General features: G+C 68.7%; 47 protein-coding genes and 1 pseudogene. 30 read left to right on the top strand and 18 right to left on the bottom strand.

Going from position 1 to position 57,277, the window contains the following annotated elements:
- Nucleotides 1-264: pseudogene (locus tag ACTHNC_RS01410) on the top strand (DNA-3-methyladenine glycosylase 2 family protein); the annotation flags it as partial.
- A gap of 15 nt (nucleotides 265-279) precedes the next feature.
- On the opposite strand, the gene ACTHNC_RS01405 reads toward ACTHNC_RS01410, so the two are convergent.
- The 3 genes from ACTHNC_RS01405 to ACTHNC_RS01395 are packed head-to-tail and all read right to left on the bottom strand — an operon-like array spanning nucleotide 280 to nucleotide 1,907.
- Nucleotides 280-513 (bottom strand): zinc ribbon domain-containing protein, encoded by a 234-nt coding sequence (locus ACTHNC_RS01405; RefSeq protein WP_440292801.1) that lies wholly within the window; start codon nucleotides 511-513, stop codon nucleotides 280-282.
- A complete protein-coding gene (locus ACTHNC_RS01400; RefSeq protein ID WP_440292800.1) occupies nucleotides 510-992 on the bottom strand; it encodes a MarR family winged helix-turn-helix transcriptional regulator in 483 nt (160 codons plus the stop codon). The genes ACTHNC_RS01405 and ACTHNC_RS01400 overlap by 4 nt, the downstream gene beginning before the upstream one ends.
- 57 nt (nucleotides 993-1,049) lie before the next feature.
- On the bottom strand, nucleotides 1,050-1,907 hold the full coding sequence (locus tag ACTHNC_RS01395) for a siderophore-interacting protein (protein WP_440292799.1): 858 nt from the start codon (nucleotides 1,905-1,907) through the stop codon (nucleotides 1,050-1,052).
- 86 nt (nucleotides 1,908-1,993) lie between these two features.
- On the opposite strand from ACTHNC_RS01395, the gene ACTHNC_RS01390 reads away from it, so the two are divergent.
- From ACTHNC_RS01390 to ACTHNC_RS01375, 4 genes are read left to right on the top strand one after another with little or no spacing between them, the layout of a single operon-like run.
- Entirely contained in the window at nucleotides 1,994-4,960 is a 2,967-nt protein-coding gene (locus tag ACTHNC_RS01390) for a hypothetical protein (RefSeq protein WP_440292798.1), read from the top strand.
- Complete coding sequence (locus tag ACTHNC_RS01385; RefSeq protein ID WP_440292797.1) at nucleotides 4,957-7,737, top strand: FtsX-like permease family protein; 2,781 nt, start codon at nucleotides 4,957-4,959, stop codon at nucleotides 7,735-7,737. The genes ACTHNC_RS01390 and ACTHNC_RS01385 overlap by 4 nt, the downstream gene beginning before the upstream one ends.
- Nucleotides 7,734-8,699 (top strand): ABC transporter ATP-binding protein, encoded by a 966-nt coding sequence (locus ACTHNC_RS01380; RefSeq protein WP_440292796.1) that lies wholly within the window; start codon nucleotides 7,734-7,736, stop codon nucleotides 8,697-8,699. Before ACTHNC_RS01385 ends, ACTHNC_RS01380 begins: the two co-directional genes overlap by 4 nt.
- On the top strand, nucleotides 8,696-9,436 hold the full coding sequence (locus ACTHNC_RS01375) for an ABC transporter ATP-binding protein (protein WP_440292795.1): 741 nt from the start codon (nucleotides 8,696-8,698) through the stop codon (nucleotides 9,434-9,436). Before ACTHNC_RS01380 ends, ACTHNC_RS01375 begins: the two co-directional genes overlap by 4 nt.
- Before the next feature lie 25 nt (nucleotides 9,437-9,461).
- Here ACTHNC_RS01375 and ACTHNC_RS01370 read toward each other — a convergent pair whose 3' ends face one another.
- Nucleotides 9,462-9,857, bottom strand: coding sequence for a VOC family protein (locus tag ACTHNC_RS01370; protein WP_440292794.1), 396 nt, complete (start codon nucleotides 9,855-9,857; stop codon nucleotides 9,462-9,464).
- Here ACTHNC_RS01370 and ACTHNC_RS01365 point away from each other — a divergent pair.
- Nucleotides 9,835-10,302: a VOC family protein gene (locus ACTHNC_RS01365; protein WP_440292793.1), complete on the top strand. Its 468-nt coding sequence runs from the start codon at nucleotides 9,835-9,837 to the stop codon at nucleotides 10,300-10,302. The two genes, ACTHNC_RS01370 and ACTHNC_RS01365, sit on opposite strands and share 23 nt — an antisense overlap.
- Nucleotides 10,303-10,461: 159 nt before the next feature.
- Nucleotides 10,462-11,844, top strand: coding sequence for a DUF222 domain-containing protein (locus ACTHNC_RS01360; protein ID WP_440292792.1), 1,383 nt, complete (start codon nucleotides 10,462-10,464; stop codon nucleotides 11,842-11,844).
- A gap of 60 nt (nucleotides 11,845-11,904) precedes the next feature.
- Here ACTHNC_RS01360 and ACTHNC_RS01355 read toward each other — a convergent pair whose 3' ends face one another.
- Nucleotides 11,905-12,864 (bottom strand): GlxA family transcriptional regulator, encoded by a 960-nt coding sequence (locus ACTHNC_RS01355; RefSeq protein WP_440292791.1) that lies wholly within the window; start codon nucleotides 12,862-12,864, stop codon nucleotides 11,905-11,907.
- Nucleotides 12,865-12,935: 71 nt separating this feature from the next.
- Here ACTHNC_RS01355 and ACTHNC_RS01350 point away from each other — a divergent pair, with 71 nt between their 5' ends.
- The 4 genes from ACTHNC_RS01350 to ACTHNC_RS01335 all read left to right on the top strand — a co-directional run bounded on the left by ACTHNC_RS01350 (nucleotide 12,936) and on the right by ACTHNC_RS01335 (nucleotide 21,024).
- Nucleotides 12,936-14,159: an MFS transporter gene (locus ACTHNC_RS01350; RefSeq protein ID WP_440292790.1), complete on the top strand. Its 1,224-nt coding sequence runs from the start codon at nucleotides 12,936-12,938 to the stop codon at nucleotides 14,157-14,159.
- Between the two features lie 108 nt (nucleotides 14,160-14,267).
- Complete coding sequence (locus ACTHNC_RS01345; RefSeq protein ID WP_440292789.1) at nucleotides 14,268-18,059, top strand: proline dehydrogenase family protein; 3,792 nt, start codon at nucleotides 14,268-14,270, stop codon at nucleotides 18,057-18,059.
- 417 nt (nucleotides 18,060-18,476) lie between these two features.
- Nucleotides 18,477-19,349, top strand: coding sequence for a C40 family peptidase (locus ACTHNC_RS01340; RefSeq protein WP_440292788.1), 873 nt, complete (start codon nucleotides 18,477-18,479; stop codon nucleotides 19,347-19,349).
- Between the two features lie 181 nt (nucleotides 19,350-19,530).
- The gene (locus tag ACTHNC_RS01335; protein WP_440292787.1) at nucleotides 19,531-21,024 is read left to right on the top strand and encodes a C40 family peptidase; all 1,494 of its coding nucleotides are present in this window, start codon (nucleotides 19,531-19,533) and stop codon (nucleotides 21,022-21,024) included.
- Between the two features lie 13 nt (nucleotides 21,025-21,037).
- Here the strand turns inward: ACTHNC_RS01335 and ACTHNC_RS01330 are convergent, their stop codons facing one another.
- The 3 genes from ACTHNC_RS01330 to ACTHNC_RS01320 all read right to left on the bottom strand — a co-directional run bounded on the left by ACTHNC_RS01330 (nucleotide 21,038) and on the right by ACTHNC_RS01320 (nucleotide 23,821).
- Nucleotides 21,038-22,522: a sensor histidine kinase gene (locus ACTHNC_RS01330; RefSeq protein ID WP_440292786.1), complete on the bottom strand. Its 1,485-nt coding sequence runs from the start codon at nucleotides 22,520-22,522 to the stop codon at nucleotides 21,038-21,040.
- On the bottom strand, nucleotides 22,519-23,316 hold the full coding sequence (locus ACTHNC_RS01325; protein ID WP_440292785.1) for a response regulator transcription factor: 798 nt from the start codon (nucleotides 23,314-23,316) through the stop codon (nucleotides 22,519-22,521). Before ACTHNC_RS01325 ends, ACTHNC_RS01330 begins: the two co-directional genes overlap by 4 nt.
- A 67-nt stretch (nucleotides 23,317-23,383) precedes the next feature.
- Nucleotides 23,384-23,821 carry an Lrp/AsnC family transcriptional regulator gene (locus tag ACTHNC_RS01320; protein WP_440292784.1) on the bottom strand — a complete coding sequence of 146 codons (438 nt, stop codon included), beginning with the start codon at nucleotides 23,819-23,821 and terminating at the stop codon, nucleotides 23,384-23,386.
- A 224-nt stretch (nucleotides 23,822-24,045) separates the two neighbouring features.
- Here ACTHNC_RS01320 and ddaH point away from each other — a divergent pair, with 224 nt between their 5' ends.
- On the top strand, nucleotides 24,046-24,837 hold the full coding sequence (gene ddaH / locus ACTHNC_RS01315) for a dimethylargininase (RefSeq protein ID WP_440292802.1): 792 nt from the start codon (nucleotides 24,046-24,048) through the stop codon (nucleotides 24,835-24,837).
- Nucleotides 24,810-26,042 (top strand): ornithine--oxo-acid transaminase, encoded by a 1,233-nt coding sequence (gene rocD / locus ACTHNC_RS01310; protein ID WP_440292783.1) that lies wholly within the window; start codon nucleotides 24,810-24,812, stop codon nucleotides 26,040-26,042. Before ddaH ends, rocD begins: the two co-directional genes overlap by 28 nt.
- Here rocD and ACTHNC_RS01305 read toward each other — a convergent pair.
- On the bottom strand, nucleotides 26,039-27,118 hold the full coding sequence (locus ACTHNC_RS01305; protein WP_440292782.1) for a DNA glycosylase AlkZ-like family protein: 1,080 nt from the start codon (nucleotides 27,116-27,118) through the stop codon (nucleotides 26,039-26,041). The two genes, rocD and ACTHNC_RS01305, sit on opposite strands and share 4 nt — an antisense overlap.
- A 31-nt stretch (nucleotides 27,119-27,149) precedes the next feature.
- Here ACTHNC_RS01305 and ACTHNC_RS01300 point away from each other — a divergent pair, with 31 nt between their 5' ends.
- Nucleotides 27,150-29,426: a glycoside hydrolase family 3 C-terminal domain-containing protein gene (locus ACTHNC_RS01300; protein WP_440292781.1), complete on the top strand. Its 2,277-nt coding sequence runs from the start codon at nucleotides 27,150-27,152 to the stop codon at nucleotides 29,424-29,426.
- Nucleotides 29,427-29,511: 85 nt separating this feature from the next.
- Here the strand turns inward: ACTHNC_RS01300 and ACTHNC_RS01295 are convergent, their stop codons facing one another.
- Nucleotides 29,512-30,423 (bottom strand): endonuclease domain-containing protein, encoded by a 912-nt coding sequence (locus ACTHNC_RS01295; RefSeq protein WP_440292780.1) that lies wholly within the window; start codon nucleotides 30,421-30,423, stop codon nucleotides 29,512-29,514.
- A gap of 164 nt (nucleotides 30,424-30,587) precedes the next feature.
- Here ACTHNC_RS01295 and ACTHNC_RS01290 point away from each other — a divergent pair, with 164 nt between their 5' ends.
- On the top strand, nucleotides 30,588-32,063 hold the full coding sequence (locus tag ACTHNC_RS01290; RefSeq protein ID WP_440292779.1) for a peptide MFS transporter: 1,476 nt from the start codon (nucleotides 30,588-30,590) through the stop codon (nucleotides 32,061-32,063).
- Nucleotides 32,064-32,088: 25 nt separating this feature from the next.
- Here the strand turns inward: ACTHNC_RS01290 and ACTHNC_RS01285 are convergent, their stop codons facing one another.
- Nucleotides 32,089-32,832, bottom strand: a complete 744-nt coding sequence (locus tag ACTHNC_RS01285) for a hypothetical protein (RefSeq protein WP_440292778.1) — start codon at nucleotides 32,830-32,832, stop codon at nucleotides 32,089-32,091.
- 71 nt (nucleotides 32,833-32,903) lie between these two features.
- Here ACTHNC_RS01285 and ACTHNC_RS01280 point away from each other — a divergent pair, with 71 nt between their 5' ends.
- Together ACTHNC_RS01280 and ACTHNC_RS01275 are read left to right on the top strand one after the other, a co-directional pair.
- Nucleotides 32,904-34,205, top strand: a complete 1,302-nt coding sequence (locus tag ACTHNC_RS01280; protein WP_440292777.1) for a UDP-glucose dehydrogenase family protein — start codon at nucleotides 32,904-32,906, stop codon at nucleotides 34,203-34,205.
- A gap of 26 nt (nucleotides 34,206-34,231) precedes the next feature.
- Entirely contained in the window at nucleotides 34,232-35,194 is a 963-nt protein-coding gene (locus ACTHNC_RS01275) for an acetylxylan esterase (protein ID WP_440292776.1), read from the top strand.
- 78 nt (nucleotides 35,195-35,272) lie between these two features.
- Here the strand turns inward: ACTHNC_RS01275 and ACTHNC_RS01270 are convergent, their stop codons facing one another.
- The 3 genes from ACTHNC_RS01270 to ACTHNC_RS01260 are packed head-to-tail and all read right to left on the bottom strand — an operon-like array spanning nucleotide 35,273 to nucleotide 37,183.
- The gene (locus ACTHNC_RS01270) at nucleotides 35,273-35,878 is read right to left on the bottom strand and encodes a COG4315 family predicted lipoprotein (RefSeq protein WP_440292775.1); all 606 of its coding nucleotides are present in this window, start codon (nucleotides 35,876-35,878) and stop codon (nucleotides 35,273-35,275) included.
- Nucleotides 35,879-35,897: 19 nt separating this feature from the next.
- Nucleotides 35,898-36,680: an anti-sigma factor family protein gene (locus tag ACTHNC_RS01265; protein ID WP_440292774.1), complete on the bottom strand. Its 783-nt coding sequence runs from the start codon at nucleotides 36,678-36,680 to the stop codon at nucleotides 35,898-35,900.
- Nucleotides 36,677-37,183, bottom strand: coding sequence for a sigma-70 family RNA polymerase sigma factor (locus ACTHNC_RS01260; RefSeq protein WP_440292773.1), 507 nt, complete (start codon nucleotides 37,181-37,183; stop codon nucleotides 36,677-36,679). The genes ACTHNC_RS01265 and ACTHNC_RS01260 overlap by 4 nt, the downstream gene beginning before the upstream one ends.
- Before the next feature lie 136 nt (nucleotides 37,184-37,319).
- Between ACTHNC_RS01260 and ACTHNC_RS01255 the strand changes: the two genes are divergently transcribed.
- Entirely contained in the window at nucleotides 37,320-37,811 is a 492-nt protein-coding gene (locus ACTHNC_RS01255; protein ID WP_440292772.1) for a hypothetical protein, read from the top strand.
- A 3-nt stretch (nucleotides 37,812-37,814) separates the two neighbouring features.
- Here the strand turns inward: ACTHNC_RS01255 and ACTHNC_RS01250 are convergent, their stop codons facing one another.
- Together ACTHNC_RS01250 and ACTHNC_RS01245 are read right to left on the bottom strand one after the other, a co-directional pair.
- Nucleotides 37,815-39,176, bottom strand: coding sequence for an alpha-hydroxy acid oxidase (locus ACTHNC_RS01250; RefSeq protein WP_440292771.1), 1,362 nt, complete (start codon nucleotides 39,174-39,176; stop codon nucleotides 37,815-37,817).
- Between the two features lie 40 nt (nucleotides 39,177-39,216).
- Nucleotides 39,217-40,116 carry a FadR/GntR family transcriptional regulator gene (locus ACTHNC_RS01245; protein WP_440292770.1) on the bottom strand — a complete coding sequence of 300 codons (900 nt, stop codon included), beginning with the start codon at nucleotides 40,114-40,116 and terminating at the stop codon, nucleotides 39,217-39,219.
- Nucleotides 40,117-40,268: 152 nt separating this feature from the next.
- On the opposite strand from ACTHNC_RS01245, the gene ACTHNC_RS01240 reads away from it, so the two are divergent.
- Entirely contained in the window at nucleotides 40,269-41,231 is a 963-nt protein-coding gene (locus ACTHNC_RS01240) for an aldo/keto reductase (RefSeq protein WP_440292769.1), read from the top strand.
- Nucleotides 41,232-41,337: 106 nt separating this feature from the next.
- On the opposite strand, the gene ACTHNC_RS01235 is transcribed toward ACTHNC_RS01240, so the two are convergent.
- Nucleotides 41,338-42,267, bottom strand: coding sequence for a 2-hydroxyacid dehydrogenase (locus tag ACTHNC_RS01235; protein ID WP_440292768.1), 930 nt, complete (start codon nucleotides 42,265-42,267; stop codon nucleotides 41,338-41,340).
- A 782-nt stretch (nucleotides 42,268-43,049) separates the two neighbouring features.
- On the opposite strand from ACTHNC_RS01235, the gene ACTHNC_RS01230 reads away from it, so the two are divergent.
- From ACTHNC_RS01230 to ACTHNC_RS01195, 8 genes are all read left to right on the top strand, one after another.
- Nucleotides 43,050-43,712 carry a YesL family protein gene (locus tag ACTHNC_RS01230; RefSeq protein ID WP_440292767.1) on the top strand — a complete coding sequence of 221 codons (663 nt, stop codon included), beginning with the start codon at nucleotides 43,050-43,052 and terminating at the stop codon, nucleotides 43,710-43,712.
- Nucleotides 43,713-43,759: 47 nt separating this feature from the next.
- Nucleotides 43,760-45,310: an extracellular solute-binding protein gene (locus tag ACTHNC_RS01225; protein WP_440292766.1), complete on the top strand. Its 1,551-nt coding sequence runs from the start codon at nucleotides 43,760-43,762 to the stop codon at nucleotides 45,308-45,310.
- 63 nt (nucleotides 45,311-45,373) lie between these two features.
- Nucleotides 45,374-46,360, top strand: a complete 987-nt coding sequence (locus ACTHNC_RS01220; RefSeq protein WP_440292765.1) for an ABC transporter permease — start codon at nucleotides 45,374-45,376, stop codon at nucleotides 46,358-46,360.
- Nucleotides 46,360-47,301, top strand: coding sequence for a carbohydrate ABC transporter permease (locus ACTHNC_RS01215; protein ID WP_440292764.1), 942 nt, complete (start codon nucleotides 46,360-46,362; stop codon nucleotides 47,299-47,301). The genes ACTHNC_RS01220 and ACTHNC_RS01215 overlap by 1 nt, the downstream gene beginning before the upstream one ends.
- Entirely contained in the window at nucleotides 47,298-47,972 is a 675-nt protein-coding gene (locus ACTHNC_RS01210) for a rhamnogalacturonan acetylesterase (RefSeq protein WP_440292763.1), read from the top strand. Before ACTHNC_RS01215 ends, ACTHNC_RS01210 begins: the two co-directional genes overlap by 4 nt.
- The gene (locus ACTHNC_RS01205) at nucleotides 47,969-48,622 is read left to right on the top strand and encodes a DUF1961 family protein (RefSeq protein ID WP_440292762.1); all 654 of its coding nucleotides are present in this window, start codon (nucleotides 47,969-47,971) and stop codon (nucleotides 48,620-48,622) included. Before ACTHNC_RS01210 ends, ACTHNC_RS01205 begins: the two co-directional genes overlap by 4 nt.
- A complete protein-coding gene (locus ACTHNC_RS01200; RefSeq protein WP_440292761.1) occupies nucleotides 48,615-51,299 on the top strand; it encodes an exo-rhamnogalacturonan lyase family protein in 2,685 nt (894 codons plus the stop codon). The genes ACTHNC_RS01205 and ACTHNC_RS01200 overlap by 8 nt, the downstream gene beginning before the upstream one ends.
- Before the next feature lie 83 nt (nucleotides 51,300-51,382).
- The gene (locus tag ACTHNC_RS01195; RefSeq protein WP_440292760.1) at nucleotides 51,383-52,948 is read left to right on the top strand and encodes a right-handed parallel beta-helix repeat-containing protein; all 1,566 of its coding nucleotides are present in this window, start codon (nucleotides 51,383-51,385) and stop codon (nucleotides 52,946-52,948) included.
- Between the two features lie 180 nt (nucleotides 52,949-53,128).
- On the opposite strand, the gene ACTHNC_RS01190 is transcribed toward ACTHNC_RS01195, so the two are convergent.
- Nucleotides 53,129-54,136, bottom strand: a complete 1,008-nt coding sequence (locus ACTHNC_RS01190) for a LacI family DNA-binding transcriptional regulator (protein ID WP_440292759.1) — start codon at nucleotides 54,134-54,136, stop codon at nucleotides 53,129-53,131.
- Nucleotides 54,137-54,389: 253 nt separating this feature from the next.
- Between ACTHNC_RS01190 and ACTHNC_RS01185 the strand changes: the two genes are divergently transcribed.
- From ACTHNC_RS01185 to ACTHNC_RS01175, 3 genes are all read left to right on the top strand, one after another.
- Entirely contained in the window at nucleotides 54,390-55,331 is a 942-nt protein-coding gene (locus ACTHNC_RS01185; RefSeq protein WP_440292758.1) for a carbohydrate ABC transporter permease, read from the top strand.
- Entirely contained in the window at nucleotides 55,324-56,253 is a 930-nt protein-coding gene (locus ACTHNC_RS01180) for a carbohydrate ABC transporter permease (protein ID WP_440292757.1), read from the top strand. Before ACTHNC_RS01185 ends, ACTHNC_RS01180 begins: the two co-directional genes overlap by 8 nt.
- A 68-nt stretch (nucleotides 56,254-56,321) precedes the next feature.
- Nucleotides 56,322-57,277: ABC transporter substrate-binding protein (locus tag ACTHNC_RS01175; protein WP_440292756.1), on the top strand; the 956-nt coding region annotated here is incomplete at its 3' end.

Genomic DNA, 57,277 nt, shown 5'->3' with positions numbered 1-57,277 from the left:
CCCGGCGTCGGTGTGTGGACGGCCGCCGAGACGCTGCAGCGATCGCACGGCGACCCCGACCGGATCAGCGTCGGCGACTACCACCTGGCGTCGATCGTGGGATACGCGCTCACCGGTTCGAAGACCGATGACGACGGGATGCTCGAACTCCTGCAGCCGTGGGCCGGCCAGCGGCAGCGCGTGGTGCGGCTGATCCTCGCGTCCGGTCGACGGCAGGAGCGGCGAGGTCCGCGCGCGACGATCACCGACCACCGGCGGCGGTGAGGGCGGGAGCGCTCCTCACGCCAGGTGCGGGTCGTTCTTCCAGGCCGGCATCGTGGACATGTACGCCCGCGTCGCCTCCTCGACTTCGGCGCGGCTCTGCTCGGGATGCGAGCGCTGCTGCCAGGCGGTCATCCGCTCGAAGCGCTCGTCGAAGCTCTGCAGGTTGCCGTCGGCGTCCGTGCAGTTGGCGCAGTAGCGGCCGCTCTCGATCGGCATGCCGCAGCTTTCGCACGTGAGATCGGTGGTCATGGTCGTTCTCCTTCTGTATGTGGAACTTCCGAGAGGTAGGAGGCGTCGACGAGCGCGCGCATCGTCGCGAGGAGTTCCGCCCTACGCACTGCGGGCATCCGTTCGAGAGCGGATGCCAGGAGCGGCAACGCCAGAACGCTCGCGTCATCACGCAGCACGTCGAGGCCGGCATCCGTCAGCCAGACGAAGGTGCGGCGTCTGTCGGCCGGGTCTGCACGCCGCTCGAGCAGGCCCTTGCGTTCGAGGCCGGTGACGATGTCGCTGGCGACGGACTGGGCCCGGTCGAGGTGTTCGGCGAGCTCGCCGACCGAGAGCGGTCCAGACATCGACAGGTGCGTCAGCACTGCTCGCGAGGCGCCGGGCAGTGCGCTGCGCTTGCCGTCGCGGCGGTGATAGGTGAGGTAAACCTGCTGGAACAGCCGGTCGAAAGTCTGGGCGTCGTCTGCCGCTCGCTCGTTCGGGCTCGCGTTCTCGGTCACGCGATCAGAGTCGCGCCGACCGGATGCATCGTCAATCCCGATGGATCGCCGGGTGCGTCAGTCCGGGTCTGACGGGTCGATCGGCTCGTGGTGGTCGCGGTTGACGATGCCGCGCTTCCAGTAGCCCTGCACGTCGAGCTGGTCGGGGCGCAGTCCGGCGTCGTGCTTGAGGTACCGGCGCACCGGCACGAGGGAGGATGCCTCGCCCGCCGCCCACACGTAGACATCCGGTGCGAAGTCCAGCGAGCGCACCGCCTCGTCTAGCTGCCCGGGGCCGTCCTCGCGGTACAGCCACTCGACGGAGGCGCGCTTCAGCTGCTCCGAGGTGAGGTACGGCTCGACCTCCTCGTCTGCGACGTCGAGCAGTGCCGTGATGCGAGTGGATGCCGGCAACAGGTCGAGCCACCTGGTGAACGCCGGGAGCGCGGTCTCATCGGCGATCAGCACGGCCTCGGAGACGTCGCGCGGCGCCAGGTGCGAGCCGCGGGGCCCGGCGACGGCGATCTCGTCGCCGGGATGCGCCGCGGCGGCCCAGGCAGAGGCGGGACCGCCGCCGGCCGGGTCCTTCGGGTTGCCGTGTGCGGCATCCGGAGCGTGGAGCACGAAGTCGATGTCGAGCTCAGCAGCGCCGAACGGGGCGGGGCGGAACTGCCGAGGGGTGTAGTCGCGGGAGATGATCACGCCGTCGGTCGGGCGGTGCAGCCCGTCGGCGCGCAGCTCGGGGATCGTCAACTCCCCGGTGGCCGGATCGGGGAAGAACACCTTGACGTGGTCCGTCGGGCCCGGTGCGGAGAAGTCTTCGAGGGCGTCGCCGATGAGCGTGACGCGCACCATGGAGGGCGTCAGCTGATCGATGTGCGAGACGGTGAGGAGCCGGATCGCCATCTCGTGGCGAAGGTGATCGCGTGTGGCCATGTCTCGACGCTACCTCCAGCGCGCAAATGCGCACCGACCCCGCCCGGCCTTCCAGTGGGTAGGACGGTCGGTACTAGGGTGGGCGGGTGCCCGCCGGGAAGACCCCACCTGACGCGCACGGCTCGCCGTCGAGTTACGCCCGACACCCCCGCGAATCAGGCGGCGCGCTGTGGCGCGTGCGGTCGCGCGCGCAGATCGGCCTGCTGGCCGCGATGGCCGGAACGATCGCGATCGTCGCCGCGCTCGTCGGCGTGATCGTGGGCATCGCGGCGCAGGCGCCGACCTCCTCGGTGCGTAGCACGCTCGAGACCGGCCCCGCGTCATCCGTGTCGCGCACGGTGTCGTGGACCTGGAGCGCCGGCGACCAGCATCCGTCGGCGGCGGACGTGCGCGCGGCTCTGCACAAGGAGTTCGCCGGGCTGCCGGTCATCGTCACGAACGACGACCAAGGCGCTGCGCGCTCCACCCGCTGGACAGTGACTCCGGATGCCTCGCGCATCCGCCCGGACCAGCTCGCCGCGGTGCGCCGCGCGGAGTCCCGGATGGGCGACGTCGTGAGCGGCCTGCCCGGCATGAGCGACACGAGCGTCGCGGTCTCCGGCGGCGGCACCGAGGCGCTCGCACGCATGGAGCAGGCGAACGAGGCGCTGTCCGCGGTGCTGCCGGTGCCGGCATCCGTGCTGGCCGTCGCGGGCGTGATCGCCCTCTCGCTGCTGGCTGGGCTGCTCGTGGATGCCCGCGACAACGAGACCCGTCTGCTGCGGGCCCGGGGCGCCTCGGTTCGTGTGATCGTGCTGGCCGACTCCGTCGAGATCGTCCTCTCCGCCGTCGCGGGATGCCTGGTCGGCGCGGCCGCAGCCGCGGTCACGCTTGCACTCACGGTGGGAATGCCGGGTTCCACCGCTCTCGTGCTTCCCGGCATCGGCGTGCTGATCGGCTCGGTCGCGGTCGTGCTCGCGTTCTCCACTCTGGCGGCGGAGCGGGCATCCGGCGAGGCGCGTCAGCTGTCCGGTCGCACCCGGCTGGGCATCTCGGCCGGTGCGACCCTGGTGTTGCTCGCCATGGCCGGGATCTCGATGTGGCGGTTCGTGCAGGGACAGGCATCCGCCGGTCCGGTCGACCCGATCGCGGTCATCGCCCCTGCCGCCGTGCTGTGCGCACTGGCGACGTTCGCCGTCATCTTCTTCGCACCGGTCTCGACGGCGATCGAGACCGGTGTCTCGCGGTCGCCGGGTGTGGCGTCGCTGCCGATGCGGCTGGTCTCGCGGCATGCCGCCGTCTTTGCGGCGCCGGTCGCGCTGCTCACGCTGGCCGTTGCGGTGTCGACCTTCGCCAGCGGATACCAGGCGACGTGGGTCTCATTCCTCTCCTCCTCGTCGCGTCTCGTCGTCGGCGCGGATGCCCGCCTCGACCTCGAAGCACCGCAGTTCGTCGGCGGCCCGCAGAATGCCGTGCCGCTGAAACGGATCGCCGACGTGCGCGGAGTGAGCGTCGCGGCGCCGGCGATGACGATTCCCGCGCAGATCGGTCCGCTCGCCGTCGACCTGGTCGGCGTGCGTGCCAGCGAGCTGCAGGCGCTGAGCACTGCGCCGGATGCCATGTTCGACGCGAGCACGATCGCCGACGATCTGACCCGGTCGAGCCAGTGCGCCAAGGACGACAGTGGCGGATGCACGATTCCCCCCACGGGAGGGCGATCACGCGCTGAAGCTCCCTATCGCACGGCCGTGACGCAGCAAGCTGCGCCCCGGAACCGGCGATGGGGGCCCCTCGTGCAGGCGGCCGGCCAGGGCATCGTCGTTCCGGCCGGCGCCAAGCAGGTCACGCTCACCGTTCGCGCCGGTGCCTCCCAGGCGACGACCGCGCACCTCACCGCGTGGCTGGCCGCCCCGACCGGTGAGGTCATCCCGGTGTCCGCCGGCGCCGTGCCGGTGTCCGCGGTGGCCAGGGCCGGAGCATCCGTTCCCGAGCAACGGGTGACGATTCCCCTGCCGGAGGGCGTCTGGACGATCTCGGCGTTCGACCTCGCCGTCGACCTGCCGCCCGCTCCGGATGCGAACACGCCGGTCTCGCTGCGGAACATCCGGGTGTCGATCGAGTCGGCCTCGGCGGGTGCCACGCGCCTGACCATGCCGAGCACCGGATGGCAGCTGCAGGACGGCGTGTACGACAACGGCGACGGCGTCGCCACGCGCGGCCGCGCGAGCGACCTCGGTTTCGACGGAAACGTCGCCTCGAGCACGGCGACGTCGGTGCGGGCACGCCTCGCGCCGCAGGTGCAGTCGCTCGCCGTGCCCGTGGCGATCAGCACGGCGACGGCGGCGCAGACCGGCCTCAAGGTCGGCAGCACGACCTCCATCGACCTTCCGCAGGGTCCGCTGCAGGCCCGCGTCGCCGCGGTGACACCGCAGGTGCCAGGCACCGACACCGCCTCCGCGGCACTCGTCGACCTTCCGATCCTCACCGCGGCCATGCTGCACACGTCGCAGGACCTGCCCGCCGTCGACACGGTCTTCGTCGTCGCGCAGAAGGATGCCCGCCTCGAGCCCGCAGCGCTGCAGCAGGCCGCGGGCTCCGGCTCGGTGGTCACGCCCGACGTGACGCTTCCCACCCGGTTCATCGGTCCGGTCGTGCTCGCCCTCGAACTCGGCGCATACGGATGCTGCGCCCTCGCCGTCGTCGCCCTCGCCGCCAGTCTCGCCGCGCTCTGGCGTCGACGCAGAAGCGAGACGGTCATCCTGCGCGCCATCGGGTTCCGACCGCAGGTGCAGGCGGCGACCCGCAGCGGAGAGGCGGCGCTCGCCGTGGGCTACGCGATCCTCTGCGGCGTGCTCGCCGGCATCGTGGTGACGCTCGTGGCGGGCAACGCGCTGGCGAGGCGCTCCGTTCCCGGTGCGCCCACGAGCCTTCCGGTCGTCGGCACGTTCGACCTCGTCTGGCTGATCGGATGCCTCGCGGTGCTGCTCGCCGTGCTCGCGCTCGTCGTCGTGCGCTATGCCGTCGCGCTGTACCGGAGCGCCGTTCGCGCCGTTCCGGGAAGGACGACGACGTGAACACCGGCGGCGAGGCCTCAGTACGGAGCAGCACAGCCGCCTTGCTGTTGCGCCCACTGAAGACGTTCCGCTCCGGCTTCGTCGCGCTCGGCATCATCGTGCTGCTCGCCACCGCCGGAGTGGTCGCGTGGCCGGCCGCGACCAGTGCCCTCGTGATGGCGGATGCCCGCGACCGGCTCGCACAGACATCCGCGGCCGACCGCGACCTCACCGGCGTGGCGCCCGTGCAGTTCGTGCCGGGCGGAGATGGTCTGCCCTCCACGGCAGGCACGCTGATGACGAGCCTGCCGAACGCGCTCGAGAAGGCGCGGGACAGCATGCAGCCTGCGCTGCACTCCGTCACGCGCCCCGGCCGATTCGTCGCCCGCTCCGACGGCGTCTCGGTCCCGAACGCGCCGGTGGGGCTGCCCGTTCAGCGGGTGGCCACGGATCCGCCGCGATCGGCGCTCGGGTTCTCGATCGAGGCGGACCCGCGACTGCAGTCCGACGCGGCGCTCGTCGACGGGACCTGGCCGACGGGCGGGCTCGACGGCCACACGCTCGACGTCGCGGTTTCCGCGGCCACGGCGAAGAGCCTGAAATGGAGCGTCGGCGCGACGCGCACCGTGAACCTCAACACCGGCGTAGCCAACACCTCGCCGACGCTGGGGCGGCTGGCCGGCACCGAGCAACACTTGGCGTTGGAGTTCCGGCTCGTCGGAACGGTCGCCCCGCGAAATCCGTCGGCCGACTTCTGGGCGCTCGACCCGATACGCGACTCCCTGGGGCAGAGCATCTCGGGGAGCGATTCGAGGACCACCTTGTTCCACGGCGTCGTCTGGATGGATCCGGATGCCTGGCCGCAACTGGCGATGGGTTTCGGCTCCCCGTATGTGCTCGCCTGGTACGGGGTGAAGCCGTCCGCGATAGACGTGGCCTCGTTGCCGGACATCTCGGCCTCCGCCACCAGCTTCCTGGCCCAGCCCATCGATACCGGAGCCGGGATCGCGGCTCAGCCGCTGCGGATGACCAGCCGTCTCCCCGATATCGCGCAGTCCATCACGGCGCGCGAGGGCCCGGTGCCCACACTTCTCGCGATCGTGGCGATCGGTCCGCTCGGCGCCGCCGTTGCCGTGCTGTTCGTCGGCGCCCGCCTGATGACGTCGCGCCGTGCCCGCGAGCTGCAGCTCGTGCGGGTCAGGGGCGGGTCAGAGCGGCGCGTGCGCGGCACCCTCGCGCTGCAGACCGCCCTCATCACAGTGCCGGCGGCGGTCGTGGGCGGAGTCGGGGCGGCGCTGGCGACGGCAGTTCTGTTCGGCGAGGTGACGGCATCCGCTGCTCTGCTGATCGCCGCCTGCGCGATCGTGCCGCCCTGCGCCGTCGCGATCACGGCGTCGCCGGAAAGTGCAGGCAAGCGCCGCCCGGTGACCGCGCTCATCGCCGAGCTGTTCGTGCTCGCTCTGGCGTGTGCGTCGTGCGTTCTGCTGTTGCAGCGCGGAGCGACCACCGCGACCGATCCGACCAGCATCGACCCGCTGCTCGTGGCTACGCCGCTCCTGCTCGTGTTCGCCGTCTGCGTGCTCGTGCTGCGGGTGTACCCCGCTCTTCTGCGACTGATCGGGCGGGCGGCGCGCTCCTCGCGGGGCGCCGTGTCGCCGGTCGGCTGGGCCGCTGCGTCGCGTGGTGGAGCCGGCCGCCGCTGGCCGCTCTTCGCCATGCTGACCGGCGTCGCGGTGGCCGTGTTCGCCAGCACCACGTTCACCACCCTGGTGACGAGCGCCCAGACGGATGCCGTTGCCCGGGTCGGCGCCGATGTCACGGTGAGCGGCCGGCTCTCCGACGCCCAGCTCAAGGAGTTGCGCGGCATCGACGGCGTCACCGTCGTCGCTCCGCTGCGCCTCGTCGGCTACGCGGCCACGTCGGGCGGCGAGAACGTCGCCGCGTACCTGGTGGATGTGCACGCCGTCGCCGCAGCACAGGCGAACGTCGCCGACGGGCAGCGGTTGTTCCCGGATGCCGGCAGCAGCGGCGCGGCTCCTGTCGTGGTGAGCGGACTGCCCGAGTCCACGCCGGTGACGAGCCTCACGTTCGACAACGGCCGGAGCACGGTGCCGGTGCACGCCGTGCATCGCGCCAAGGACTCGGCGGCGCCGTTCCTCACCGACGAGACCTGGGCGCTGGTCGACCAGGCGCGCGTGCCTTCGTCGCTGCGCGAGGAATCCACGGCGATGTTCGCGATGATCGGCGTGCGCCCCGGGATCGACACCGCGAGGGTCGCAGCCGCGGCGCAGGCGGTGGCGGGCAAGGCAGCCCACGTTGACTCGGTTCAGGCGGAACGGATGCGCCAGGGACAGGGGCCGCTGCTGGCGGGCATCCAGAGCCTGATGCTCGCCGGAACGGTGCTCGCACTGCTCATGGCGGTCGGGGCTCTGCTGCTCACACTGGCGATGGCGAGGGGCCAGCGCATCAAGTTGCTGGCGGTGCTCCGCACGCTCGGTTTCGATCGCACCCAGTCAGCGGCGCTCGTCGCGTGGGAGATCGTGCCGCTCGCGGCCACGGCCATCGTGGCCGGCGTGCTCACCGGTCTTGGGCTGTCTTGGCTCGTGGTGGCAGCGGTCGACCTGCGAGCCGTCACCGGGGCGCTGGCGAAACCCGAGCTGGCGCTCTCGCCGGGCACCGTCGGGCTCGTCGTCGCGCTCTTCGCTCTCGGAACCGCCGCCGCGCTGGCCTTCGCGGTCGCTGCGGCGCGGCGGTCCGATCCGGCGAGAACGCTTCGTGCGGCAGAGGAGGAATTGTGAACGACACCGATACCGCCATCAGCTGTTCCGACCTGGTACGCATCTACTCCGGTGAGGGCGTGGAGGTGCAGGCGTTGCAGGGGCTGAACCTGCACGTGTCGCGGGGGGAGCTGGTCGCCATCATCGGCGCATCCGGATCGGGGAAGTCGACGCTGCTCGGCATCCTCTCCGGACTCGACAAGCCCACAGCGGGCAAGGCGAGCGTCGCAGGGCGCGACCTGCTGTCGCTCACGCGCAAGCAGCGCCTGGACTACCGCAGACACGTGGTCGGGTTCATCTGGCAGCAGACCGAGCGCAACCTGCTGCCGTACCTGACCGCGCGCGAGAACGTGATGATGGCGATGAGCCTGGCGGGAACCCCTTCTCGGGGAAGCCGATCGGCCGAACTGCTCGACATGCTGCAGATCGCGCATCTGGCGGACCGGATGCCCGCACAACTGTCGGGCGGTGAGCAGCAGCGGGTGGCCATCGCGGTGAGTCTGGCGAACGAGCCGGAGGTGCTGCTCGCCGACGAGCCGACCGGAGAACTCGACGATGCCACCAGCGCCGAAGTGCTCGAGGTGATGCGCACCGTCAACCGCGAGCTCGGCGTGACGACGCTCATCGTGACGCACGATCCCGCGGTGTCGGAGCACGTGCGACGCACCGTGCTGATCCGTGACGGACGCACGTCGACCGAGGTGTTCCGCAGTCACGGCGACGATGGCGAGCACTCGGTGGCGGAGGAGTTCACAGTGATCGATCGCTCCGGTCGGCTGCAGCTTCCCGCGGAATATGTGTCGCGGCTGCAGCTGCGCGACCGCGTGCGGCTCGAGCTGGAGACGACGCACGTGCGCGTCTCGCCCGCTGGGCGGCCTGCGACCGTCCCGGCCGCTTCGGGTGCGGATCCTGGGGCAGTCGCGAGCTCGGCCGAGGAGCCCGAAGGGCGCATCGACGAGCCCTACGAGGAGGGGGTCCGGTGACCGAGCTGCAGACCGAGGAACGGGCATCCATCGCCCCGATCCTTCGTGCTCATGGGCTCACCCGAGTGTTCGGTGAGGGCGCGACGCGGGTGGAGGCGTGCGCCGGAGTGGATGTCGAGGTGCGGCCGGGCGAGCTCCTCGTGATCAGGGGGCGGTCGGGTTCGGGCAAGACGACGCTGTTGAACATGCTCGCGGCCGTCGATCGGCCGACCAGCGGATCCGTGTGGCTCGGCGATGCGGAGCTGAGTGCGGCGAGCGAGGACGAGTTGGTGCGCATCCGTCGTGACCGGATCGGGTTCGTGTTCCAGGGTTTCGGACTGATCCCGGTGCTCTCCGCCGCCGAGAACGTCGAGCTGCCGTTGCGGCTTCTCGGTGTTCCTGCCGCGGAACGGGAGCAGCGTGTCGCGCGGGCCCTGGGGGATGTCGACCTCACGCAGCATGCAGCGCAACGGCCGCCGGAGATGTCGGGTGGCCAGCAGCAGCGGGTGGGAATCGCCAGGGCGATCATCTCGGAGCCGGAGGTGCTCTTCGCGGATGAGCCGACCGGACAGCTCGACAGCATCACGGCCGGCGCGATCATGGAGCTGCTCGTCACGCTGGTGCACGACCGTGGGACGGCTGCCGTCGTCACCACCCACGATCCTGTGCTGGTCGCGCGTGCCGACCGTGTGCTGGAGCTGCACGACGGGCACGTCGTGAGCGAGGTGTCGGGGGTGGGGGTGGGGTCCGCCGGGTGAGCCCCGGTCGCAGCCCTCGTCCGCTTCAGAGTCCTGGGTTGTACGCGACTTCCCATCTGAATCCGTCGGGATCGACGAAGTAGCCGGAGTAGCCTCCCCAATCCCGCCTTATTGCAGGCGTAGGGATGCTCGCGCCCGCAGCACTCGCTTCATCAAGCGCCGCGTCGACCTCCGCCTCGCTGCCGACGTTGTGTGCGAGAGCGAATGGCAAGGCGTCGGGCGTGCGCCCGATCGTCCCAAGCTCGCCCTTCGCCTTGTCTTCTTGCCAAAGGGACAGGACAACGCCGGGGACGAGCCGCACCATCACGACCTCTTCCGGAACTTCGAACTCGATCGGCCAGCCCAGCCCGTCGATGTAAAACCGGCGGCTCACGACGAGGTCGCGGACGACGAGCGAGATGAGGGTGAGGCGCGGCTCCATGCGGCAAGTCTGGTGCCCGCGCAGGAGCCCGTCCAGTTCCGGGATGAGCCGACGCCGAACGTGGTGCCGCGGATCTGTCTCGATCGTCTCGCACCGGTGCCCCATAGCTTCCGGCATGACTAGTCGGATCGCGGCGATCTCGATGGTCGCCATCAGTCCCCGGCTCGTCGCCGAGTTCTGGGGCGCCGTGCCCGGTTGGCCCATCTTGCAGTCGGACGACACCGGGGCCGACATTGGCCCTGGCGACGGCTCCGGGTTTCGGCTCGAGATCGGACGAGTTGCTGACGAGAAGGTCGTCAAGAATCGGATTCACTTTGACCTGCGGGCATTCGGAACGACTCAAGACGAAAACGACTCAAGACGAAAACGACTCAGGACGAAGAGGTGCGGCGGCTCCTCCACCTGGGGCGAAGAGAATCGATGTCGGCCAGCCGGCCGACGCTAGCTCACGGGAGTTGAGCTCGTCGAAACCCGGCCCGTTCGGATCCTCCGACACCGCTTGTCTTTCCGTCCACAGGCGTCTGTTCTGTACGGTTGTTCACAGGGGAAAGTGCTGGTCAGGACATGGTTCGGAATGTCGGTGGGTGGTGTTTGACTTGATCACATGAACACCCCGGACGCACCCACCGCCGGCACCACGGCGACCCTGTCGGATGCGTTCGACGCGCTCGCCGCAGCCCTGGACGGTGTGCTCCCGGCCGGGGAGGTGCACGGCCTCAGCGACAAGGACCTGCTGACGGCGACCCGGGCGGTTGAGGTGCTGGGTCGTCGGGTGGATGCGTTGCGGGCGCACTGCGCCGGAGAGATCCTGGAACGGTCTCCGAACGGGTTGGGTGCGGAACGGCTCTCGGCTCGCAACGGGTGCCGCACACCCGCTGAGTTGACGGCACGACTTCCCGGGGTGACCGAAGCGACCGCGGCTCGACGGGCGGCGCTCGGTCAGGCGGTGACGGTGCGGGGGTCGCTCACCGGTGGCCTGTTGCCGCCGAAGTTCCCCACGGTTGCGGCAGCGGTTTCCGCCGGTGATCTCGGTGAGGATGCGGCCCGCATCATCATCAGCACGCTGTCGAGTGTGGAGCTTCGGGCGGACCCGGCCGACTGGGCTACCGCAGAAGCCGAACTGGTCGCGTCGGCGGTGGGCGGGTTCACCGCCGACCAGACCCGGGTCCAAGCCACGGTGTGGAAGATCGCCCTGGACCCGGACGGGGTGGAGACCGATGCGGAGGAAGCGATGCGGCACCGCACCCTCACCCGGCTCGGCACCCGGGGTGGGTTGGTGCGGTATCGGATGGAGTTGATGCCGGAGATCTCCGGCAAACTGGAGCAAGCACTCGCCGCGGTGGTGTCTCCGAAGTCGAAGCCCGTGTTCCTGGACGGGGATCACCCTTCCGAGGGTGAGTTGGATGATCGTTCGTCGCCGCAGAGGCGGCATGATGCGTTCGCGTCCCTGATCGACGCCGCCGCCCGCAGTGCCCAGGTGGCGTCGATGGGTGGTGCCGCGCCGACCGTCCTGGTCACCGTCGACCAACACGACCTGGTAGAGGGTCGTGGTGCCGGGTGGATGGACGGGGTGGAGGAGCCGATCCCGATGGCGTCGGTGACCCAGTTCGCCTGTGCCGGCGGGATCCAGAAACTGTTGATGCGGGAGGGTCGGATTCTCTCGTTGTGGGCGCCGGAACGCTGCTTCACCGCCCAGCAACGCCGCGCGATCGCCGCCCGCGACAAAACCTGTGTGATCCCCGGGTGTCGTATCCCGGCCGGGTGGTGCGAATACCACCACGTCATAGAGCACTCCCGCGGTGGACCCACCGACACCGGCAACGGAGCCGCCGTGTGCTGGTACCACCATCAGAGCATCGACACCGGCGGGTGGGCGATCCGCATGCACAACGGGAAACCACAAGTCCGCGCACCCGGATGGATCGACCCAGGCGGAACCTGGCACGACACCGGCGAAGAATTCAGACGACCCAAGCTCCGCGAATGACCACGCCTTAGCGCGGCCCAACGGCAGGTACGAAACGCAGCCAGCAGAACGCGACTGCCCTTACGAGAACGCGCGGCGGTAGTCACTCGGGCTCACGCCGGTGACTCGCCGGAAGTGCGTGCGGAAGTTCGCCGGCGTACCGAGCCCGCAGAGCTCCGAGACCCGATCGATTCCGAGCGCGGTCGTCTCCAGCAGCTCACGGGCACGATCCACCCGCGCAGCATTGAGCCACTTGAGCGGTGTCGTTCCCGTCTCGGCCGTGAACCGACGTGCGAACGTACGAGCGGATGCGTGTGCGTGAGCGGCGAGATCGGTCACGGTCAACGGGCGGTCCAGGTTCGCCATCGCCCAGTCCCGCGTCGCCGCCAGCTCGGATGCCGAAACCCCCGACATCCCATCGCGCAGCCGACGTTCGATGAACTGGGCCTGCCCGCCGTCCCGGTGCGGTGCCGCGACTATCTCGCGCGCCACGGCGTTCGCGATGGCCGCACCATGATCAAGGCGCAGGATGTGCAAGCACACGTCGATGCCGCTCGCCACCCCGGCGGACGAGATGACGTCTCCCTCGTCGACGTACAGCACGTCGGGGTCGACCGTGACCAACGGGTATCGCTCGGCGAGAGCATCCGTGTACTGCCAGTGCGTGGTGGCGCGACGTCCGTCGAACAGACCGGCCGCGGCGAGTGCGAAAGCCCCGGTGCAGATGGAGACCATGCGCGCACCACGGTGATGCGCCACGCGGAGGGCTTCGACGACCTCGGACGGCACCTTACCGAGCGCATCGCGGAACGCCGGAACGATCACCGTGTCCGCCGCCGTCACGGCCTCGAGACCGTGGGTGGCGTTCACCGACCAGCCGCCGGTCGTCTCGACCGGACCGGGCGCGAGCCCGCAGAGCACGACCTCGTACGGGAGGTCGAGGTGGTCGAAGATCTGGAACGGCATCCCGATCTCCATCGGCAACGCTCGGCCGAGAGCGAGCACGGCCACACGATGGCGACGAGCACGAGAGACAGGCATGGCAAAAATCTATCGCAAATCGTCATTCCTGCCACTCACGTCTGATTCGTCCGCGACGCCACAGTGGCACCATGACGACGATCACCAGAACGGATGCCGCGCCCCACCTTCGCGTCGCTCGCCGGCTCGCTCCCGCGCAGGGCCTCTACGTGCTCGGCAGCTCCGTCGACCTCACACTCACCGGCATCGTCGGTGCACGTCTGGCACCGACGACCGCCCTTGCGACACTCCCGTTCAGCCTGATACCGATCGCCGCCGTCGCTTCGACGTTCCTGTTCTCGCGGCTGATCGGACGCTACGGATACCGCACCATGTTCACCGCTGCCGCGTGCGTCGCCATCCTGGCCGGACTCGTCTCGGCGCTCGCCATCCAGCTCGACACGTTCTGGCTGTTCTGCATCGGCACCGGCCTGATCGGCGTCTACTCCGCCGGCGCCGGCTACTACCGGTACGCGGCAGCGGATGCATCAGGCAGTCAACGCGCGCGAGCCGTCACCACCGTGCTTGCGGGCGGCCTTGTCGCCGCCCTTCTCGGCCCTTTCCTCGCGACCTGGGTCGATGCCCTGCTGCCCGTCGCCTTCGTCGCCAGCTACCTCATGGTGGCGTTCTTCGGAGCACTCGCCGCACTGTGGAACGCGTTCCTGCCGCACGAACTCGCGGTGCAGGGGCGTTGCGGACGCGCGGACGAAGTGCAGACATCCACGGAGTCGTTCGTCGAACCCAGGTCGCGACGCGTGCTGTGGCGCCAGCCGCTCCTCCTCACCGGCATCGCCGTGACGTCGTTCGCGGCATTCGCGATGACGTCCATGATGACGGCTGGCCCGATCGCGGGCATGGCGATGGGGCACACCCAGGCGGATGCCGCGCTCGCCGTTCAGCTGCACATGGTCGGCATGTTCGCGCCGGGCTTCGTCATCGCGAAGGTGATCGGACGGGTGGGCGAGCGATCCATCGCGATCGTTGGAGCGGCGATCATCGTCGTGGCCGGCGCCGCCGCTGCGGTCTCCACGGCGGAGTGGGCATTCCTCACGGCGATGCTCGCGGTCGGCGTCGGCTGGAACCTGGCATACAGCGGCGGAAGCGCCATGATCACGCGGACCTACCTCGCGGCGGAGCGCGGCCGCGTGCAGCCGATCGCCGAGGTGATCACGAACGGCTTCCAGGTCGTCGGGTCACTGAGTGCGGGCGTGCTCGCCACCGTCCCCGGCTGGCGGATGCTCGGGCTCGTTCTGATCGTGCTCTCGGTCGTGGTGGGAATAGGCGTCACGTCGATGCGACGACTCGTGCGGTCGTGATCGCCGCGCCGAACGTTGCGCCCGTCGCGGCCAGCACGCACGGATCGTTGCGCCGCACGCCGCGCCACGCGGTGCCGTCGCGCGTTCCCCCGGCATAGTCTCGAGTTCATGGCGCAGGACGACGGCATCCGCACCCCCGGCACCCCCTCCACCGGTATCCCCGAAGACGACCTCGCCCAGCGAGCGATCGAGCTGGTGCGCGCGTGGCTGCAGGCATCCGAGGCGCGGGATGCCATCCCGGAGGCGTCCAAGCGCGACCCGGCGGCCGAACGGCTGGCCGGTCTTCTGCAGGATCCGCGCGGACTCGACTTCGCGGTCGGCTTCGTGGACGGCGTCGCCCGCCCGCAGGATGTCTACGTCGCGGCGAAGAGCCTGCACCAGCTGGGCCGTTCGGTTCCGCGGTTTCTTCCCTGGTACCAGCGCTGGGCGATCGCGATCGGCGGTGCCATCGCACCAGCCGCCCCGTGGATCGTCATCCCGATCGCGCGTCGCGTGCTGCGCTCGATGGTGGGCCACCTGATCGTCGACGCGACGCCGGCCAAGCTGGGCAAGGCGATCGCCCGGCTGCGCCAGGATGGCGCGTCCGCTGGCGCATCCGGTCACATCCGACTCAACCTGAACCTGCTCGGCGAGGCGGTGCTGGGCGAGAACGAGGCGGATGCGCGCCTCGCAGGAACGCGCGAGCTCCTGGAGCGCGACGACGTCGACTACGTGTCGATCAAGGTCTCGAGCGTGGCCAGCCAGCTGTCGATGTGGGCCTTCGACGAGTCGGTCGCGCGGGTGGTGCAGCGCCTCGCACCGCTCTATCTCTACGCGGCGTCATCCCCGACCCCCAAGTTCATCAACCTCGACATGGAGGAGTACCACGACCTCGATCTCACGATCGCGGTCTTCAAGCGACTGCTCGGCGACCAGCGGCTGCTCGGCCTCGAGGCCGGCATCGTGCTTCAGGCGTACCTGCCGGACGCGCTGGATGCCCTGCAAGACCTCACCGAGTGGGCGCAGAACCGCAGAGCCGCGGGCGGTGCACCGATCAAGGTGCGCATCGTGAAGGGCGCGAACCTGCCGATGGAGCGGGTGGATGCCGCGCTGCACGACTGGCCGCTGGCGACATACGACGGCAAGGTGCACACCGACGCGAACTACAAGCGGGTGCTCGACTGGGCGCTCACTCCTGAGCACACGCACGCCGTGAAGATCGGTGTGGCCGGGCACAACCTTTTCGACGTGGCGCACGCCTGGCTGCTTGCGCGCAGCCGAGGCGTCGACGACCGCATCGACTTCGAGATGCTGCTCGGCATGGCCGCTCAGCAGGCGGACGCCGTCGCGCACACGGTCGGCGGCCTGCTGCTGTATGCGCCCGTCGTGCATCCGCGACACTTCGACGTGGCCATCTCGTACCTCATGCGCCGGCTGCAGGAGAACGCAGCAGACGAGGATTTCCTCTCCGCCGCGTTCGAGCTGACCGACAAGCCCGACCTGTTCGAACGCGAGAAGGCGAGGTTCCTGGCGTCGATCGCTGAGTACGAGGCGGATGACGGCCCTCGCGGACTCGCACCCCTCCCGAACCGCAGGCAGGACCGCGCCCGCGAGTGGGTGGAGACCGACCCGACCACCCTGTTCCACCCGCGGCCCGCGCCCGTCGACCCGGCCGCCGAGGCAGCAGAGGAAGGACTCACGGCCGCGGTGCTCGGACTGCAGCGCGGGTCGCGGGGAAGCGGGCTGTTCCCGACGACCGGCATCGTGCTGGAGCCGGGCGACCTTGCCGAGCCTCAACCCGAGCCTGAGCCCCAACCCGAAGCTGGCTCCCAGCGGGAGTCCGAACCGGAGCAAACCGACTCGCCGCGCGCCTTCCGCAACGAGTCCGACACCGACCCCGCCCTGCCGGCGAACCGAGCGTGGGGGCGCCGCATCCTGGCATCCGTTCCCTCCTCCGAACTCGGTGCTCAGACGCTCGCGGCTTCGCGCGTGACGGACGAGCGGATGCTCGACACGCTTCTGACCACCGTGCAGCAGACCGGGGAGCAGTGGGGCTCCATCCCCGGAAGCGCACGTGCCGCGGCTCTCGACCGGGTCGGTCTGGCACTCTCCGCGAATCGCGACCGCCTGATCGAGGTGATGGCATCCGAGACGGGCAAGACGATCGCTGAGGCGGACCCCGAGGTGAGCGAGGCGGTCGACTTCGCCCACTACTACGCTTCCCTCGCCCGCGAGCTCGACACCGTGCAGGGCGCGACGTTCGTGCCCTCAAGACTCACGGTCGCGACGCCGCCGTGGAACTTCCCGGTCTCGATTCCGGCCGGCAGCGTTCTCGGCCCCCTCGCCGCCGGGAGCGGTGTGGTGTTCAAGCCGGCGCCACAGGCGAGGCGCTGCGCGGCCGTGCTCGCTGAGTGCATGTGGGAGGCGGGCATCCCGCGGGAGCTCATGGCGCTGGCCGATGTCGACGAGGGCGAGCTCGGTCAGGCGCTCATCTCGGAACCGAGAGTGGATCGCGTCATCCTCACCGGCTCGTACGAGACGGCGAAGCTGTTCAAGAGCTGGCGCCCCGACCTGCCGCTGCTGGCCGAGACGAGCGGCAAGAACGCCATCGTCGTCACGCCGAGCGCCGATGTCGACCTGGCCGTCGCCGACGTGGTGAAGAGCGCGTTCAGCAACGCCGGGCAGAAGTGCTCGGCGGCGAGCCTGGTCATCCTCGTGGGATCCATGGGCACGTCGCAGCGCTTCCGCGATCAGCTGGCCGATGCAGCGGAGAGCGTCTACGTGGGATGGCCGGAGCAGCCGGTCACGTGGATGGGACCGCTCATCGAACCGGCCGCAGGCAAGCTCGAGTACGCGCTGACACAGCTGGAGCCCGGCGAGGAGTGGCTCGTGCAGCCGCGCCGACTGGACGACTCGGGGCGGCTCTGGTCCCCAGGCATCCGTACCGGTGTGCAGCCCGGCTCGCGATTCCACCAGAACGAGTTCTTCGGCCCGGTGCTCGGCATCATGCACGCCCGCACGATCGAGCAGGCCGTCGAGTGGCAGAACGCGGTGGACTACGGACTCACCGCAGGCCTGCACTCGCTCGACCCGGACGAGATCGAGTACTGGCTCTCCGTCGTCGAAGCGGGAAACCTCTACGTCAACCGTGGCATCACCGGCGCCATCGTGCAGCGACAGCCGTTCGGCGGCTGGAAGCGGTCATCCGTTGGCGCAGGGCACAAGGCAGGCGGACCGAACTACCTGTTCGGGCTGGGCTCGTGGGCGGGGGAGGCCGGATCCTCCAGCGCGAGCCTGCACCTGCGCGGACTCGACTCGCGGGTCTCGCGCGTGATCGAGTCCGCCCAGCCGTCGATGAGCTACGAGGAGTTCGACCTCGTGCGCCGGTCGGCGCTCAGCGACGCCATCGCGTGGGCGAAGGAGTTCGGCGTGGTGCGCGACGCGGCGAACCTCGGTGTGGAGCGGAACCTGTTCCGGTACCGGCCGGCACGGGTGAGCATCCGACTCAGCGAGGGCGTGGGCCTCGCCGCACTCCTGCGCGTGCTCGCCGCGGCGACCCTGGTGCGCGGACGCTTCGACGTGAGCAGCCCGACGCAGCTCCCACGACCGTTGCGTGAGGCGCTGCACGAGCTCGGCGTGGGCGAGACGGTCGAGACGGATGCCGCGTGGCTGGCGCGCGTGGCGGCCTCCGGCGCCGCGGTCGATCCCGACGGCCTGCCTGCCGAACGCATCCGGCTGATCGGCGGAGATCCCGCGGCGCTGGCCCGTGCGCTCGGGGACCGCATCGACGTCGCCGTGTTCTCCGGGCCGGTGACGGCATCCGGCCGCGTCGAACTCCTGCCGTTCCTCAAGGAGCAGGCCATCTCGATCACGAATCACCGCTTCGGCAGCCCGACTCATCTCACAGACGACGTGATCTGAACGCGGCTCGAAGCTGGCATGCACCGCAAGACGGCCTGACGATTCCCTGACAGTAGCTCAGTTCCTGAGTGCCACCGCAGGAAAGCTCAGGGTAACCGCATTCCTGGTCAGATGACCAGAACGACCCTGCCTGGAAGCGGATGCTCGTGCCCGCGCGATCCGCACCAGCATGCGGATCGCGGCCGGTCGCGCACCAGGCGCGGTGGCGCGCTTCTCGAGGGGCAGACATCCGTTCTGCTCACGGAAATGCGGCCTGATCGGCTCCTTGAGAACCTGAATGACGCCTGGCAAGCGGGTTGCGCCGCTCACCTACGGTTGAGCACTGCCGGTGAAGACCGGCTTTTTGCTTTGTAACCCGAACGATTCGTGACGGCCGTACGTACGTGCGGGCCGTCCGCCTGGTCTCCACTTATGCGCTTGCTCTCTTCGACGTACGACAACTTCATCAACGCCCTCGCCGGTACCCGAACGGCACTGTTCCCCCGATCGGCTCTGGGGCTCCGCCGTCGCCGCGGAACCCACGTGGCGGTGGCCGCTCCTCACCGCGCGGCCCGCCGCCACCACATCACGCTCGCCGTGGCAGGCGTCTCCTTCGGGCTCATCGCGAGCCTCACCACCGCGCTGCCCGGTTACGCCGCGCACGCCGAGAGCGTGCACGCTGGTCATGCCGCGCGCGCCGAGAGCCGGCACGGTGTGGCATTCGCTGCCTCAGTCACGCACCCGCGCCCGCACCAGAGCAAGGCGCAAGCGGCGCTGCACACGGCCATCCTCAATGCCGCGGCTCACGGGAACGTGCAGCATCTCGACGTCGCAGCCGATGTGGCGCAGCCGGCCGTCGTGCAAGACACGTTCGCGACCGTCGACGTCGCCGGCAACCTCGAGAAGTCGTACGGCATCGATCGTGGCATGGCTCTACAGCTGATCGGAACGGGCAACCCGAACGCCCGCGCGGCGATCGTCTCGACCGCCATGACCTACCTCGGCACGCCGTACGTGCTCGGCGGGGCATCGCACAGCGGCATCGACTGCTCGGGGCTCACGATGGTGGCGTACGCCGCCGCGGGCGTCAGCCTCGCGCACTACGTGCCGACGCAGGATGCTGCCGGCTCGCCGATCTCCGCCGCGTACGCGCGCCCGGGCGACCTCGTGGTGTTCGACAGCGAGGAGCACGTCGGCATCTACATGGGTAACGGCATGGTTCTGCACGCGCCGACCGAGGGACGCGACGTCGAGCTCGACCCGCTGTCGCAGTGGGCGAGCATCCCGTACCACTTCACCCGCCTGATTTGAGCGGCGGTCGCCGCCCTGACCGACGGCATTAACCGACGAACCTCCGAGTCTTCTCAGTGGTGCTCGTTTATCGATCCGTTATGGTGGAACGCGTGGCCGGCTCGCCGGTCCGCATTTTGGGGGACATGGTTGTCGAAACCTCCGTACCCCGTGTGCGGAATCGGGAGCAGGCTGGGAGCGAATGGGTCGGAGAGCAGCGGCGGTCGACCACGGCCGCTCGTCGGCAGACGACGCGTCATTGCGCGGACCCGTCGACGACTCCGACGATCTCTCCGCGTTCGTCGCACAGCTGGTCTCCGATGATCCGATTCCGGATGCCCGCACTCCCCAGGTCGTTCCCGCTCCGGTGGAGGAGATGGTCGACCCGGCGGAGCCTGTCGAGTTCGCACCGTCCGAGGCTCCCGTCGTCGCGTCCGACCCCGTCGTATTCGATCCGCCCGGGCTCGCCGAGTCCTCGCTCGACGCCCCTGAGCCGGCGCTGCCCACGCTCTTCGTTCCGCTGACGCGGACGGAACCTGCACCGCTGACGCCGACGGAACCCGCACCGCTGACGCGGACGGAACCTGCACCGCTGACGGCCGTGCAGACTGTGCCGCCGAGCAAGCAGGGGGAGCCGGCGGCACTCGACTTCTCGGAACCGCCGCGTTCCCGTCGCGAAGCACGTGAGCGGCTGCGTGCCGCTCAGGCGGCGGCACCGAGCGAGGCGTCCGTGCCGGCCCCGCCGCCCGTCACGACTCCGGGACCCGCGCCCGCGTATCCATCGCGCCGCGCACTCCGCGCCGCGCGAGCAGCACAGGCGGCGACGGAGCCGTACGAGGAGCAGGCAGGCCACACGACGGCCGCGCAGGAGCAGCCTGCACAGGAGTTCGCGGCAGTGCAGCAGACGGCAGCGACGCCGCAGCAGCCTGCCCAGCACACCGCATCCGCTGCGCAGGGGATCGCCTTCGGCGGCGGAGACTTCCGCAGCCACCACAAGGCGGGTGCGCATGAGCCGGGCGGGCACGCGCACCGTCGGCTGCAGGCATCCCGCAAGCCCGCGCTCATCGCGGGAAGTGCTGTGCTCGCGCTCATTCCGGGCCTGATGTTCGCCGCGCCCGCCAACGCTGCCGAGTCGATCAGCCCGCAGCAGTTGCAGGCCACGATCGCCAGCAACTCCAAGCTGATCGCGCAGAAGCTGCAGGTCTCGGCCGCCGTCTCGGACGGATCCCTGCAGAAGGAGAACTACGTCGCGGGCGCGATCGCCGGCATCGTGGCCGCCGAGTCCGGACCGAACGGCCCCGAGGTCGCTGTCGCTCTGGCGCAGGCACTGCAGTACGGCGGCGAGCGGGAGAAGATCGTCGAGACGGCGCTCACCTACCTGGGCGATCCGTATGCGCTCGGCGGCGCATCGCACGACGGCATCGACTGCTCGGGCCTCACGATGGTCGCCTACGCCACCGTCGGCATCTCACTGGTGCACTACGTGCCGTCGCAGGATGCCGTCGCCGCTCCCATCTCCGAGGCGGATGCCCAGCCCGGCGACCTCGTCTTCTTCAACGACGACGAGCACGTCGCGCTCTACCTCGGCGGCGGCATGATCATCGAGGCACCGGACTACGGCATCCCGGTGCGCATCGTGTCGCTGAACACGTGGAGCGGCATCGGCTACCACTTCGGCCGCATCCTGCAGAGCTGACGGCCGGCGCGACTCACGCGCCGAGCGGCAGCATGATGTCGACAGTGAGGCCGGCGCCCGGGTCGGATGACAAGCGGATGCTGCCCCGCGCCGCATCGACGAGGCCCGCGACGATCGCGAGGCCCAGCCCGCTTCCGGTGGTGGTGTTGCGCGCCGCGTCGACGCGAGTGAAGCGGTCGAGCGCGATCGGCACGAAGTCCGATGGCATGCCCGGCCCGTCGTCGATGATCGACAGGCACACGGATGCGTCGTCGTGCGTGAGCCGCGCCGTCACGGTGCCGGCGTCCTCGGCGGCAGCCGCGCTTGGCACACCGGAATCCTCCGCGGTGGCGCCTTCCGCCGGCACCTCCTCCGAAGCGAGCGCCTTGATCGAGTTGCCGATGAGGTTGTCGACGATGCGGCCGAACTCCTGACTCGACAGTGCCACCGTCCCGGTGGCCGGAGCATCCGCCACGACCTCGAAGTCGATCACGCAGTCGACGCCCTGCATCGCGGCCGCCTGCCGACTGCGATCGATCGCCGCGGCCAGCTCGTCTTCGAGGTCGAACCAGTTGCTCTCGCCCCGTTGGCCGTGCGCGTCGATGCGGGAGAGCTCGAGCAGGTTCGTGGCGAGATTCGAGAGCCGCAGCACGGTCTGGTGGGACTGGCGGATGTCGGCGAGCAGCGCATCCGCGTCGCCCGCGTCGAGCTCCGCGAGCTCGAGTTCGCCGCGCAGTACCGCCAGCGGCGTGCGGAGCTCGTGGCTGGCATCCGACACGAGCTGCTTCTCTCGGTCGGCGGATGCCCGAAGCCCCTCGATGAGCCCGTTCAGCGTGACGGCGAGCGCGGCCAGCTCGTCGCGCACCGGCGGCACCTCCAGCAGTTCGCGTGCGCTGGCATCGCGCTCCGCCGTCGTGCCGGCCGATTGCCGGCGTGCGAGCTCGTCGGCCTGCCTGCGCATCGCGTTCACCGGACGCAGGGCGGTGCGCGCCAAGATGAACGACGCGACGGTGAAGCAGGCGACCAGCGCGGCCGCGCCGACGATGAGCGCGGCGCTCAGCCTGCCCAGCACGAGCTCGTTCGCATCCTCGCTGCGCGCGGTGACGATGTGCCAGACGCCGTCCGTTCGCACGACGGGCGCGGTGCGCACGATGTAGTCGCGCACCGAGGTGCTCACGCGCGAGATCGTCTCCTCACCGGTCAGCGGCGCGTGCCCGAAGGGCCGCAACGACTTCGGAAGGCTCGACATCTTCACCTGACCGGACGGCGAGACGATCGCAACGTACTGCCCCTCTCCAGGGATCGTCTCGATGTCGCGCGGGTTCCTCGCCACCTGCTGCGCGAACGGCTCAGCGTCGTGCTCCAGCAGGGTGACGGTGGCGTTGTCGAGGATGACGCTCACACCCGCCCTGATGCCGATCACCGCGACCACCCCGATCAGCACCGCGACCACGAAGCTGCCCACCGCGATGCGGGCCGTGATCGAGAGGCGACCGGCGAAGCCGCGGATCCAGTTCACCGTTTCGGCTCGGCCGGCTCACCGTGCTCTGGGGCATCCTGGCCGGCCGCATCCGGAGCCGCCGCACCGCCGTGCCCCGAATGGTTCGCGGGCGTCTGGCCCGCAGGCGTCTCGACCGCCTCCAGCCGGTAGCCAAGGCCGCGCACGGTGGCGATGCGGATGCCGGTGTCTGCGGCATCCAGCTTGCGGCGCACGTACGACACGTACTGGTCGAGCACGTTCTGGTCGATGTGCTCGTGACCGCCCCAGATGTCGTCGAGGATGTCGTTGCGCGTCACCATCTCGCCCGCGTGCATCGCGAGCAACCGCACGAGCGAGAACTCGCGCGGGCTGAACGCCACCTGCTTTCCGGCGACCGACGCCTTGTGCTCGAGCGAGTCGATGGTCAGATTGCCCACGCGCAGGGTCGGCTTGGTCGAGGCATCCCGTCGCAGCAGCGCGCGCAACCTGGCGGCAAGCTCGGCGAACGCGAACGGCTTGGTGAGGTAGTCGTCTGCTCCGGAGTCGAGGCCGAAGACGCGGTCCTCGACGGCATCCCGCGCGGTCAGCAACAGGATGGGCATGGTGCGGCCAGACTCGCGCACCCTGCGGCACAGCTCGAAGCCGCTCATGCCGGGAAGCATGACGTCGACGGCGAGCGCGTCGACCGTGTTGTCGCGCAGGGTGATGAGGGCATCAACACCGTTGTCGACGGAGAGCACGTCGTAGCCCTCCGCGATCAGACCGCGTCGCAGCAGCCTGGCCATATCGGGGTCGTCCTCCACGACGAGGAGGCGCGCAGTCGATTCGTCCACCCGATCATGCTCACAGAATCCGCTGTGTGCGTCGAGAGCGAATGCTATGTCGGCGCTCAGACAGCCGTCACTCGATCTCTCGGTGCACCAGGCGGGAGAGCACGATCGCGCTGCGGGTGTGGTCGACGCTGGGTGCGACGCGCACCCGCTCCAACGCGGCCTCGAGGCTCGGGATGTCCCGGGACCGGATGCGCAGTATCGCGTCCGCGCTGCCGGAGACCGTGCACGCCTCCGCGACCTCGGGAACCGCGGAGAGGATGCGCTGCAGCTCGCTCGGCGACACCGTGCCGCGGCAGAACAGCTCGACGTAGGCCTCGGTGCTCATGCCGTCGATCGTCGGATCAACGTTGATCGTGAACCCGCGGATGACTCCGTCGACGACCAGCCGGTCGATCCGGCGCTTGACCGCGGATGCGGACAACCCGACACGCGAGCCGATGTCGCCGTACGAGGCGCGCGAGTTCTCGCGCAGCAGGTCGATGATGTTCCGATCGAGGTTGTCCACACCGCAATTCTATGTTGATGTGTTGCGTCTCGGCCGGGATTTGCGCACGGATCATGCAGTCGATGCCACACACCACGCAATAACCCGGTGCGAGACTGGAAAGCATGACGGCCATCGACTCCACCGACGCACGCCTTCGAAGCGGATCGCACGAACCGGCATCCGGAACCGCGACGCGAACGGAGGCGCCGACGCACCTCGTGCCGTCCCACCGTACCTACCTGATGTGCCGTCCCGAGCATTTCACGGTGAGCTACCGCATCAACCCGTGGATGCATCCGCAGGAGCCGACAGACACGCAGAACGCGCTCGACCAGTGGACGACGCTCTACGAGACGTTCATCCGCCTCGGTCACGAGGTGCACCTGATCGACCCGATCGCCGGCCTTCCCGACATGGTCTACACGGCCAACGGCGGATTCATCATCGACGGCGTCGCGTACGGCGCGCTGTTCACGTATCCGCAGCGTGCGCCGGAGGGGCCGGCGTTCATGGACTGGTTCGACCAGCACGGGTTCCGCGTCGTCGAGCCGAAGCAGGTGAACGAGGGCGAGGGCGACATCCTGCTGGTGGGCACGCGCATCCTCGCCGGCACCGGGTTCCGCAGCAGCGTCGAGAGCCACCGCGAGCTGCACGAGGTGTTCGGTCGTGAGGTCGTCACGCTGAACCTCGTCGACCCGCGCTTCTACCACCTCGACACGGCGATCTCGGTGCTCGATCCGCTGAAGGACGACGAGAACGCCAACATCGCCTACGTGCCTGCCGCGTTCGACGAGCCGAGCCGTCGCAAGCTCGAGCAGCTCTACCCCGACGCGATCATCGTGAGCGAGGAGGATGCCGGCATCCTCGGGCTCAATTCCATCTCAGACGGCTACAACGTCGTGATCGCCCAGCGCGCGGTCGGCTTCGAGAAGCAGCTGCGCGAGCGCGGTTACAACCCGATCGGCGTCGACCTGTCCGAGCTTCTCCGAGGAGGAGGTGGCGTCAAATGCTGCACCCTGGAACTTCGTCGGTAAGCGCCACCGACGCCCTTCACCTCGAAGACGAGCACGCCGCTCACAACTACGCCCCGCTGCCGGTCGTGATCGCTTCCGGCGACGGCGCCTGGGTCACGGATGTCGACGGCAACCGCTACCTGGACTGCCTCGCCGCCTACTCCGCGGTGAACTTCGGCCACTCGAACCCGCGGCTCGTCGCGGCCGCGAAGGAGCAGCTCGACCGCATCACGTTGACCAGCCGCGCCTTCCACCACGACCTGCTTGGACCGTTCGTGACGGAGCTCGCCGCGCTCGCCGGCAAAGATCTCGTGCTGCCGATGAACACCGGCGCCGAGGCGGTCGAGACCGGCATCAAGGTCGCGCGCGCCTGGGGCTACCGCGTCAAGGGCGTCGCCGCGCATGCCGCGAACATCGTCGTCTTCCACGGAAACTTCCACGGACGAACGACCACGATCGTCGGGTTCAGCGACGATCCGGATGCCCGCGACGGCTTCGGCCCGTTCACGCCGGGCTTCCGCTCGGTCGCATACGGTGATGCCGGGGCTGTGGCTGCCGCGATCGACGAGAACACGGTGGCGGTGCTCGTCGAGCCGATCCAGGGCGAGGCGGGCGTGATCGTGCCGCCCGACGACTTCCTGCCCGAGCTGAGGCGCATCTGCACCGAGAGCCGCGTGCTGCTGATCGCCGACGAGGTGCAGTCCGGACTCGGCCGCGTCGGCGAGACGTTCGCCAGCGACCTGTGGAGTGTGGTGCCCGACGTGTACCTGCTGGGCAAGGCGCTCGGCGGCGGGATCATGCCGCTGTCCGCCGTGGTCGCGGACCGCGAGGTGCTCGGCGTCATCCGCCCAGGCGAGCACGGCTCGACGTTCGGCGGCAACCCGCTGGCCTGTGCGATCGGGCTCGAGGTGATCCGGATGCTCGCCACCGGCGAGCCGCAGCAGCGCGCCCGGGAGCTCGGCGAGCGCATGCGCGGCCGGCTCGACGCCTTCGTCGGGCACGGGGTCACCGCCGTGCGCGGAGCCGGACTGTGGGCGGGCGTCGACGTCGATCCAGTGATCGGCACCGGTCGTGAGCTGGCGGAGCGGATGCTGCGCCGCGGCATCCTCGTCAAGGACACGCACGGCGCGACGATCCGGTTCGCTCCGCCGATCGTCGTGGATCCCGCCGACCTGGACTGGGCGATGGACGAGTTCGAGGCTGCGCTTCGGGAGCGATCCGCCTAGAACTCCGCGACCCGCACGCCCAACCACTCGCCGAGGTCGGCGATCTCGGCGCGCACCATCTCGTCCTCTTCCGGCTCGAACGGGATGAGCTCGTGCACCGCGTTCACCCGCAGCACCTCTTGCTCGCGGTCGACAGCCGCGTCCAGCATGCCCATGAAGACGTCGCCGATCAGGATCGGATGCGCGAAGAACCCGTACTTGCGCTGCGACTTCGGCTTGAACTGCTCGAGCACGTAGTCGAAGTCGAAGATGTCGCGCAGCCGCGGCCGATCGAACAGCATGCCGTCGTAGGGGTTGAGGAACGCGACCCGGCCGTCGACGTCATCGTTCAGCATCGCCAGCGCCTCCGGATCGACCCGCCACTTGCTGCGCAACCCTTCGATCGTGGCCGGCTCTCCCGCCTCGCCGACACGCGTCCACGGCGACTTCTGCTTCGCGATGCCGGCTGCCTGCAGGCGGCGTTGGTCGAGCATCCGTGCCGCCTCGTCCGGATCGTACTCGGGCAGGTCGGCCGGAAACGCGCGCTCGGCGATGTCCCAGACGCGGTGTCGTCCCTCACGCCGTACCACGCCGATCTGGCCCGTCCGGGAGAGGAACTCGAGCATCTGCGGCACCTGGTTCGGCCCGTACCAGCCGGCTTCGGAATCCCGCGCCACCGCGGCGGTGTCCGGAATGTCCGATGCCAGCAGTGGACCCTCCGCCCTCAGTCGCGCGAGCACGTCGTCGCGGAACTTCGCGTTGGCCTCGACCCACTGCTTGGTGCTGTCGCGGAGCGGGCGGGTGCGCATCCAGGGCAGCATGAGCGGCAGCAGGCTCACCGGCCGGAAGCTTCCGTCGAACTCGAAAAGCACCCGGTCCATCTCGACGGCCTTCGTGAGCTGAGCGGACTCGTACGACCAGCCGATGCGAGACCAGAGGATGGTGTGCTGTGCCGGCGCGATCGTCGCGGTCGGGTCGATCTTGATCGCACCCAGTTGTTCGGCCACCTCCACAACGTCGCCGGGGCGCTGAGCATCCAGCAGCTGTGCTCGCACCGCGATGCGTCGCGCCTCGTCGCGCGTGAGGTGGTGGGTCACGCGATCGAGGGTAGCGCGCAGAATGGATGCCATGGCCAACGACGTCGACGCCCTCATCTCCCAGCTCACACTCGAAGAGAAGGCGGCGCTCGTCACGGGCGACGGGTTCTGGCACACCCGCGCCATCGAGCGGCTGGGCATCCCGTCGATCACGCTGAGTGACGGCCCGCACGGGGTGCGCCGCCAGCCGCCCGAGCAGGAGAACGGCATCGGCGGAAGCTTCCCGGCGACGTGCTTCCCGCCCGCCGTCGGGCTGGGCTCCACGTGGGATGCCGAGCTCATCGAGCGGGTTGGGGAGGCGCTCGGCGAGGAGTCCAACGCGCTCGACGTGCAGGTGCTTCTCGGGCCGGGCATCAACATCAAGCGCTCGCCGCTGTGCGGCCGCAACTTCGAGTACTTCTCCGAAGATCCGCTGATCGCGGGCGAGCTGGGAGCGGCACTGATCCGCGGCATCCAGTCGAAGGGTGTCGGGACATCCCTCAAGCACTACGCCGCGAACAGCCAGGAGACCGACCGCTTCCGGGTCAGCGCCGACATGGACGAGCGCACCGCACGCGAGATCTACCTCGCCGGGTTCGAGCGGGCCGTGAAGGATGCCTCGCCCGCCACCATCATGGCCGCCTACAACAAGCTCAACGGCGTCTACGCCACAGAGGATCGCTGGCTTCTCGCCGAGGTGCTCCGCAGCGAGTGGGGGTTCGACGGCGTCGTCGTCTCGGACTGGGGTGCGGTGAACGACCGGGACGCCGCCGTGGCGGCCGGGCTCGACCTCGAGATGCCCGAGTCGGAGGCGGGACCCGCCGCGATCGTGACCGCGGTGCGCGGCGGATCGCTGGACGAGGCATCCCTCGACGCCGCCGTGCGCAACGTGCTGAGGCTCGTGTTCGACCACGCGCACCTGAAGGCGGACGCCGGCACCAAGTTGGCCGTGCCCGACGACATGGTCGAGGATCACCACACGCTGGCGCGGGAGGCGGCGTCACGCGCGGCCGTGCTGCTGAAGAACGACGGAGGCATCCTGCCTCTCGCGCAGGACGCCTCGCTCGCGGTGATCGGCGAGTTCGCGCGCAACCCGCGGTACCAGGGTGCTGGCAGTTCGCAGATCGAGCCGACCCGTCTCGACGACGCGCTCACCGAGATCCGTCGCCTCGCGGAGGCCGATGTGCCGTTCGCGCCGGGATTCACGCTGGACGGGAGCGGGGATGCCGGCGAACTGGTGAGCGAAGCGGTGGCGGTGGCATCCTCCGCCGAGGTCGCTGTCGTGTTCCTCGGGCTGCCTTCTGTCGCAGAGTCGGAGGGCTACGACCGGGAGAACATCGACCTGCCGGCAAATCAGGTGGCGCTGCTCGCCGCCGTGGCGCAGGCGAACCCGAACGTCGTCGTGGTGCTCTCGAACGGTTCGGCGGTGCGCGTCTCGAACTGGCAGGGCGGCGCCCGCGCGGTGCTCGAGGGATGGCTCCTCGGGCAGGCAGGTGGCGGCGCGATCGCGGACATCCTGTTCGGCATCGCGAACCCGTCGGGGCGGCTCACCGAGACGATCCCGGAGAAGCTCGAAGACAACTCGGCCTTCCTTGACTTCCCCGGGCGCGACGGGCACCTCGAGTACGGCGACGGCGTCTTCGTCGGCTACCGCTGGTACGACGCGCGCGAACTGCCGGTCAGTTACCCGTTCGGGCACGGGCTCTCCTACACGAGCTTCGAGTACTCGGGGCTCTCTATGAGCGTCGACGGGGCGGATGCCAGCCTGTCCGTTCACGTCTCCGTCACCGTGACGAACACCGGTTCGGTCGCCGGGCGCGAGGTCGTGCAGCTGTACGTGTCCGCGCCGAGCGTGCAGGTGCGCCGGCCGCTGAACGAGCTGCGGGGATTCCACGCGGTTCCGCTCGAGCCGGGCGAGAGCCGTGAGGTGTCGTTCACGCTCGGGTACCGCGATTTCGCGTACTTCCACCCGGTTCTGAAGCGCTGGTACGTCGAGAACGGACCGGCGGAGATCCTCGTCGGCGCGAGCTCGCGCGACATCCGCGAACAGGGCAGCGTCGAGCTGCGGGTGAACGAGCCCGTTGTACCGCTCGACCGGCAGTCGTCGCTGGCGGAGTGGATGAAGCATCCCGGCGGACAGCAGGTGCTCGCCGGAGTCATGCAGCAGACCGCAGCGCAGAACCCGGCCGCCGCAGGCATGTTCCAGAACGAGGAGCTCATCGCGATGATGGGCTCGATGCCGCTGCGCCGCATCGGACGCTTCCCCGGAGTCGGCCTCACCGACGAGGCGGTCGACGCGCTGATCGCCCAGGCCAACTCCGCTGGGTAGAGGCCGCGCACGGCGTTTGGACTGCAAATGTGGTCCTCAGGGGCGGGTTTTAGAGCCACAGTTGCAGTCCAAACGTCGATGGCTGTTAGTGAGCATCCAATGCGGCACGGATAGCGCGCACTAGGGACTCGGGGTTCTGCATGTCGTCGTCCGTCACGCGGAAGACCCGCCACCCGGCCTCCTCCAGCAGACGGACTCGCCGCAGGTCGTCTCGCCAGCGTTGCTTGCTCGATCGGTGCTCGTCGCCCTCGTACTCGATCGCGATCCTCGCGTGCGGGTATGACAGGTCCGGGTGGAGCAGCACTCCGCCTGCGACGGTGACTGGATGCCCGACCACCGGCTCGGGGAGCCCGAGTGCCACCAGCAGAAGACGAAGCAGCGATTCGCGCCGTGAGTCGACTCCCTTGCGAAGTCGGGGCAGCGCCCAGCGGATCTTCCTCGCGCCCGGCGTGCGTCCATAGCGGGATGCGGCATCCGCGAGCTCGTCCGGCGTGGACAACGGTGTGGTGCGTAGTGTTGCGCTCAAGCGTTCACCGGAGATGAGGAAGTCGCCGGCCGCGACGAGATCTTCACGGGACAGCACGGAGGCGAGGTGGCACCAGGTGTCGGCGGGCGTGGTGACGGGTAGACGCTTGCGATGACGAATACGGAGCTCGCGGTACTCGTGTCCGGCGACACCACGCGTGCGCGGTTTGCTGCCGGTGGTGGTGCCGACATGCACGACCATCGCTCGCTCCAGCTCGGTCGGAAGCGGGATGCCCCACAGTAGTGCCGCGGTGACCAGGCAGTAGAACTGCCCGGGCTTGAGGCGAGGCTCGTACGCTCGCGCGAGCGCGACAGGCGTGTCGAGTGGCAGGTTCACGCTGCGGATGCCGTGGAACGGCGCATCCACATCGGCTGCACGCAGGCGCCCGCGTCCGAGTCCGCGGCCGCCGGATCGGGAGGTTCGGAACGCGGAACCCAGCGCGTCAGGGGGAATTGGAGCGCGACCGGGCATGCCAGAAGTGTGCCCGCTACGCGAGCCTGCTTGCCGCAAACATCCACAGCTACCGTTCGCGGAGGTTTGAACTGCAGATGTGGCTATAAAAGGCGGGATCTGCAGTCACTTCTGCAGTTCAAACGCCACCGCGAGCGCGGGACGGTGAGGTCTAGCCTGAGGGGATGAGTGCGGACGCGGGGGCGCCGACCGACACGACGCGAAACGAACACGGCAAGACCTTCTTCGGGCAGCCGAGATCGCTCGCCAACATCTTCGGGGTGGAGATGTGGGAGCGGTTCTCCTTCTACGGCATGCAGGGCATCCTGCTGCTCTACCTCTACTTCTCCGTCGCCGACGGCGGCCTCGCGATGCCGAAGCCGGTCGCCGCCGGCATCGTCGGCGCGTACGGCGGAGCGGTATACCTGTCGACGATCATCGGTGCGTGGATCGCCGATCGCTTGCTCGGCTCGGAGCGCGTCCTCTTCTACAGCGCGATCGTCATCATGTGCGGGCACCTCTCGCTCGCCATCCTCCCGGGCTTCGTCGGCCTCGGGGTGGGCCTCGTCCTCATCGCGGTGGGTTCCGGAGGCCTCAAGGCGAACGCGACGACCGTCGTCGGCACGCTCTACACCGAGCATGACCCTCGGCGGGATGCCGGCTTCTCGATCTTCTATCTCGGCATCAACCTCGGCGCATTCTTCGGTCCGTTGCTGACCGGGCTGCTGCAGTCGACGATCGGATTCCACTACGGGTTCGGTCTCGCCGCCCTCGGCATGGCGATCGGGCTCGTGCAGTATTCGTTCGGCCGAAAGCGACTGCCGGAGGAGGCTCGCAAGGTCTCCAACCCGCTCCCGCGTTCGCGATTCGTGCTCTGGGCCTGCATCGCCGTGGCCGGCGTGATCGTCATCGTGTTGCTCGCGCTCGTTGGCGTCATCCGGGCGACCAACCTGTCGATCGTCGTCATCGTGGTCACGATCGCGGCGGCCGTCGCCTACTTCGTGGTGATCCTCTCGAGCAGGCTGACGGATGTCGAGCGCCGCCGCGTCTACGCGTTCATCCCGCTGTTCATCGCCAGCGCCGCGTTCTGGTCGCTGTACCAGCAGCAGTTCACGGTGCTCACCTTCTACTCCGACAACCGGCTGAATCGCGATCTGTTCGGGTGGACGTTCCCGATCTCCTGGGTGCAGTCCATCAACCCCATCTTCATCATCATCCTGAGCGGCGTGTTCGCCGCCATCTGGACGAAGCTCGGCGAACGCCAGCCGTCCACACCGCTGAAGTTCGCCGGTGGCACGGTCGTCATGGGCATCGCTTTCCTGCTCTTCCTGCCGTTCGCGGGAGGCGGCAAGAACAGCACGCCGCTCCTGGCGATGGTGGGCATCCTCTTCGTGTTCACCGTCGCGGAGCTGCTGCTCTCGCCCGTCGGCCTCTCGGTGTCGACGAAGCTCGCGCCCGCGCGGTTCCACGCGCAGATGGTGGCGCTGTTCTTCCTGTCCGTGGCGCTGGGCACCGCGCTCAGCGGACAGCTCGCCGAGCTCTACTCGCCGAAGACGGAGGCCGTGTACTTCGGCGTGCTCGGAGCCATCGCGATCGCGATCGGCGTGGTGCTCTCGCTCATCTCGCCGCTCTTGCGACGGCTGATGAGTGGGGTGCGTTGAACGCTTGGTGTGGGAGAGCGTGGCGTCAGCCGGCTAGAACGCCGAGCTGCGTGAGGAACCAGATCGACACCGCGGTGCCGACGGCGAGAGCAGCACCGCCGGCGATGATCCCGGTGAGAGCGAAGGCCCTGGGCCGTCCGCCGAGGTATCCGACGATGCCGAAGGCGATGGCGAAGAACGCCGGAATCCAGGCCGCGAAACTGAGACCGGGGATGACCGCGAAGACCGCGGCGACGATCCCGACGATCATGGCGATCAAGCCGAACTTCGCGCGCGGATTCACCGCGGGTTGCGGCGGCGTTCCTGCGCTCAGAGCCCAGCGGATACTGGTCGCGTCCGGTTCATCGGTGTGAGGCGGCGCGGGCGGCGGCGCGTACTGCGGCGCGGAGTACGCGGGCGCGTACGGCGGGGTGGAGTGGTCGGCCCCATACTGCGGAGCGGAGTACTCGGGTGCGTAGGTGGGTGGCCCGTAGGCCGGCGGCGCGTACGCCGGCGGGCCGAACGGATTCGGCCCTTGCTGGGGAGCGGGTGGTGGAGCGTCCGACGGCGGGGCGACGACCGGCGGAGCGTGCACGGCGGCCGCCGCGGGGCCGACCGGACGCATGACCGTGGAGTCCTCGACGTCGACGGATGCCTCAGGCATCCCCTGCTGCGGAGCGACGCGATGGGCTGCGCGAGAGATGCCGGTCCATTCCACACCGGACCAGTAGAGCTCCTCCGCGTCATTCCACGGATTCGGATACCAACCCGCCGGAATCTCTGCAGCCATGCGTCGAATGATAGGCGGTCGAAGACCCTGCTGCCGATGGGGAGCAGTCACCGCACGGTACGTTCGACTCCATGAGAATCTCGGTGACCGGATGCGGCTACCTGGGTGCCGTGCACGCGGCCGCGATGGCCCAGCTCGGGCACGACGTGATCGGCATCGACATCGACGAGGCGAAGATCGCGGCGCTCGCGGTCGGCCGGCCGCCGTTCTACGAACCGGGCCTGTCTGACCTGCTGACCGAGTCCATCGCCTCAGGCAGGCTGCGGTTCACGACCGATGCTTCGCAGGCATCCGAGGCCACCGTGCACTTCATCGCGGTCGGGACGCCGCAGACGCGCGACGGCAACGCGGCCGACCTGCGCTTCGTCGATGCCGCGGTGGATGCCCTGCTCCCGCACCTGGAGCCAGGGCACGTCGTCGTCGGCAAGAGCACCGTCCCGGTGGGCACCTCCGCGGCACTCGCCGAGCGCATCCGTCCGACGGGAGCACGGCTGCTGTGGAACCCGGAATTCCTGCGCGAGGGCTACGCGGTGCGCGACACCGTGGAGCCCGACCGGCTGGTGTACGGCGTGGAGACGGGGGACGAGGCATCCGTCGCCGTGCTCGACGAGGTGTACGCGCACGCGCTGGAGAAGGGCACGCCTCGAATGGTCACCGACCTCGCGACGGCCGAACTCGTCAAGGTGGCCGCGAACGCCTACCTCGCCACGAAGATCTCGTTCATCAACGCCATGGCCGAGATCGCCGAGGCGACCGGGGCCGACGTCACGCAACTGGCGGATGCCCTCGGCTACGACAATCGCATCGGCAGGCGGTTCCTGAACGCAGGCGTCGGCTTCGGCGGCGGATGCCTGCCGAAAGACATCCGCGCGTTCACGGCCCGGGCAGACGAGCTGGGTCGAAGCGAGGCACTGGCGTTCCTCAAGGAGGTCGATGCGATCAACCTCCGCCGGCGTCGCCGCGTGGTCGACCTGGCGACGGCGGAGCTCGGCGGATCCGTCGTCGGACGCAAGGTCGCGGTGCTCGGCGTCACGTTCAAGCCGCACTCGGACGACGTTCGCGACTCCCCGGCGCTCGACGTCGCCGTAGCGCTCAAGGGACTGGGCGCGAACGTGGTCGCGGCCGACCCGAGGGGCGTCGCGAACGCGAGGGCGAGGCATCCGCAGCTCGAGTACGCGGAGGAGACGAAGGATGCCTTGCGAGACGCCGACCTCGTCATCCTCGTCACCGAGTGGCCCGAGTACACCGGGCTCGACCCGGTCGCCACACGCGAACTCGTGGCGCAGCCGATCGTGATCGACGGACGCAACGCGCTCGACCGCGACGCCTGGACCGCGGCCGGCTGGCGCTACCGCGGGATGGGCCGCAGCTGAGGCGCGCCGCCCCATATCCTGGTGCGATGTTCACCGACCTCCCCGAGCACGAACTCCGCACGTACACCAGCGAACAGCGCGAGCCCGACGACTTCGACGCGTTCTGGACCGAGACTCTCGACGACGCCCGGTCGTTCCCGCTCGACGTCGTGGCGACGCCCGTCGACACCGGGCTCACCTCGATCCTCCTGTACGACGTCACGTTCAACGGCTTCCACGGACAGCCGATCAAGGCGTGGCTGCGGGTGCCGGCCGGGGCATCCGCTCCGCTGCCGACGATCGTGCAGTACCAGGGGTACGGCGGCGGGCGCGGTCACGCTCTGGAGAACCTGCTCTGGGCATCCGCCGGCTTCGCGCACTTCTTCATGGACACCCGCGGCCAGGGCTCCAGTTGGGGGCTCGGCGACACGTTCGACCCCGACGGCAGCGGGCCGTCCGTTCCGGGTGTGATGACCCGCGGCATCGAGAGCCCGTACACGTACTACTACCGCCGGCTCTTCACGGATGCCGTGCGCGCCGTCGAGGCCGCCCGTTCGCTGCAGGTCGTCGACTCCGACCGGGTCGTCATCGCGGGCGGCAGCCAGGGCGGCGGCATCACGCTCGCGGTCGCCGGGCTCGTGCCCGACGTCGCGGCGGCGTTCCCGCGCGTTCCGTTCCTGTGCGACTTTCCGCGCGCATCCGTCATCACCGACAACATGCCCTACAAGGAGATCGGCAACTACCTCGCCGTGCACCGCGACCGGGTCGCCGCGGTGCACTCCGTGCTCGGCTACTTCGACGGGGTGAACTTTGCGAAGCGCGCGAAGGCTCCCGCCTGGTTCTCGACCGCGCTGATGGATGCCACCTGCCCGCCCTCGACGGTGTTCGGGGCGTTCAACGCGTACGCCGGGGCATCCAAGGAGATCGTCGTCTGGCCGTACAACGGCCACGAGGGCGGCCAGCTCGAGGACGATCAGCGGATGCTCGCCACCCTGCGGACGCTGTTCTAATGATCGCGGCTGGCGCCGCTCAACTGACTCAATCGGCTCGGCCAAGCGAGCAAGCTCGCTTGGCTCTCGCCTCAATCGTCAGTAACCGCTCTTGCTGCTGCCGGTGACCTTGTCGCCTGACGGCGACACCGCCCACCAGATGCCCTGCACTCCCTGGCCATTGACGTCGCCCTTGGTACCGTCGCCGGAGTAGGTGTACAGCGGCAGTCCGTTCAGCGTGATCTGGTGCTTGCCGCTCGGAGTCGCGATGGTCCCGACCTTGCCGGTCACGCCGCTCACGCTGGGCGTCGCCGAGCTGCTCGTGACGGGCGGCCACGCGTTGAGGCATGCCCCGGTGCAGGAGCTCTTGCCCGAGTTCGCCGTGTCGTTGTCGAACACGTAGACGGTGAGTCCCTTGTCGTCGACCACCACGGTGCCGAGCGACGTGGTCGCCGTGCCGAGGTCGTTCGAGGTGGACGCGTTGCCCCCCTGCGACGCCGAAGCGGATGCGCTGGGCGACGATCCGGCCGAGTAGCCGCCGGCGGAGCCGCCAGAGGTGCACCCAGCCAGAGCGAAGACGGCGATCGCCGCCGCGGCCAGTGCTGGTGCGATTGTTCTGCGCACGATGAGTCCTTCCGTGGATGCCGGCGCCGCCGAAAGAGCGCCGCCCGCCGAGACCACGTGCCCGGCCGCCGTTCGGTTCACCGCGGCCGCTGCGCGTCGCTCAGGAGGTCGGATGCACCGGCGCGGCGAGAAGCACGGCCCCCGTGTCGAGCGCGCGGAGCTCGATGCGCGCGATGCTCGCAACGGGGATCGCGGTGGAGTCCGTCGTGCGCACGACATCGCCGGGGCCGGCAGACCACGTCGCGACGCGGTCGGTTGTACCGTCGCGGGCGACGACCCAGAGCCCGTAATCCCAGCGCGATGCGCTGCCGGAGTCGGGCGACCAGCTCGAGTCCGCTTTCCAGATGCAGACCATGCCGATCGACGTGCCCCACTTCTTCGAGGTGAGCGTGACCTGCGCCTGAAGCGGGCTCGAGGATGCGCTGCCCACCTGGTGCAGGCTCGTCGCCACGGTCGCCGGCGGCGGTGCGCTCACCACGGCGGGCACCACGAGGGCGAACGCCGCAGCCACGGCGGCCGCTCCCACGATCGCGCCGGCCACCGACCAGCGACGCACCCGCCTGCGGCGCCGCACCCGGTGCAGGAGTGCAGGAACGAGGTCGGGCGGAGCGGCGTCGGGTGACGCGTGGTCCGACTGCGCGGCATCCGTCGATGAGGTGAGAAGCAGGTCCATCGCCTCGTCACGGGGGAGCGCGCCAAGCAGCCCGGGCACGCCGGCCAGTTCACGTACCGAGGCGGAGCAGATCGGACAGCTCGCCAGGTGCTCCTCGTACGCGCGTCGATCGGCGGGGGAGAGCGACCCGAGCACGTAGGCGGCATCCCACTCCGCGAACCGTTCGTGCTCGGCGTGGCCTGCGCGGTCCTGCGCCTCGTGGTCGTTCATCGGGTCACCCCCTTCTCCTGCAGCGCGAGCCGCAGCGCTCGCAGCCCGTAATGCATGCGCGACTTCACCGTTCCTTCCGGGATGCTCAACTCCTTGGCGATCTCCGCCGTGGAACGTCCGCCGTAGTACGCGTGCACGATCACGGCGCGATGCTCCTGCGACAGCGACGTGAGCGCATCCGCGATCAGCCACGCGTCGAGGCGGGCATCGGTGTCGTCGGGTGCCGGGGCATCCGGAAGCACGTCCGTTGTCACCTCATGCGTGTGTCGCGCGCTTCGCACCCCGTCGATCACGAGGTTGCGCGCCACCGTGAACAGCCAGGCACGAGCGGATGTCTCGCTCTGGTCGAGCACACTCGGCTTGCGCCAAGCGCGCAGCAGGGTCTCCTGCACGATGTCGTCGGCCTGCGCGGTGTCGCCGGTGAGCGAGACCACGTACCGCCACAGGGCCGGCGCATGCTCGTCGTGCAGAGCACGAAGCAGTGCCGCGTCATCCGCGCCCATGTCGCCTCCGCGTTCATTCTTCCGCGCCCGCCGGCGCGCGGCGAGGCGGGTCACTTCAGACACGAGGCGTGGGCCCGTTCGGTTCAACGCGGCGTGCAAAGCTGAACCATCGGAGCGTGCACTACGTTTCACGGCTATGGACTCGTACACGTTCCTGGGCCTGCCGCTGCACATCCTGCTCGTGCATGCAGTGGTCGTTCTCACGCCGCTGACCGCGCTCGCCGTGCTGCTGCACGCGCTGTGGCCGGCCGCGGCGCGCCGGCTCGGGATCGTCACCCCACTCGCCGCCCTCGTCGTGCTCGTGCTCACCCCGATCACGGTGAACGCGGGTCAGGCGCTCGAGGCCGTCACCGGAGTGACGCCGGCCATCCAGAAGCACGCCGATCTCGGCAACACCCTGCTCGGCTGGGTCATCCCGCTGTTCATCGTCGCGCTCATCGAGTGGCTGTGGACGAGATTCGGCGAACGGATGCTCGAGGGTCGGGTGACCGGCACGGCTCTCGTGGGCATCCGGATTCTGATCGGCATCGCGGCCGTCGTCATCGCCGTGGGGTCCGTGATCGACATCGCGCTGATCGGCGACGCAGGGGCCCGTGCCGTGTGGGGTCCCCTCCTGCAGAGCCGGTAGCGCCTACTTCTTGGCCGCGGCCGCGCTCGTCGTCTTCGCAGTGGCTGTGGCCTTGCTCGATGTGCCGGCGCGGGAGCGCGATGCCGAGGCGCGCGGTCGGGGAGTCGAGGCATCCGCCGCTTCCGTCATGGCGCGGGACACCGGCATGAGGCGCGTGAGCTGCGTCACGTGCGACGGGTTCAGCTCCTCGAGGCTCGAGACGCCGAGCAGTCGCATGGTGCGCACCAGCTGTGTGCGGAGGATGTCGATCGTCTTGTCGACCCCCTCGCGTCCGCCGGCCATCAGGCCGTACAGGTACGCGCGGCCGATCAGGGTGAACTTCGCGCCGAGCGCGACGGATGCCACGATGTCCGCGCCGTTCATGATGCCGGTGTCCACCATGACCGTGGCGTCCTTGCCGACCTCGCGCACGACATCCGGAAGCAGCCAGAACGGCACGGGGGCCCGGTCCAGCTGGCGTCCGCCGTGGTTCGACAGCACGATGCCGTCGACGCCGAGGTCGATCAGGCGCTTCGAGTCCTCGACGTTCTGAACGCCCTTGATGACGATCTTGCCCGGCCACATTCCGCGGATCGTCGCCAGGTCGTCGTAGCTGATCGTCGGATCCATCGCGGCGTCGAGCAGGTCGCCGACCGTGCCTCCCGTGGACGACAGCGACGCGAACTCGAGCGGGGGCGTGGTGAGGAAGTCGATCCACCACCACGGACGCGGGATGGCGTTCACGATCGTGCGCAGCGTCAGCGCCGGCGGAATCGAGAACCCGTTGCGCTTGTCACGGAGCCGGGCGCCGGCGATCGGCGTGTCCACCGTGAACATGAGCGTGTCGAAGCCCGCCGCCGCCGCGCGGCGTGCGAGCCCATACGAGATCTCGCGGTCGCGCATCACGTACAGCTGGAACCAGTTGCGGCCGGTACGGTTGGCCGCCTTGACGTCCTCGATCGAGGTCGTGCCGAGCGTCGACAGCGTGAACGGGATGCCTGCGGCGCCTGCCGCCGACGCTCCCGCGATCTCGCCCTCGGTCTGCATCAACCGCGTGAAGCCGGTCGGGGCGATGCCGAACGGCAACGCGGAGGGGCCGCCGAGAATCTGGCACGTGGTGTCGACATCCACAGCAGGACGCAGGATGCCGGGGTGGAACTCCACGTCTTCGAACGCCTGCCGCGCCCTCGACAGGCTGATCTCGCCCTCGGCCGATCCGTCGGTGTAGTCGAAGGCGGCCTTCGGCGTGCGGCGCTGCGCGATGCGGCGGAGATCCTGGATGGTCAGCGCCGAGTCGAGGCGTCGCTTCTTCGCGCTCAGCTGCGGCTTCTTGAACTGCATGAGGGCGGCGAGCTCGCGCACCTGCGGCAGCTGTCGTTGCACCATGTTGTCTCCTTCGTCGGTCAGTGGTGCCGTCGTTCGTCGGCTAGCTCTTGGATGGTTCGTTCGTGAGGCGCGACTCCGCCGCATACCCGGCGACGTGCGCGTGCACGCGGCGGGCGGCATCCGTCGCGTCGCCGTCGCGGATCGCCTGCAGAATGCCGCGATGCTCCGCGCGCAGCCTCGCCGACGTCGCCCACCACGAGGGCAGGTTGGGCACCGCCTGCAGCACGTAGCCCTCGATCGAGTCGCGGAGCCCCGCCATCGTGGCACTCAGCACCGTGTTTCCGGATGCCTCGGCCAGCGCCACGTGGAATCGCGCGTCGAGCGCGAGGAACTCCGCGGGCTCGAGGTCGGGCACATCCATGGCGTCGAGCAGAGCGGATGCCCGCTGCAGGTTCACCGCACCGCCACCGCGCTCGCCCTCCGCAGCGTTCCCGCCGTTCGCGGCTCGCGCCCGCGTGCGGGCGAGGTGCGCCGCGATCGCGGGCTCCACCACGAGTCGCGCCTCGACCACGTCGGCCACCGGGAATCCCTGCGCGGCGACGTGCAGGCGCATGACGGCGCTCATGCCGCCATCCGGAGAGGCGACGATGATGGCGCCGGCGTTCGGCCCACTGCCGGTAGCGGTGCGCACGAGCCCGAGCACCTCGAGCACGCGGATCGCCTCGCGCACCGACGAGCGGGCGACGCCGACATCGGTGGCGAGCTGGCGTTCCGGAGGGAGGTGGTCGCCGGGCCGGAGCTCGCCGCTGAGCAGCCTGGATTCGATGTGCTCGAGGGCCACCCGCCAGGCGCGGGATGCCGGCGGCGCGGCTTCTGGAGCGGCGGCGCGCGCGGTGCTCTGCGGGGTGGCCTCCTGGACGGCGGCGTCCGGTGCGGCAGCGCGTGGCGCGGTGGCGTCCGGCACGATTGCACCGCCTTCCCGCTCGTGTAGCGCCGCCATGAGCACCTCCTGTGGTCCGACCACAGAAGCGTAGCACTGTGGTCTGACCACACGGGCCTGCGCGATGACGATGGATGACGCCGCGGAATGCACGAGCCCGAACCGCGTTGCATCGTAGAGCAACCACCGGCGCACGCCACGAAGGAGAATCCATGTCTGCACCGCGCACCCGCATCGGCTCATCCGACCTCGAGGTCTACCCGCTGTCGCTCGGCGGCAACGTCTTCGGCTGGACCTCCGACGACGACCAGTCCTTCGCGGTGCTGGATGCGTACGCGGATGCCGGCGGCAACTTCATCGACACCGCGGACGGCTACTCGCACTGGGTGCCCGGAAACCACGGCGGAGAGAGCGAGCGCGCGATCGGCCGCTGGCTGGCACGCCGCACCGACCGGGACTCGTTCGTGATCGCGACGAAGGTCAGCACGCATCCGGACTTCAAGGGGCTCGCCCCGAGCAACATCAAGGCAGCGGCGGATGCCTCGCTGGGCCGCCTTCAGGTCGACCACCTCGACCTGTACTACGCGCACTTCGACGACCCGGCCATCCCACTCGCCGACACGGTCGGCGCGCTCTCCGAGCTGGTGGATGCCGGCAAGGTGCGGGCGATCGCCATCTCCAACTACACGCCGGAGCGCATCGACGAATGGTTCGCGGTGACCGAGCGCGACGGCCTGCACCGCGCCGTCGCGCTGCAGCCGCACTACAACCTGGTCGAGCGCGACTTCGAGAACGGGCTCCGCGAGCGGGCGGAGCGCTTCGGGCTCGGCGTGGTTCCGTACTTCGCACTCGCGAGCGGGTTCCTCACCGGCAAGTACCGCGACGGGGTCGACGTCGACAGCGCCCGCGCCGCCGGTGCGGTGAAGTACCTCGACGACCGCGGACGTCGCGTGCTCGCCACCCTCGACGAGGTCGCGGCCGGGCACGACGCATCCGTGGCATCCGTTGCGCTCGCCTGGCTGCGCGAGCAGCCGACGGTCGTTGCGCCGATCGCGAGTGCACGCACCGTAGAGCAGCTACCTGCGCTGCTGGAGTCCGTCACGCTGCGCCTGGGCGCCGACGAGGTGGCGGCGCTGGCCGACGCATCCTCCGCGGAGGACGACGCCGCCGCATAGCGCGGCTCGTGCTGTCGAGCCGGCGTTTTGTCGTCGCGCCGCCCCTCCACTCACGCGAATCGCGGGGTGGCTCGACGACAATCTACGGGCTCGGCGGAGGGGGGTGCTAGGTGCGGAGCACGACGTTCAGCGGCGGCTCGCCCGCGAGCATCCGTTCGATCTGGCGCCGCAGCAGCCGGGCCATGCGCGGCATCATCGCGCTCGAGGCACCGCCGACGTGCGGCGAGATCAGCACGTTGGGCAGCGCGAACAGCGGATGCCCCTGAGGCAGCGGCTCCGGATCGGTCACGTCGAGCGCGAACCGCAGCCGGCCCTCTGTCGCGTGCTTCAGCACGGCATCCGTGTCCGCGACCGCTCCGCGCGCGACGTTCACGACGAGGGCGCCGTCGGGGAGCGCGGAGAGGAACTCGTCGTCGACGAGGTGGCGGGTGGCATCCGTCAGCGGTGTTCCGACGACGACGATGTCGGCGCGCGGCAGCAGCGCGGGGAGCTCGTCGATGCCGTGGATGTGCAGATCGCCCTCGTCGCGGGCACGGGATGCCACGCGCGTGATCTCGACCTCGAACCCGGCGAGCCTGGCCTCGATGGCCTTGCCGACCCCGCCGTATCCCACGATCAGCACGCGACGGTCGGCGAGGCTGGCGAGGCGTTCCGGCGCCCACTCGCCGCGCTCCGCGGCCCGCACGAAGTCCGGGATGCCTCGCTGCTTCGCGAGCATGAGCGCGAGCGCGAGCTCCGCGGTGGATGTCTCGTGCACGCTGGCCGCGTTGGCGAACACGAAGCCGGCGGGCAGCACGGATGCCACCCCGTCGTATCCGATCGACTGGCTCTGTACGAGCTCGGCGTGCACGCCCTCGAGCGCGGCGAGCACCGCGATGCCGCCCATGTACGGCGGCACAACGATGTCGAAGCGGTCGCGCGGTGGGGGTGACGTCAGGTCCCACTTCACGAACTCGACGCCCTGCGGCAACGGTCCGGGTAGCGCCTGGTAGGTGTTCAGCAGGGCGGATCCGGGAACGCTGACGACGATGCTCACGCCTTCGACCCTACGGCGTGAGCGCAGGCGGCATGGAGAGACGTCCGCACTCCGGTCCTGGATGCCGAGACTACGGTTTGCGTGCCGAGGCTGGCCTCCCGTCATCGAGACTACGGCCCGGGTGTCCAGACTACGGACTTTGACCGTAGTCAGGATGCGGTGTCCATAGTCTCGGCCTCCGCGGAGGTGGACGGGCCGCAGGACACGGACGGGCGGCGGTGACGCCGACGGGCGGCGGTGACGCCGACGGGCCGCGGTGACACGGACGGGCCGCAGGGACACGGACCGGCCGCACCGACCCGGACGGGCCGCGCGACGCGGACGGGCCGCGCGGACACGGACGGGCCGCAGGGACACGGACGCGCGCTGCGGGCCGACACGAGCCGCATGTGGATCGATTCATCGAATCGGCCGCTGACCGGCGACTTCGTGCGCGTGTCCACCCCTGAACGGGGACTTGTTGCGAAACAGGGCTTGACCTCGCCCGGGGGCATCGCTATATATTGAAACCATTCAATCTCGGGAAAGCGTTTTCCGGAGTGCGCCGGCGTGATCCGAAGCCGTTCACGCGGGGCGATTCGGCGTGCGCGCAGACGGTCTGCCGCACGGTCGATTCGCCGTGCGCAGCGGACAACGCGATGAGCAAGGAGGCTCAGGTGGCAGTGCGTCGATCCATCCCAGGCCAGGCCGACGCCGACGTGCAGCGCGACAACTGGACCCTCGCGCAGTACCCGTCGTAGGCACCCGAAAGACATGACGGAACGGATGCGAAGGAGCATGCCATGACGATCGGTCGCGTGAACGAGGGCGGCGGCACGGGCCACCGCGAAGCGTCGGGACTGGCGCAGCTGGCCTACGCGGCCTGCGGCGCGGTCACGTGGATGGCCGCACTGAACCTGGCCTGGTTCGTCGGCACCCTGCTCGGCGGCGTGGTGCTCGGTGCAGGGCCGGCGACGGCGGCGGCGCACACCCTCGCGCGACGGCGGATGCGCGGGGACGGCATCCGCTTCGTGCGCGACTTCTGGCGGGAGTACCGCACGCAGTGGGGCACCGCGAACCTGGTGTTCGCACCCGTGGTCGTCGTGATCGGCTCGCTCGTCTTCAGCTGGGCGTACGCGATCGACTCGCACGCGCCGTGGCCGTTCATCGCCGTGCTCGTCGCGGTCTCGGTGCTCGTGATCGGAGCCGGCGGAGTGCTCGGCCCGATGTACGCGCACTACGAGCTGCCCAGGCGGCGCTACCTGACGACCGCACTGCGCTTCGCCCTGGCCATGCCGTGGGCCATCGTGCTGCTGGTCGCGCTCGCCGCGGCCGTCGTGCTCGTCACGGCGATCGTGCCCGCGCTGTTCTGGTTCGTCTCGGTCGGCGCCTGGATCTACCTCGACACCGCGCTCTGCCTCACGCTCTTCGCCGCCAACGACGCCCGCGTTCAGCAGGACGCCTGACGACATCCATCCATCACCACATCCAATCGCAGAAGGAGATTCCCACGATGAAAACAACTCGGAGAAGAGCGGTGCTGGCCTCGGCCGCAGCTCTCTGCGCCACCGCGATGGCGCTCACCGGATGCACGTCCTCGACGCCCAAGACAGCGTCGACGGCGGCCAAGCTGTCGACGCTGACGGTCATGGCTCCCTACCTGAGCACGCAGGCGCCGGCCGCCGACAACCCGGTCGGCGCGGCGCTGGAGAAGGTGATCGGAACCAAGCTCGACGTCACGTGGGTGCCGAACTCCTCGTACGGCGACAAGACGAACATCACTCTGGCGAGCAACGACATCCCCGACGTGATGGTCATCCAGGGCAAGGACTCGGGCTTCGTCAGCAACGCAGAGGCCGGCGCGTTCTGGGACCTCACTGACTATCTGAAGGACTACCCGAATCTGAAGACCAACGAGCCGCAGGTGCAGGAGGCGTCCAGCATCAACGGCAAGGTCTACGGCGTCTTCCGCGCCCGTGACGTGATGCGCACCGCGGTCATGGTCCGCAAGGACTGGCTGAAGAAGCTCGGCCTCTCGATGCCCAAGACCACCGCCGATCTGCTCAAGGTGGCCAAGGCGTTCACCGATGACGACCCGGATGGCGACGGCAAGAAGGACACGTACGGCATCGCGATTCCGAAGTGGCCTGGCGGGTTCGCCACGAACAGCCCGTACGACGCCATCGAGACCTGGTACGGCGCGGGCAACGACTGGTACCAGACCGGCGGCAAGCTGGAGCCGACCTTCACGAACCCGAAGTGGATCGATGCGCTGAACTTCGAGAAGAAGCTCGTTCAGGGCGGATACGTGAACCCTGACTACGCCACGCTCGACTCCGTCGACTGGAACCAGCCATTCCTCACCGGAAAGGCCGGCATCATCATCGACACGTACTCCCGGGCGCGCCAGATCAACGGTCTTCTCGAGAAGCAAGACCCGACGACCTACCAGAACATGGTCGCGGTGACCGGCAACCTCATCGGGCCAGACGGCAAGATGCACGCGCTGCCGACGCCCGGCTACTCCGGGTTCCTCGCCATCCCGAAGGCATCCGTCAAGACCGTGGCGCAGCTCAAGGGCGTGCTCTCGGTGCTGAACAAGATGAACTCGAAGCAGGCCCAGATCATCATGAACAACGGCCTCGAGGGACAGAACTTCACCGTCAAGGACGGACGTGCCCTCCCGATCACCACCACGGACGGCACCAACCTGACGGCCATCGTGGCGAGCTACGCACAGCTGGGCACGAACGTGAACGGCTCGAAGTTCTACCCGCCGGCACAGCCGAACGCCTACGACCAGCAGCAGTACGACGCCGAGATCAAGACCATGAACGCCGACACCAAGAACGCGGTGTACAACCCGGCGGCGGCATTCGTCTCCAACACGTACGCACAGGAGGGCGCCACGCTCGACAACATCATCGTCGACGCGCGACTCAAGTACATCTCGGGCCAGGACAGCCTCGACCAGCTGAAGGCGGCCATCCAGCAGTGGAAGTCCAGCGGTGGTTCGCAGGTGATCTCCGAGACGAACGACCTCTACAAGAAGTCCAAGAAGTAGCCCGATCCGGTGGCGGGCCGGGCTGAACCGGCCCGCCACCCAGGACGAGACACGAGGCACACGATGTCGATACAGAAGCTCGACACGGTCACGGAGTCGCTGCTGGTGCGTGAGACGCCCCCGCCGCTCCGGGCCCCGCGACGGAAACGCCGATGGCTGGCGACGATGAACCGCTACAAGTGGTTCTACCTGATGCTGCTGCCCGGAGTGGCGTACTTCGTGATCTTCCGGTACGCACCGATGGGCGGCGCGGTGATCGCGTTCAAGAACTACGTGCCGTTCCTCGGCATCTTCGGCAGCCCCTGGGCGGGATGGGCGCAGTTCCAGCACCTGTTCGGGTCGCCGGACTTCGTGCGCCTTCTCTCGAACACGCTCATCCTGGCCGGCCTGAACCTGTTCATCTGCTTCCCGCTGACGATCGTGGTGGCGCTGCTGCTGAACGAGTTGCGGCTCACGGTGCTCAAGCGGTCGGTGCAGACGCTGATCTACATCCCGCACTTCCTGGCCTGGACCATCGTCGCGGCCCTGACCTACCTGCTGTTCGCGCAGGGCTCCGGCGTGCTGTTCAACTTCTTCAACGGAGTCTTCGGCACCCACGTCGACTTCCTCACGTCGCCCGGCTGGTTCCGGCCGCTGATCATCCTGCAGAGCATCTGGAAGAGCACCGGATGGGGCACGATCATCTACCTGGCAGCGCTCGCCGGCGTCGACCCCAACCAGTACGAGGCCGCCGTGATCGACGGCGCCGGCCGCTGGAGCAGGATGTGGCACGTCACGCTGCCGGCCATCCGCGGAACCATCGTCGTGATGCTGATCCTCTCGATGGGATCCATCCTCAACACCGGGTTCGAGCAGATCTACCTGATGACGAACTCGCTCAACCGCAGCGTCGCGGATGTCTTCGACACCTACGTCTACTTCGTCGGCATCTCGCAGGGCTCGTACAGCTACGCCACCGCGGTCGGCCTGTTCAAGGCGATCGTCGGGGTCATCCTCATCGGCGGCGCCAACTGGGTGGCCAAGCGACTCGGACAGGACGGGATCTTCTGATGACGACGGCGACACGAGCGCTCACCACGGTGAGCGGCACCAGACGACGCACCCGGATCAAGCCGGAGCGATACCGCTACAACACGAGGGCGGGGAAGGTCTTCGACGTCTTCAACTTCGCGCTGCTGACCGCGATCGGGCTGGTCGCGCTGTTCCCGTTCGTGTTCGTCCTGGTGCGTTCGTTCGCGCCGGAGACGGAGCTCGAGTCGAGCGCCTTCTTCCTCTGGCCGAAGGCGTTCACGTTCGAGGCGTACAACTCCATCTTCTCGACGCCCGCGTTCCCGCGCGCACTGATCACGACCGTGGTCGTCACCGCGGTCGGCACAGTGGTGCAGCTGTTCCTCACCGTGCTGATGGCCTATCCGCTGTCGAAGCGCGGGCTGCCCGGCCGCAACATCATCATGAGCGGGGTCGTGTTCGCGATGGTGTTCTCCGGCGGCATGATCCCCACGTTCCTCGTCGTGAAGAACCTCGGCCTGCTGAACAACTACCTGGCGCTCATCCTGCCGCTGGCGATCGACCCGTTCAGCCTGATCATCATCAAGAACTTCTTCCAGAACCTTCCATCGGAGCTGGAAGAGGCAGCGAGGGTGGACGGCGCGACCGACTTCGGCGTGTTCTGGCGGGTGGCGCTTCCGCTGTCCAAGCCGGTGCTGGCGACATTCGCCCTTTTCTACGCGGTGGCGATCTGGAACGACTACATGTCGCCGCTGCTCTATCTCAACGACAGCTCGATGTGGACGCTGCAGATGTTCCTGCAACAGGTGACCAGCGCATCGAACCTGCAGACCGCGCAGCAGGACCAGCCCGGCTACATCCCGCCGTCCGAGGGCGTGAAGTACGCGGTGGTCGTGGTCTCCACCATCCCGGTGCTGATCTTCTACCCGTTCCTGCAGAAGCACTTCGCGAAGGGGATGCTGATCGGAGCCGTGAAGGGATGACGATCCACCTGGCAGGCGATTCCACCGTCGCCCCCGCGAAGCCGGAGGAAGACCCGCTGACCGGTTGGGGCGAGCACCTCTCCGACTACGTGAGCGACGACGTTCGGGACCTCGCCGTGGGCGGCGCGACGACCGGCTCGTTCGTGGCGGAGGGGCGGTGGGATGCCCTGCTCGAGGGCCTGCACCCCGGCGACTGGGTACTCATCCAGTTCGGTCACAACGACCAGAAGGAGCCGCACCTGGATGCCTGTGGCGGGTACCGCAGAAACCTCGAGTCCTTCGTGCGTGACGTGCGGGCACGTGGGGCGGAACCCGTGCTGCTCACGTCAGTGGAGCGGCGGCTGTTCGAGGACGGGCGGCTGCGGCGCACACATGGCGCGTACCCGCAGGCCGTGCGCGACCTGGCGAACGAGCAGGACGTGCACCTCATCGACGCCAACGCCTTCACCCGGTGGCTGTACGAGTGGCTCGGCGAGGAGCGGTCGCAGGCGTTGTTCGTGCACCTCTCACCAGGGGTGTCCCCAGCGTGGCCGGAGGGTGTCGCGGACAACACGCACTTCAGCCACGACGGCGCCCACGCCGTCGCCCGATTCGTCGCGCGCTCGCTCGACGGCATCCGTCGGGTCGGAGAGCACGAACCGGCGTGGGGCAAGTGGAAGGTGCGCCCGTGACCGTGCTCTACCGCAACCCGCTGAGCGGGCAGGCCGACATCGCCGACTGGGTTGCCGAGGGTCCGATGGGGTCGGCCGACGGAGAGCACGGACTCGAGCTGTTCAGCACCGCAGACGAGGCGGAACTCGGCGACCACGCGCACTTCACGGTGTGGTGCCCGCGGGAGCTGCCCGACGGCATCCGGGTGTCCTGGTCGTTCCGCCCGCTGACCGACGAGGGCCTCGCGATGGTGTTCTTCGCCGCCACGGGCATCCGCGCCGACCTGTTCTCGCCGGAGCTGAAGCCGCGAACCGGCTACTACCCGCAGTACCACTCCGGCGACATCCGCACGCTGCACGCGTCGTACTACCGTCGCAAATGGCCGACCGAGCGCCGCTTCACGACGAGCAACCTGCGCAAGTCGCCCGGGTTCCAGCTCGTCGCCCAGGGAGCCGACCCGCTGCCCGGAATCGCCGACGTCGACGGCTTCTACCGCGTTCACGTCGAGAAGGACGGCCCGTCGGTGCGGTTCGGCATCGACGACCTGACCCTGTTCGCCTGGAACGACGAGAGCGGCGACGTTCTCGGCGCCGGGCGCGTCGGGTTCCGCCACATGGCACCCCTGCGTGCCGCCTACCGAGATCTCGAGGTGACCTCACTGCATGACTGACACCATGAACGACAAGACCACGGCGGTGCATGCCGGATTCGACGGCGTCGACGTTCGTTGGCTCGGCGACGAGCCGCCGCGCGAGCTGGAGGGCGCGGTCGCGTTCGGGGCGCCACTGCCGCGCGGCACCTTCGCATCCGTCGGTGAGTTGGAGGTGGTCGACGAGACGGGCGACCCGGTGCAGGCGCAGCTGTGGCCGCTCGCCACCTGGCCGGACGGATCGCTGAAGTGGGCGGCCGCGGCGACCGCGGACGCGCGGAACGGGTACCGGGTGAGGCGGGCATCGGGCGTCGCTCCGGTGAATGCCGCTTCCTCCCTCCACGTCACGAGTGAACCCGATGGCGTGCGCGTCGACACCGGCGCGGTGTCGCTCGTGGTGCCGGCGTCGGGTCCCGCCCTCGTGGCGGATGTCCGCATCGCCGGACGCGAGGTCGCTCGCGACGCGCGCCTGGTGAGCGTGCTGCAGACCACGCCGCCGGAGACGGAGGACTACCGCGAACGCGTCGCGTTCGAGGGCGAGGTCTCCTCGGTCGAGGTGGAGCAGCAGGGGCCGGTGCGCGCCGTGGTGCGCGTCGAGGGCATCCATCGTGCCGTCGACGGGGACCGCGCCTGGCTGCCGTTCACGGTGCGGCTGTACTTCACGGCGGGGCTGGCGGGCATCCGCATCGTGCACTCGTTCGTGTGGGACGGCGACGTCGAGCGCGACTTCCTCGCAGGGCTGGGCTTTCGCGTCTCGGTCCCGTTGCGCGAGCAGCTGCACGACCGGCACGTGCGCATGGCAGGCGCGGAGGGCGGGGTGTTCGCCGAGGCGGTGCGCGGCATCACCGGGCTGCGACGCGACCCGGGCGAGGCGGTGCGGCGGGCGCAGGTTGCAGGCATCCCGACCCCTCCCGTCGGCGAGTGGGCGCCGGCCGTGTCGCGGCGGCTTGAGCTCATCCCGGCGTGGAATGACGTGACGCTGTCGCAGCCCACGGCCGACGGCTTCACGCTGCGCAAACGCACCGCGGCCGGCCACGCCTGGGTCGGCATCACGGCCGGAACCAGGGCTGCCGGTTACGCCTACCTCGGCGATGTGACCGGCGGCGTCGGGGTAGGTGTGCGCGACTTCTGGCAGTCGTACCCGGTGCAGCTGGATGTGCGCGACGCCGCGAGCGACGAGGGCACGCTGACCGCGTGGCTGCACTCGCCGGAGGCCGAGCCGATGGACATGCGGTTCTACCACGACGGGCTCGGCCAGGACGACTACGAGACCCAGCTCGAGGGCCTCGAAATCACGTACGAGGACTACGAGCCCGGGTTCGGCGACGCGCACGGCATCGGCCGCACGCACGAGCTGTGGCTGCGACCGTACGACGCCACGCCCGCGACGACGCTGTTCGCCGAGCACGCGGGCCTCGTCGCCGACCCGCCGCAGCTCGCCACCGCGCCCGCGAGCATCCGTTCCGCCGGCGTCTTCGGCGATTGGAGCCTGCCCGACCGCAGCACGCCGGAGCGCGCGCTGCTGGAGGACCAGCTCGACGCGCTGTTCGCGTTCTACCGCGATCAGGTCGACCAGCGCCGCTGGTACGGGTTCTGGAACTTCGGCGACATCATGCACACCTACGACCGCGACCGGCACGTGTGGCGATACGACGTGGGCGGCTACGCGTGGGACAACTCCGAGCTCTCGCCCGACCTGTGGCTCTGGTACGCGTTCCTGCGCACCGGACGCAAGGATGTCTTCCGTATGGCCGAGGCGATGACCCGCCACACCGGCGAGGTCGACACCTACCACGCCGGCAGGTTCAAGGGGCTCGGGTCGCGGCACAACGTGCAGCACTGGGGATGCAGCGCCAAGCAGCTGCGCATCAGCAACCCGGCGTACCGCCGCTTCTTCTACTACCTCACCGCCGACGAGCGCACCGGGGACCTGCTGCACGAGCTGCGCGACAGCGACCGCACGTTCCTCGCGCTCGACCCGACGCGCAAGGTGCGAACGGATGCCGCCACCTACCGCCCCGATCAGCACGCGCTGGCCATCGGACTCGGCACGGACTGGGGTGCGCTCGCCGCGACCTGGCTGACCGAGTGGGAGCGGTTCGGCGACGAATGGTCCCGCGACCGGCTGCTCGGCACGATGACCGACATCGGCGCGCTGCCGCACGGGTTCCTCACGGGCGAGGCGCTCTACGACCTCTCCACCGGACGTTTCGACACGTCCCGCGATCGCATCGCGGTCTCGCACCTGAGCGCCGTCTTCGGCCTCGTCGAGATGTGCAGCGAGCTGATCGCCCTCGTCGACGTGCCCGGGTTCCGGGATGCCTGGCTGCAGTATTGCCGCCTGTTCCTCGCCACCGAGGAGGAGCAGCTCGCCGCGGTCGGACAGGTGCTGCAGGGCACCAACCTCACTCAGGCGCACAGCCGACTGCTCGCCTACGTCGCCCACTACGCCGGCGACGCCGAGCTGGCCAGGCGGGTGTGGCGGGCGTTCGATGCGAGCGGCGAGTTCCTCGCCCGCGGCGATTTCCACGACGTGGATGCCGTGCTGCACGTTCGCACCGTGCTCCCGCCCGAGGTGCTCGCACCGGTCGACGAGGCCGAGCGGGTGTCCACGAACGCTGCGGCGCAGTTCGGGCTCGCGGCCATCCAGAACCTGGCACTCGTGGGGGAGGCGATCACCGAGCGCGGAGCGGCATGAGTGCGAACGGTTTCGCACCTGAAGAAGACGAACGACGAACGAACGCACATTCACACGAACACGTATTCAAAGGAGAAGTGAACTTGAGAAGCATCAAACGCATCGCCGTCGCCGGGACCTGTGTCGCCGGCCTTCTGCTCACACCCATCGCGGCGCACGCGGCGTCGTCCCCGGCGACTGGTTCGCAGGATTCCGCGCTGTCGGTACTGAACGTGCTGACGAAGACGACGTCGCCGGGCTCGCACGCGTACTACATCTCGCCGACCGGCGACGACAACAACCCCGGAACGAAGGATGCCCCGTTCAAGACGCTGATGCGAGCGCAAGCAGCGGCGTCCGCCGGCGACGTGGTGTACATCCGGGGCGGCGTGTACAACCAGTTCACCATCCCCGAGACGAACAACCCGTTCGAAGACGTCTACCACTACGTGAACCCGATCTATAAGAGCGGAATCACGTATGAGGCGTACCCCGGTGACCCGAGGCCGGTGTTCGACTTCAGCAACGTGCCGACCGATCAGCGGGTGGCCGCCTTCTACATCCAGACGAACGTGACCGACGTCAACTTCGTGGGATTCGACGTGACCGGCGTGAAGGTCGGCGCTCAGAAGCAGTCAGAGGCGTTCCGCATCGCGGGCGGCGCGAACTTCGTCGACATGGCCGCGTACGGCAACGAGGCGAACGGCTTCTACTACACGATGGACGGCACCGGGGTCGTGCTGAACAGCGACTCCCACGACAACATCGGGCCTACTGTGACCGCTGCCGGGAACACGGACGGATTCGGTGCCCACGCCAAGAACGTGTGGTTCATCGGCGACCGCTCCTGGCACAACAGCGACGACGGATTCGACAGCATCTCCTCGCACGGCCGGGTGGCGTACATCGACGACTGGTCGTTCGACATGCACGGCAACCAGAACGGCATCGGCGACCAGAACGGCTTCAAGGTCGGCGGATTCGCCTACGCGACCAGCGGGCTGCCGGATCCGATCCCGCTGCACACCGTCATCGACTCGCTCGCCGCCGACAACGGCGCGAACAACTTCTATGCGAACCACCAGCCTGGGCAGTCGGCCTACTGGATCAACAACACCGGCTACAAGCCGGGCTACGGTGCCGACTTCAACATGCTGGAGCGCGTGAGCCCGACCAGCCCCGACAACATCGCGGGCTACCGGGAGGTGCTGCACAACAACCTCGCGTTCACCGGCCCGCTGACCATGAACGACAACACCCCTGCCGCGAACGAGACGAACAACTCGTGGACGCTGAACGGCGGCCTCGGCCTGACGGCCTCCGACTTCGAGAGCGTCGACATGCAGCAGCTGACCGCCCCCAGGAAGGCCGACGGCAGCCTCCCCGACGTGAACTTCTTGAAGCCCGTCGAAGGTTCGGCGGCGCAGACGGCCGGGCTCGGCTACCTCGCCGACAAGGGCGACGTGTACTCCACTCTGCAGAAGCTGATCGGGGTGTACGTGCAGTCGGGAGACATCGACAGCCAGGGCGTCGCGGACAGCCTCGTCGAGAAGCTGCAGGAGCGCGAGCTCGGCGCCTTCACGAATGAGCTGGATGCTCAGTCAGCGAAGCACGTCAGCGCGTACGCGGCAGAGACGCTGACGCTAGTGGCGGGCGCGCTCACCGCGTAGGCGTCTCGCGCGGCCCGCCCCACGCGGCGCCTGCCCCGCTCACGCGGCGCCTGCCCGGCCCACGCGCGTCGAGACTACGGTTCGGCGACCGACACTATGGTCGTCGGCCGTAGTCTCGCGCGCGCAACCGTAGCGTCGACGGCCGAACCGTAGTCTCGGCCGCGGGACCGCAGTCTCGGATCAAGCTTCCAACGGCGCCGACGACTCTCGCACGACGAGTTCGAAGCCCGCTCGCTCGCGTCTGCCCGGTCCGGTGTGTCCGGCGATGCGTTCGGTGAGCATCTCGACTGCTCGCCTCGCGATCGTCGCTTTGTCGGGCGCGACGCTCGTCAGCGAAGGCATCGCATAACGGCCGTCTTCGACGTCGTCGAACCCGACGAACGCTACCTGCTCGGGAATGCGCAGGCCCAGTTCCCATGCCGCCCGCATCGCCCCCAATGCGAGGAGATCGTTGAAGCAGAAGACCCCGTCGGGCGGGTCGGTACCTTCTAGCATCGACCGCATCGCCGCCGCTCCACTCGCTCGCGTGTATTCAACGAGGGTCATGTATCGGAACGGATCGAGTCCCGCCTCTTCCATCGCCTTGACGAATCCCGCTTCGCGCTGCGCCGTGGTTCCTGCTTCCCGACTCTGCCGTCCGAGTGCTGCGATGCGGGTGCGGCCGGTTTCGATGAGATGCCGCGTGGCGACATACGCGGCCTCCACGCCATCCACGGCGATCTGGTCGACGCTCGGCCCGTAATCCTCCTCGCCGAGAAGGACGATCGGCTGGGATGCCGCGGCTGCCTCGATGTCTGCAGCCGTCAGATTGAGCGCGTTCAGCAGCACTCCGTCGAAGGTTGCTGAGACCGAGCCGCCCCGCAGAACGGCGCGCTCGCGCGCCGGGTCGCCGTTGGTCTGGTCGACCACGAGCGTCAGAGCGCGTCGATCCAGCTCGGGAATCAGTGATCGAGCGAGGTCGGAGAAATACGGGATGTCCAGCTCAGGCACGACGAAGGCGATCACCCCGGTGCGCCGAGTCCTGAGGCCGCGCGCGTGCGGATTGGGCCGGTAGCCCAATTCAGCGATAGCCGCCTGCACTCGCTTGCGCGTCTCCGACCCCACGCGTTCCGGGATGTTGACGACGTTGGAGACAGTGCGCTGGGACACACCGGCCGCTTTGGCCACATCGTGAGCGGTCACCGCCATCGAGACCTCCTGTGTTCACGAGCCTCGCCGCGGCATCGTCCGGGCTTGCGCTCAGGGTACTGCCGGCGGTGATGGGGCGAGCATTTGGCAAACGTTTGCCACACTCTTGTGCTACGTAGCAAAAGAGAATTACGGTGGCACGCGTGCTACGTAGCACAACCGGGCCGACAGCATCGGTTCGTTTCAGGAGCACGCCGTCGAAGGAGATGTGCACCATGCCTTTCACTGTTGGACCCGGCGATCGGAGCCCGGGATGAGCGCATTGAACGAACTGCGCGCACTGAAACTCCCGAAGGGAGCGAAGCGGGTTCGCGATAAGTCCGAGACACAGGACAACAAGGCAGCCGTAGTGTTCCTCGCGCCCTGGCTGATCGGCTTCTTCGCGATCACGCTCGGCCCGATCATCGCATCGCTGTATTTGTCGTTCACGAACTACAACCTCCTGCAGAACCCAGAATTCACCGGACTGACGAACATCGAGCGGATGCTGCAGGACTCCGATCTGGGCAGTTCGCTCATCGTCACGCTGACGTACGTCGTGATCTCGGTGCCATTGCAGCTCGCCGTAGCGTTGGCCATCGCGGTGCTGCTGGATCGAGGCATGCGCGGCCTCTCGTTCTACCGATCGGTGCTGTATCTGCCCTCGCTGCTTGGAGGCAGTGTCGCCATCGCCGTGCTCTGGCGCCTGGTGTTCGGAGGCGACGGCCTGCTCAACGCCTTCCTCGCCATCTTCGGCATCCATGGACCGTCATGGATCGGGTCACCGGACACGGCCCTCGGCACCCTGATCATCCTGCACGTGTGGACGTTCGGCGCACCGATGGTGATCTTCCTCGCCGGGCTGCGCCAGATCCCTCAACAGTTCTACGAGGCGGCGTCCACCGACGGCGCCGGCAGGTGGCGCCAATTCCGATCCATCACACTGCCGCTGCTGAGCCCCATCGTCTTCTTCAACCTCGTGCTCGGGGTGATCGGAGCGTTCCAGTCGTTCACGCAGGCCTATGTGATCTCGAACGGCTCGGGTGGTCCGACCAACTCGACGCTCTTCATCACGCTGTACCTCTACCAGAAGGCGTTCGGAAGCTTGCAGATGGGTTACGCATCCGCCATCGCCTGGTTGTTGCTGCTGATCGTCGGCGCCGCCACCGCGATCAACTTCTGGGCCTCCAAGTATTGGGTCTTCTACGATGACTGATCAGCCGACCGCGCTGCGCCCCGCAGCATCCCGCTCCTCGTCACGAGCCGCCGACCGCGGCTCCGGAAGCCCCGCACGCATGGCGTTGCTCCGCCGGCAGCGTATTGCGAGTATCGGCAGACACACGCTGCTGATCGTCTTGAGCGTCGTCATGCTGTACCCGGTGCTCTGGATGGTCGCCAGCTCCCTGCGGCCCGACGGATACATCTTCAACAACCCGAGCCTCGTGCTGAACACGTTCGCGTACAAGAACTACACGAACGGATGGAGCGCACTCCAACAGCCGTTCGGTGTGTACCTGTTGAACTCGGCGATCATCGTGCTCGGAGCGATCGTGGGCAACCTGTTCAGCTGCTCGCTCGCCGCGTACGCGTATGCCCGGCTCAGGTTCCGGTTCAAACGGTGGGCCTTCGCCGCAATGCTCGTCACGATGATGCTCCCGATCCAGGTGCTGATCATCCCGCAATACGTGATCTACGCACAGCTCGGCTGGATCAACACGTTCCTGCCGCTGATCGTGCCGAAGTTCCTCGCGACCGACGGGTTCTTCGTCTTCCTCATGGTGCAGTTCATCCGCGGCATTCCTCGCGAACTCGACGAGGCTGCGCGCATCGACGGCGCCGGTCATGCGCGCATCTTCCTGCAGATGATCCTCCCGCTCATGAAGCCTGCACTCGCGACGGCCGCGATCTTCACCTTCATCTGGACGTGGAACGACTTCTTCAGCCAGCTGGTCTTCGTGACGGCGCCCGACAAGTACACGTCATCCGTCGCACTCCGGCAGTTCATCGACCCGACCGGACAGTCCGACTTCGGCGCGCTCTTCGCCATGAGCGTCGTCACGCTGGTCCCGGTCTTCCTCGCGTTCCTGTTCGGCCAGCGGTTCCTCCTGCGAGGCATCGCGACCACCGGAGGCAAGTAGGCGGAGGCGTCGACCACCGCCGCCCTCTCATTCGCACCACTGTTACCAAAACCATTCGAAGGAGAATCATGAAACGGCAGACGAGATCGCGTTTGCGTTCACGCATCGTCGGCACCATCGCGGTCGCCGCCGCATCGGTACTTGCCCTGACCGGATGCGCCGTCGGGAACGGCGGCAGCACTTCCGACGACGGTCCGAAACTCAGCAAGGGGCCCGTGACCATTTCGCTCTACTGGTGGGGCGCTGGTGCTCGAGTCACGGCGACCGAGGCAGCCGTGAAGCTCTTCGAGAAGAAGCATCCGAACATCACCGTCAAATTGCAGTCGACGGACTGGGGCAGCTACTGGGACAAGCTCGCGACCACTGTGGCGGGTGGCAATGCTCCCGATGTCATGCAATTCGATCAGCTGTACGTCGCCTCGTACGCACAGCGCGGCGCCATCGCCGACCTGAAGACCTACAGCAAGTACATCGACACGTCGCAGCTGTCGAAGAACGTGCTGGCCACTGGCGAGTACCAGGGCAAGCTCTACGCGGTGCCCATCGGCTTGAACTCGATCGGCGTCGCCGTCAATCGCACACTGCTCGAGAAGTACGGGGTGAAGCTGCCCGACTCGAAGTCCTGGACCTGGGACGACCTGAACCGCGTTGCCAAGCAGATCACCGAGAAGTCGGGCGGAAAGGTGCGTGGGCTCGATCCGTTCGGCGGGGACACCCCTTCGCTGACGCTGTGGGCGCGCCAGCATGGAAATCAGCTCTTCGATCAGAAGGGTGACGTCGTTCTCAAGCCCTCGGTGCTCGCGAGCTACTGGCAGTATGCGTTGGACCAGATCAAGGACGGTGTGACGCCGACCGCATCGCAACTCGCCGAGGGCTCGACCGGGAACCTCGATCAGTCGGACCTCGCAACGGGCAAGGTGGCGATGACGTTCCTGCCGTCGAACCTCACCGCGTTCCAGGCGGCAGCACCGACTCAGAAGCTCGACATGATGCCCTTCCCGAACACGTCCAATGCGAAGAAGGG

The organism is Humibacter sp. (assembly GCF_051954055.1).
In the GTDB taxonomy this organism is placed as follows: domain Bacteria; phylum Actinomycetota; class Actinomycetes; order Actinomycetales; family Microbacteriaceae; genus Humibacter.
Note: the sequence above shows the minus strand (reverse complement) of the source record. Positions and strands in the feature narration are given on the sequence as shown.

What these genes read in the sequence shown, in the direction of transcription:
- ddaH (WP_440292802.1), top strand. Translation starts at nt 24,046, where the DNA reads ATGTGCCGTCCCGAGCATTTCACGGTGAGCTACCGCATCAACCCGTGG.
- ACTHNC_RS01275 (WP_440292776.1), top strand. Translation starts at nt 34,232, where the DNA reads ATGTTCACCGACCTCCCCGAGCACGAACTCCGCACGTACACCAGCGAA.
- ACTHNC_RS01240 (WP_440292769.1), top strand. Translation starts at nt 40,269, where the DNA reads ATGTCTGCACCGCGCACCCGCATCGGCTCATCCGACCTCGAGGTCTAC.
- ACTHNC_RS01370 (WP_440292794.1), bottom strand. Translation starts at nt 9,857, where the DNA reads ATGGAGCCGCGCCTCACCCTCATCTCGCTCGTCGTCCGCGACCTCGTC.
- ACTHNC_RS01260 (WP_440292773.1), bottom strand. Translation starts at nt 37,183, where the DNA reads ATGGGCGCGGATGACGCGGCACTGCTTCGTGCTCTGCACGACGAGCAT.
- ACTHNC_RS01200 (WP_440292761.1), top strand. Translation starts at nt 48,615, where the DNA reads ATGACTGACACCATGAACGACAAGACCACGGCGGTGCATGCCGGATTC.
- ACTHNC_RS01225 (WP_440292766.1), top strand. Translation starts at nt 43,760, where the DNA reads ATGAAAACAACTCGGAGAAGAGCGGTGCTGGCCTCGGCCGCAGCTCTC.
- ACTHNC_RS01365 (WP_440292793.1), top strand. Translation starts at nt 9,835, where the DNA reads ATGAGGGTGAGGCGCGGCTCCATGCGGCAAGTCTGGTGCCCGCGCAGG.
- ACTHNC_RS01230 (WP_440292767.1), top strand. Translation starts at nt 43,050, where the DNA reads ATGACGATCGGTCGCGTGAACGAGGGCGGCGGCACGGGCCACCGCGAA.
- ACTHNC_RS01185 (WP_440292758.1), top strand. Translation starts at nt 54,390, where the DNA reads ATGAGCGCATTGAACGAACTGCGCGCACTGAAACTCCCGAAGGGAGCG.
- ACTHNC_RS01255 (WP_440292772.1), top strand. Translation starts at nt 37,320, where the DNA reads ATGGACTCGTACACGTTCCTGGGCCTGCCGCTGCACATCCTGCTCGTG.
- rocD (WP_440292783.1), top strand. Translation starts at nt 24,810, where the DNA reads ATGCTGCACCCTGGAACTTCGTCGGTAAGCGCCACCGACGCCCTTCAC.
- ACTHNC_RS01295 (WP_440292780.1), bottom strand. Translation starts at nt 30,423, where the DNA reads ATGCCCGGTCGCGCTCCAATTCCCCCTGACGCGCTGGGTTCCGCGTTC.
- ACTHNC_RS01395 (WP_440292799.1), bottom strand. Translation starts at nt 1,907, where the DNA reads ATGGCCACACGCGATCACCTTCGCCACGAGATGGCGATCCGGCTCCTC.
- ACTHNC_RS01285 (WP_440292778.1), bottom strand. Translation starts at nt 32,832, where the DNA reads ATGGCTGCAGAGATTCCGGCGGGTTGGTATCCGAATCCGTGGAATGAC.
- ACTHNC_RS01180 (WP_440292757.1), top strand. Translation starts at nt 55,324, where the DNA reads ATGACTGATCAGCCGACCGCGCTGCGCCCCGCAGCATCCCGCTCCTCG.
- ACTHNC_RS01350 (WP_440292790.1), top strand. Translation starts at nt 12,936, where the DNA reads ATGACGACGATCACCAGAACGGATGCCGCGCCCCACCTTCGCGTCGCT.
- ACTHNC_RS01220 (WP_440292765.1), top strand. Translation starts at nt 45,374, where the DNA reads ATGTCGATACAGAAGCTCGACACGGTCACGGAGTCGCTGCTGGTGCGT.
- ACTHNC_RS01265 (WP_440292774.1), bottom strand. Translation starts at nt 36,680, where the DNA reads ATGAACGACCACGAGGCGCAGGACCGCGCAGGCCACGCCGAGCACGAA.
- ACTHNC_RS01355 (WP_440292791.1), bottom strand. Translation starts at nt 12,864, where the DNA reads ATGCCTGTCTCTCGTGCTCGTCGCCATCGTGTGGCCGTGCTCGCTCTC.
- ACTHNC_RS01405 (WP_440292801.1), bottom strand. Translation starts at nt 513, where the DNA reads ATGACCACCGATCTCACGTGCGAAAGCTGCGGCATGCCGATCGAGAGC.
- ACTHNC_RS01245 (WP_440292770.1), bottom strand. Translation starts at nt 40,116, where the DNA reads ATGGCGGCGCTACACGAGCGGGAAGGCGGTGCAATCGTGCCGGACGCC.
- ACTHNC_RS01215 (WP_440292764.1), top strand. Translation starts at nt 46,360, where the DNA reads ATGACGACGGCGACACGAGCGCTCACCACGGTGAGCGGCACCAGACGA.
- ACTHNC_RS01335 (WP_440292787.1), top strand. Translation starts at nt 19,531, where the DNA reads ATGGGTCGGAGAGCAGCGGCGGTCGACCACGGCCGCTCGTCGGCAGAC.
- ACTHNC_RS01190 (WP_440292759.1), bottom strand. Translation starts at nt 54,136, where the DNA reads ATGGCGGTGACCGCTCACGATGTGGCCAAAGCGGCCGGTGTGTCCCAG.
- ACTHNC_RS01250 (WP_440292771.1), bottom strand. Translation starts at nt 39,176, where the DNA reads ATGGTGCAACGACAGCTGCCGCAGGTGCGCGAGCTCGCCGCCCTCATG.
- ACTHNC_RS01210 (WP_440292763.1), top strand. Translation starts at nt 47,298, where the DNA reads ATGACGATCCACCTGGCAGGCGATTCCACCGTCGCCCCCGCGAAGCCG.
- ACTHNC_RS01280 (WP_440292777.1), top strand. Translation starts at nt 32,904, where the DNA reads ATGAGAATCTCGGTGACCGGATGCGGCTACCTGGGTGCCGTGCACGCG.
- ACTHNC_RS01360 (WP_440292792.1), top strand. Translation starts at nt 10,462, where the DNA reads ATGAACACCCCGGACGCACCCACCGCCGGCACCACGGCGACCCTGTCG.
- ACTHNC_RS01290 (WP_440292779.1), top strand. Translation starts at nt 30,588, where the DNA reads ATGAGTGCGGACGCGGGGGCGCCGACCGACACGACGCGAAACGAACAC.
- ACTHNC_RS01345 (WP_440292789.1), top strand. Translation starts at nt 14,268, where the DNA reads ATGGCGCAGGACGACGGCATCCGCACCCCCGGCACCCCCTCCACCGGT.
- ACTHNC_RS01300 (WP_440292781.1), top strand. Translation starts at nt 27,150, where the DNA reads ATGGCCAACGACGTCGACGCCCTCATCTCCCAGCTCACACTCGAAGAG.